Genomic DNA, 41,665 nt, shown 5'->3' with positions numbered 1-41,665 from the left:
CACAACCGACCACTTCATCGCTATGGCCTTCTTGATTGCTGGCAAGCTTTCTCACTTACCGCCCAATCCGCTTCAAAAAGCAAGGATTCGTCCATGATCTGAGTGGGGGTAGTGGTGCGCCACCCGAAACGGAAGAGAGCCATTAAATGGGCATCTAGCGCATGTTTCATATGCGCTAGATGCTTCTGTTTTTGATGTAAAAAATAATAGCAAATCTAGTCAGGGCTTCTGGGCCAGCGCCTTGTCAATCGCCGCCAGCAGCTGGGCGCTGTCGGGCCCGGTCATGGCGCTGTAGCTGTCTACCACCTGGCCTTTGCGGTCGATCAGGTATTTGTAGAAGTTCCAGCGCGGCTCCTGCCCCGTGGCCTTGACCAGCTGGGCGTAGAAGGCATTTTTGCCCGCACCCGACACGACCGATTTGCCCAGCATCGGGAACTTCACGCCATATGTGTTGAAGCAAAAGTCGGCAATTTCCTTGGAGGTTTTGGCCTCTTGCGCGAAGTCGTTGGACGGAAAACCCAGCACCACCAGGCCCTTGTCTTTGTGCTTGGCGTACAGCGCCTCCAGCCCTTCAAATTGCCCCGCAAAGCCGCAGTAGCTGGCGGTGTTGACCACCAGCACCACACGGCCTGTGTACTGGCACAGGTTCTGCGGCGCCTCGTCTTGCAGGCGTGGGAACTGGTGTTGCAGGATGGCTGGGCAGGCAGCGACGGGCATGGATGGCGCGGCTTGGGCGAAGGCTGGCAGGCTGCTGGTAGCCAAGGCCAGGGCCAATGCGGTCAGGGTAGGGTGCATGGACTGCTCCGGTTGTGGATGTATTGGAACTTTAGCGGGTCTGCATCTTGGCTGGCATGTGTGCGCGGGGCGATATTTTTTTACGCTTGGGGGAATAAACCGCCCACACTCTGCGTCTACCCGTATGTAGGCGCTTTTGCCTGCCCCCAGGAGTCCACACCATGTTTTCACGCTCTTTTGCCGCCGCCCTCGTACTCGGTTGTGCCACGCTGGCTGCCATTGCCGCCGATACCCCAGCCAAAATGGCCGGTGGCGTGCTGGTCGGCGCCAACAGCATGACGCTGTACACCTTTGACAAAGACATGGCCGACAGCGGCAAAAGCGTGTGTAACGGCCCCTGCGCCACCGCCTGGCCGCCGCTGATGGCGACTGCTACCGACCAGGCTATGGGCGGCTACAGCCTCGTTACCCGCGACGATGGCGGCAAACAGTGGGCCTACAAGGGCAAGCCGCTGTACTTCTTCCAGGGCGACAAAACCGCTGCCGACCGTACCGGCGATAACTTCAAGGATGTCTGGCACGTGGTGAAGTAATCAAAGCAGATGCCCCAGGACGACCTGCAACTCCTCAGCGCCGTGCCGCGCCTGCGCCGCTATGCGCGGGCCCTGGTGCGCAACCGCGAGGATGCCGACGACTTGGTGCAAGACACCTTGGAGCGCGCCTGGGCCAAGTCCAGCCTGTGGCGCGGCGTGGCCGACATGCGCGCCTGGCTGTTCGGCATCATGCACAACCTGCACGCCGACGGCCTGCGCCGCCCCCAACTGGCCACCGTGGCGATGGACGATGCCACCCCCGAGATTCCCGTGGCGCCCACCCACAGCGACCGCCTGGAGGTGCTGGACCTGCAAGCCGCCCTGGCCTTATTGCCGCCCGAGCAGAAAGAAATTCTGCTGCTGGTGGCGCTGGAAGACATGGCCTATGCCGACATTGCCAGCACGCTGGGCATCCCCATCGGCACCGTGATGTCGCGCCTGTCGCGTGGCCGCGAGCGCCTGCGCGCCCTGGTGGAAGGCCGCGCCGAGCCGGTGCACCTGAAAGTTGTTCCATGAGCCCCATCCACCCCACCATCACCGAAGCCGATCTGCACGCCTACATCGACGGCCAGCTCGCCCCCGAGCGCCAGGCCGACATGCAGGCCTACCTGGCCCAGCACCCCGAGGCCGCCCAGCGCGCCCAAGCCTATCGCGCCCAAACCCAGGGCCTGCGCGCCCTGTTTGCCCCGGTGCTGCTGGAAACCCTGCCGCCGCGCCTGGTGCAGGCGGCGCTGCCCCAAAGGCCCTGGTATGGCCAGCACCTGGCAGCCGGTGTGGCGATTGCCGTGGTCAGTGCCGCATCGGCCTGGTTTGTGCGCGGCAGCGTGGACCAGAACTTGGCCTTGGCGCAGATGACCCAGGCGGCCCCTGGGCTGACGGGTTTTGCCCAGCGCGCCGCCGTGGCGCACGTGGTCTACAGCCCCGAGGTGCGGCACCCGGTGGAGGTGGGCGCCGACCAAGAGCCGCACCTGGTGGCCTGGTTGTCCAAACGCCTGGGTGCGGCGGTCAAAGTGCCCCGTTTGCAGCCGCTGGGTTTTGAGCTGATGGGCGGGCGCCTGCTGCCCGGCGACAGCGGGCCGGTGGCGCAGTTCATGTATGCCGATGCCACGGGCCAGCGCCTCACCTTGTACGTCACCCACGAAGCCCCCCAGCGGGCCCCGCAGCCCGAAACCGCCTTCCGGTTTGGCCAGTACGACAAGGTCAACGTCTTCTACTGGGTGGATGCAGGTTTTGGCTACGCCTTGTCGGGCAGCATCGACAAAGCGGCGCTGACACGGGTGGCCCAAGAGGTGTACCGGCAGATTGCGCCAGCAGGTTGACGCTATTTATTTGATAGCATATTGCGCAGGTTCTATATGCGCTATCGGCTTATTTTGCTTAAATTTTCAGCGCGGCCGGTGCATCTGAAACAACTGCTCAGGCCCGATATGGAAGTAATCTGCGGGCCCGCCGCCGCGCAGAATGTGCCCGGCGTTGGCCGTGTCGTACACGCCATTTTTCAACAGCGCGGTGTCGATGTGCACCGCCACCACCTCGCCTAGCACCAGCCAGGTGGGCACGCTGTCACCGCTGGCGGCAAGCAGCTGCACGATCTGTGTGCAGCGGCACTCGAAGGCCACCGGGCTTTCCAGCACACGCGGCACGGACACGAGTTGCGACGCCACCGGGGTCAGCCCGGCCAGCCCGAATTCGCTGACCTCGGGCGGCACGGCGGCGCAGGTTTGGTTCATGGCCTCGGCCAGCGTGCGGGTGGCCAGGTTCCAGACAAATTCGCCGGTCTCCTCGATGTTGCGCAGCGTGTCTTTGGCGCCCACGCTGGCAAAGCCGATGATGGGCGGCGTGTAGTTGAAGGCGTTGAAAAAGCTGTACGGGGCCAGGTTCAGCGCCCCGGCGGCGCTGCGCGAGGCGATCCAGCCAATCGGGCGCGGCCCGATGATGGCGTTGAACGGATCGTGCGGCAGGCCGTGGCCGTTGCGGGGTTCGTAGGAATGGATGGGCATGGGCCGAAGATACCAGCCCGGTGCAAACCGCCGTGCCCTACAAAAATGACCTGTTTAGGCCGCTGGGCCTGCGCCGTTCACCAGCACTTCTTCAAACTCGGCGAGTTCTTGCGCAATCGCCGCGTATTTTTTGGACTTGGCTTTGTTCTCGGCCCATTCGAGCGTGGCCGCTTCCAGGTCTGCCTTGTAGTGGGCGAGTGCGTCTTGCTTGCGCTGCTGGGTAGCGGTTTTTTCCGGACTGGACCACAGGTCGATCAGCTCGGTCAAGCCGTCATCAAAGTCGTCGAAGCTGGCAAGAGGGATCCATTGGCCGCTGGTGTCAAACATGTTTTTTCTTTCGGTAATTGCATTTACTGCGGGGGGCGGTTGGGCATAAAAAAAGCACTTAACCTGAACGGGTAAGTGCTTGATTTGTTTTTGTTTTGGCTCCTCGACCTGGGCTCGAACCAGGGACCTACGGATTAACAGTCCGGCGCTCTACCAACTGAGCTATCGAGGAATACATATTTCAACGGGAACTACTGAAATAAAAAGGGCCTACGGTTGGCGTAAGCCCAAAAATTCAGTTTTTCAAATTTTGGCTCCTCGACCTGGGCTCGAACCAGGGACCTACGGATTAACAGTCCGGCGCTCTACCAACTGAGCTATCGAGGAATATTGCAGCCTCAAATTATAGCGTGGGTTTTTACGCTTTCTGCACGGGTGTCAAAAACTTCTGGATGCGGGCACCCAGGTCCGCAGCGGTTTGCTCGGGGTGGGGGGTAGCGGTAAGCGCCCGCACCACGGCGATGGAGCCGACACCGCTGGCCAGCACCTCGGGCAGGCGATCGGTGTCAATGCCGCCGATCGCCACCAGCGGGTAGTCGCGTAGCAGGCGGGCATAGGCGGCCAGCCGGGCCGTGCCTTGGGGGGCAGTGGCCATGCGCTTCAGGGTGGTGGGAAACACCGCACCCAGCGCGATGTAGCTGGGGCTGACGCGGTCGGCGCGCAGCATCTCGGCGTAGCCGTGGGTGCTGACCCCCAGGCGCAGGCCCGCGATGCGGATGGCATCCAAATCAACGGTTTGCAGCAGGTCCAGGTCTTCCTGGCCCAGGTGTACGCCGTAGGCGCTGGCCTGTATGGCTGCCTGCCAGTGGTCGTTGATGAACAGCAGGGCGGGCGTGTCCTGCACGGCGGCCACGGCGGCGGTAACTTCGCGCTGGATGGCCTCGGGGTCTTCCGATTTGAAGCGCAACTGCACCGTGGGTACACCGGCGCGGGCCATGCGGCCGACCCAGGCGGCATTGGGCAGCACGGCGTACAGGCCGAGTTGCTGCGGGCAGGGCGCAAAGGCATCCCGGCGCGGCCAGGGGCGCAGGCCGAAATCTTGCGGGCTGTCGGGCCAGTCGCTGGCGTTGCCGGTGCGCGTGATTTGGGCCTGCCAGGCCTGGGCGATGCAGGCGGCATCGGTGGGGATGAAGCCGAGTTGCAGGCAGGCGCTGAGGCGCAGTGCTTCGTCGGTGGCAGGCAGGGCCATGTCGGCAAAGCGGGTGGTGATGTCGTGGGGCATGTTTTATTCCTGCGCGTGGTGCCAAAACGGTGTGCCGAGCACCGGGGTGCTGGGCTGGGCGGCCTGCTGCTCCAGCATCGCGCCGCCTAAAAACGCATTGCGTCCTGCCTGCACGGCATCGGCAAAGGCCCCGGCCATCCGCACCGGGTCTTGCGCCAGGGCGACGGCCGTGTTCAGCAGCACTGCGTCATAGCCCCATTCCATCACCTGGCAGGCGTGCGAGGGGCGGCCCAGCCCGGCATCGACCAGCAGCGGCACGCTCAGGCGCTCGCGCAGCACTTGCATGGCGTAGGGGTTGATAGGCCCCTTGCCGGTGCCGATGGGTGCGGCCCAGGGCATGACGGCCTGGCAGCCCACATCGACCAGGCGCTGGCACAGCACCAGGTCCTCGGTGCAATAAGGCAGCACCTTGAAGCCGTCCTGGATCAGGCGGCTGGCGGCCTCAACCAAGTTCAGCGTGTCGGGTTGCAGGGTGTAGTCGTCGCCGATCAGCTCCAGCTTGATCCACGGGGTGTCGAACACTTCGCGGGCCATGTGGGCGGTGGTGATGGCTTCTTGCAGGCCGTGGCAACCAGCGGTGTTGGGTAGCACCGGCACGCCGGTCTGGCGCAGCAAATCCCAGAAACCATTGGTCGCCGCATCGGCCTGGCCCAGGTTCTGGCGGCGCAGCGACGCGGTCAGCATGGCGGGCTGGGCGCGGGCGATGGCGCTGCCCAGGATGCTAGGAGAAGGATAGCGCGAGGTGCCCAGCAGCAGGCGGCTGGCGAAGCTTTCGCCGTAAAGGATGAGGGGATCAGGTGTCATATTTCAGCCGCCGGTGACGGGGTGGATGATTTCGATGCGGTCGGCATCCTGGAGGGCGGTCTGTGGGTACAGCGCGCGCGGCACAAAGGCCTTGTTGACGGCAGCGGCAAACGGCGGCTTGGCTTGCAGCAGCGCCACCGCGTCGGCCAGGGTGGCACCGACGGGCAGGATGTGGGGGAGGTTGTTGATCAGTACGTTCATGCAGTTTCTATAGCAAGACCCCATTGCGTGGCAAGCGCTGAATGCCCTTTTTCTATGAGTTCCAGTACCGCGTCCAGCATGGCCGGGGCGATCAGAAAGCCGTGCCGGTACAGGCCGTTGATGTGCAGCACGCGGGCGCTGGCTTGGCGGATGGCGGGCAGGTTGTTGGGCAGGGTGGGGCGGCACTGGGTGTTGGATTCCAGGATGCGCGCCTCGCCAAAACCGCTGTGTACGCTGTAGGCGGCACTCAGCAGCTCCAGGCTGGAGCGCACGCTCATGGGGGACATATCGTCCGACTCGATCTCGGTGGCGCCCACCACGAACACCTTGTTTTCTTTGGGCGCGATGTACAGCGGATAGCGCGGATGCACCAGCCGCACCGGGCGGCGCAGATCTACCCCCGGCGCGTGCAGGCGCAGCACCTCGCCGCGCACCGCGCGCAGGCCCGGCCATTGGCTGCGTGCACCGAGTCCCCGGCAGTCGAAAACCCAGTCCGCCTGGCAATCCTGCGGTTCGCGCGGGCTGTGCCAGTGCAGACCGACCTGGTGTTTTTGCAATTGCAGCAGCAGCGCGGCCAGCAGTTGGCGGTTGTCCAACTGGCCCTCGCCCGGCAGGTACAGGCCCTGGGCAAAGCGGCTGCCGATGCCGGGCTCCAGCGCAGCGATGGCGGCGGCATCCAGCGCCTGCGGGGCGGGCAGACTGGGCAACTGCTGGCGGGTGGCGCTCAACTGGTGGCCAAAGCGCGTGGCCTCGGCTGCGTCTTGCCGGTGCCACAGAATCAATGTGCCGTTTTGCTGGAAGAACACCGGCGCGTCGAGCTGCGCGATCAGCTCCGGCCAGCGCCGCAGCCCGTGCTGGCCCATTTGCACCACGCTGGCCTCTGTAATGGCCGACTCGGCCAGCGGGGCCAGCATGGCGGCGGCCACCCGGGCGGCTGCGCCCTCGGCCTCGGGCCCAGCGGCTTCAAATACCTGTACCGTGTGGCCCGCGCGTGCCAATGCCAGGGCCAACAAGCGGCCCATCAGGCCTGCGCCGAGGATGGTGGTGGTCAGAGGTGTTGCCAAGGGATCGTCCGTAGGGTGTGCTGGACGAAACGAGGCGTAGTCGTTGGTTGGAAACTTCCCACGCCAGCATGATCTGGATCGGGTATGAGGGTTTTTCTCAGCCCAGCCACCGCACATGCAATAGCCAGACACCCCTGTTTCATCCGTAACCGTGAATTACATCACACTCGCTCGCCGATAATTTCGGCATGACTGACCAAGCACCTTCCCCGCGCTACCTGCGCCTGCTCTCCATCGCCGGGTCCGACAGCGGCGGCGGCGCAGGCATCCAGGCCGATTTGAAAACATTCAGCGCCCTGGGTTGCTACGGCATGACGGCCCTGGCTGCGCTGACCGCACAAAACACCCGGGGCGTGACCGCCATCCACCCCGTGCCTCCGGCCTTCCTGAAGGCCCAGCTGGAGGCCGTGCTGGACGATATCGGTGCCGACGCCGTGAAGATCGGCATGCTGCATTCGCCCGAGATGGTCGAGGTGGTGGCCTGGGCAATTGACCACTACCAGCTCACCAAAGTGGTGCTCGACCCGGTGATGGTGGCCACCAGTGGCGACCGGCTGATGGCCCAAGAGACGGTGCAGGTGCTGGTGGAACAACTCTTCCCCCGCGCCACCGTGGTCACGCCCAATCTGGACGAAGCCACCCTGCTGCTGGGCCGCAGCGTGGAGGACGCGGCTGCTTTGCCCCCTGCTGTGGCCGACTTGTTGGCGCTGGGCGCACCGGCCGTGCTGGTCAAGGGCGGGCATCTGCCGGGCAGCGCGGTGGTGGATGTGCTGGGCCTGCATGGTGGCCCGCTGCACTGGTGGGAAAGCCGCCGCATCACCACCCACAACGGCCACGGCACCGGCTGCACGCTGTCGTCGGCCATCGCCGTGTACCTGGCGCAGGGCCACGCCCTGCCCGAGGCGGTGGGGCTGGCGCGAACCTACATTTTGGGAGCCATCACCGGCGGTGCCCAGGTGCATACCGGGCGCGGCCAGGGGCCGTTGAACCACGGTTTTGCGCCTGTGGCTATGCAGGTGTTGGCTGGCTAAATTTATAAGAAATAGGCCGCTAGCGCATATTTAATATGCGTTAGTAGCTATTTATTTTATAGCGAGTAAGTGGTGCGCAGCGGGCGGCTTAGCCAGGCGGCCGTGAACACCAAAGCCAGCGTGGGCAGGGCCGCGCCGAACTGGGGGGCCAAGGTGGCCAGCAGGTGGTAGACGGCGATGCCGGCCAGCCACAGGCCAGCGGCCAGCGGCTCGACCCGGCGCTGCGAATGGGCCTTGGCGTGGCTGCCCAGGCGGCCCAAAATCACCCCGAACAGCGGCACAAACACCGAGCTCAGCAGCAGCAAAAACGGCTCCAGGCTGTGGATCGGCAGCACCAGCGCCAGCCCGGTGCAGACCACGGCCAGCAGCAGGCCCCAGCGGCGGATGCTCCACTGCGGGCGCAGGCTGTGGGCTGACACCGCACCCGAATACACGTCGCCATAGGCGTTGTCCACCTCGTCCAGCAAGATCAACCCCAGCGCCAGCAGGCCGCCCTGGGCCAGCAGCAAGGCGGTGACCAGATCCGTGCCCGGTGCGGCCACGGTGACCACCACCACGCCCAGTGCATAGCACCAGATATTGGCCAGCGCGTAGCCCAGCCAGGTGCCGGTCATGGCCGATGTGCGGTTGCGGCCGTGGCGGGCATAGTCGGCCACCAGCGGCAGCCACGACACCGGCATGGCGATCACCAGGTCCATCGCCGACAGCATGCCCATGCTGCCGTTGCCGGGGCGCTGCCAGAAGGCCTGTGCATCACCGGCCAGCAGTTGCTGGGCGAATTGCCAACTCAGCCACAGCAGCGACAGCACCACCAGCGGCAGGCCATAACGGCCAATGAACTTGCGCACCAGGGTCAGCATCGAGCCCGCCATCAGGGCCGTGAGCACCGCGCCCCAGAGCAGGGTGGTCAGCAGCACGCCGCTGGGGCTGGCCAGGTCCAGGCCAAAGTTCTGCTTGGCCATAGCGGCGGTGCCGTCACGCATGATGACCAGCTCAAAGGTGGTCCAGCCCACCAGTTGCACGATGTTCAGCAGCACCGGCAGCCGGGCAAAGCCACTGCCAAAGGTGGCGTGCATCAGTCCGGCGCTGGACAGGCCACTGTCGCAGGCGATGCGCGCCACCCAGCCCAGCAGGCCCGCACCCAGCACAGACCCCAGCACGATGGCCAGCAGCGCCTGTTGCGTGCCCACGGCGGGCACCAGATAAGCGCCGATCTGCATCACCAGCAGGCCCACGCCCAGGCTGAACCACAGGGCGGCGTGCGATGCCCCGCTAAATACCCGGCTGGCGTCCGGGATCGGGCTCAGGGCTTGGTTGTGTAGATGGGATGAATTTGCCATTGATTTGCTCCATGCAAAGTTGTGGCAGGGTGGCTTGAACCGAACGGACATACATGGCCCGAGAGAGGGCCGCCGTTGAAGAACTTGCTTCCCTGCGCGAGGATTACCTCAATCAGGTTCAAAGGGACTTTCTCAGTCGCAGCCTCTACAGCGGCAACACCCCTAGCGGAACCCCGCATGGTTGCGGAGTGGTCGGATTGTAGTTCAGGCTGGCTTACAAAAATATACAAAATAGGGCTTTAGCGCATATTCTGTATGCGCTTTAAGCTATTAAAGTGGTAGCGTTACAATGCCTGCCAGCCAAGCTTATGGTACTTGCATTCCCGTGACCCAAGGGTGCAGCCGCGTAGCTCTTAGCCACTTTTAATGTCTCAGATTCTATGGATCCCTTTTTGAAATTTCGCCCCCTGGCCGCTTGCGCGCTGCTGGGGCTGGCCTGCAGCGTGTCGGCCCAGACCGCCACCGAGCCGCCACCCGTGCCTTACCTCTGGCGCATCGAGGTGAGCCCCTACACCTTCCATTACAGCTACAACGTCGAGCACCGCCCGGTGCATCTGGCCGGGTTGGAGCGTGAAGCGCCCGACCATACTTTTTACGGTGTGGCGTTGTTCAGCAACTCGTTTGGACAAGACAGCGGTTACCTGTACCTGGGCAAGAGCTACTACAACGTGTTCGATAGCCTGCCCCAGGTGTATTTAAAGTGGTCGGCCGGCATTTTGTATGGCTACAAAGCACCGTTTGAAAACAAGGTGCCGCTGAACTACAAAGGCTTCTCGCCAGGGTTTGTGCCTGCGGTGGGCTGGCGCTTTGGCTCGGGCTGGAATGCCCAGATCGACATGCTGGGCGCTGCCGGGCTGACCTATTCGCTGGTCAAAGAGTTTTAAGCCCTTCGACGGGGCCCGCTGGCAAAAACGCCGTAGCGACGCACAATGTAAGCATCTACACCCAGGTGCGCCACTATGTCTGCTGTCGCTGTTCGCCGTGTTGTGCTGGTTTATCCGCGTTGCTGTGTGGCGCTGGCTGCGCTGTGTGGCACCGGGTGGGTGCAGGCCCAAGACGTGGCCCCGCAGTGGGAATGGGCCAGCCAGAGCACTCCGCTTTTACAGCCAGCGGATGGACGCATGGAGAGCCGCATCAGCCTGACGGGATGGTCTGGCCTGGCCCCCGAGGCCGGGATTGGCTGGGGTTTGGCCCTGCCTTTGCCTCTGGATGCACCCCGTGGGGGGTGGGTGCGCGATGCGGGTAATGCCGCTGCGGGCCTGAACCTGGGCCTGCATTGGCGCTCGGCCGACGAAGGCCGGGGTCGGGTGCGTATCGGAGTGTGGCAGGACCTGCGCACCGGGTTCGCGCCGCAGGGCCTTGCCAGCCAAACCAACAACCCCTTGCGCTACAGCACCCGGCTGGAAATGCAGTTCAGCGCCGCCAGTGCGCGCGGCCTCCAGTTTGAGCTGGGCGGTGCTTTGGGCCTACAGATCAACCCCAATGAACGGGTGGTGCTGCGCCTGAGCAAAGGCCGGACGATGGTCTATTACCGAGTCAAGTTTTAAGAACGTGAACGCGTTCTAAACCCCTAGCAGCTGGTGCAGCCGGGATGAGGTGGTGGTGTACTGGAACGGGATTTTCTTGCCCGGAAACACCAGCGGTGCCGCCGCATACGCCGCCAGCGTGGCCTCGTGGAAGCCGCAGACGATGAGCTTTTGCTTGCCCGGGTAGGTGTTGATGTCGCCCACCGCAAAGATGCCGGGCATGCTGGTTTCAAACCGGGCCGTGTCCACCTGCAACTGCTTGCGCTCCATTGCCAAACCCCAGTCTGCCACCGGGCCGAGCTTGGGCGACAGGCCCAGGAAGACGCTGAGGGCATCTACCGGCAGGTGCTGCACGGCGGCCTCCACATCGGTGACTTCTAGGTGCGTCATGCGGCCATCTGCCGCGTTAAATCCGGTGATTTGCCCGACATGGAAGCGCATGCGCCCGGCATCGACCAGCATTTGCATCTCCACCAAGTCGGCCATCGGTGCTTGCAGCACGTCACGGCGGTGCAGCAGGGTGACGCTTTTGGCATTTGATTCGGCCAATGCGATTGCGCAGTGCAGTGCGGCCTCGTCGCCGCCGTTAACCACCACATCCAGCCCTGCCACATTGGCGGGGGCTGCGTGGTAGCGCAGTTGGCCACCTTCAAAAATTTCGATGCCGTCCAGCTTCAAGCGCCGGGGCTGGAACGCGCCGACACCGGCGGCGATGATGACCACCGGGGCCAAAAGCTGTGTGCCTTGGTCGGTGGACACCAGAAAGCGGCCATCGGCCTGTTTTTCTATCTGGCTGACCTGCTGGCCCAGGTGAAATTGCGCGTTGAACGGCTGGATTTGCTGCAACAACGATGCCGACAGTTCCCGCCCCGTGGTGGCAGGTGTGCCTGGAATGTCGTAGATGGGTTTGTCGGGGTACAGCTCCATGCACTGGCCGCCCACGTGGGGCAGCGCGTCGATGGCATGGGTGGGAACTTCCAGCAGGCCGAGCTGGAATATTTGAAACAGCCCAACCGGGCCCGCGCCAATGACGACGGCCCCGGTGGCTATCAATTAACGCTCCAGCAGCTGGATTTTGGGCATCACGTCTTTCCAGTCGTCGGCATCGGCCAGGGCTGGTTTGCGTTTGGTGATGCTCTTCCAGCCTTCGGCGCGGGCCAGTTCGACGTTGAGCTTGATGAAGGCCAACTGGTCGGCGGGCATGTCTTCTTCGGCATAGATGGCGTTGGCCGGGCACTCGGGGATGCAGACCGCGCAGTCGATGCATTCATCGGGGTCGATGACCAGCATGTTCGGGCCTTCGCGGAAGCAGTCCACGGGGCACACGTCCACACAGTCGGTGTATTTGCATTTGATGCAGGCTTCGGAGACGACGTGGGTCATAGTATTTGTTTCATAAACGCGGGGTAACCCGCGATTTTAAGGTTTAGCGGACGAGGACGGCGGCCGAGGTTTTGTGCGATGCCGTATCGACCAGCACCAGCGCGCCCAGTGAGCGTGATTGTGTGTAGGGCCGGGTGGCAATCGCCTCTTGCAGCACCAGCTCGACGTGGCCGATGGCGTTGGGGGGCAGCTCGGTGGCATCTTCCTCGGCCAGGGTGTTGATGTCCAGCTTGTGCACGATGCGCTGGACCTTGGCCTTGACCCAGCGGTGGCCGTGCAGCGCCCAGTAGACGCGGCCTGCAACTAGCGGCTCGTCGTCCATCCAGGCCACGGTAGCGGATATTTCGCGGCTGGCTTCAAACTGGCCGGGTGCCAACAGCCAGTCGCCACGCGATACATCGACTTCGCGGTCCAGCGTGATGCCGGCGCTGTTGCCAGCCAACACGCTTTTCGGGTTGCGGGCGTGGTCCAGCACCTGGGCCACAGTAGCTGTTTGGCCGCTGGGCAGGATGCGGATTTCTTGGCCCACTTCGACCTTACCGGTGGCGACGCGGCCCCAGAACACGCGGCGGCCCTGGCTGGTGTCGCTACTGGCAGAGAACTTTTCGACCCACTGCACCGGGAAGGCAAAGGGCTGGTCACCCTCGGCGGGCGTGCTGGGCAGTTGCTCCAAAATTTGCAGCAAGGTCGGGCCGGTGTAGCCGCACCAGTCAGGGGTGTCGGCGTGGCCCGCTTCCACCACGTTCCAGCCTTTGAGGGCGGACACGGGCACGATGGCTTTAACCGGAATTTCGGCAGCGGCGGCAAAGGCGTTCAGCGCGGCGCTGATGTGGGCAAATGCCAGGGCCGAGTCGGACACCGCGTCCAGCTTGTTGATGGCAAACACGATGCTGGGCACGCGCAGCAGGTGGCATAGCAGCGAGTGGCGGCGGGTTTGCGGCAGCAGTTCCAGGGCCGGGTTCTTCCAGTCCAGCTTGGTGGCATCGACCAGCACCACGGCGGCATCGGCGCTGCTGGCGGCGGTGACCATGTTGCGGGTGTACTGCTCGTGGCCGGGCGCGTCACCGATGATGAACTTGCGGCTCTCGGTGTTGAAGTAGCGGTAGGCCACGTCGATGGTGATGCCTTGCTCGCGCTCGGCGCTCAGGCCGTCGGTCAACAGGGCCAAGTCGGTTTCGCCTTGGCGCTGCACGCCCGCGAGGTGGTCTTGCAGCACGGCCTTGGTGTCCACCAGCAGGCGGCCAATCAGGGTGCTCTTGCCGTCATCCACGCTACCGCAGGTGATGAATTTTAAGGCGGAAAGGGCTGTAGCGCAGGTGGTATCTGCGGAAGTAGCTATAGAAGTAGTAGCATTCATTAGAAGTATCCGTCTTTCTTGCGCTTCTCCATCGAAGCCTCTGATGTCTTGTCGTCCATGCGGGTCGCGCCGCGTTCGCTCACGTCGGCGGCCAGGGTTTCGATCACGATGTCGGCGGCGGTGGCGGCCAGGCTCTCCACCGGGCAGGTGCAGGTGATGTCGCCCACGGTGCGGAAGCGCACGTCGCGCATCTCGGCGGTTTCACCGGCCTTGAGCGGGGTGAGGTCGGTTACCGGCACCAGCAGGCCCTTGCGCTCCACCACTTCGCGTTTGTGCGTGTAGTACAGAGACGGCAGGGCGATTTGCTCGCGTTCGATGTACTGCCACACGTCCAGCTCGGTCCAGTTGCTGATGGGGAACACGCGGAAGTGCTCGCCGGGCTGCAGGCGGGTGTTGAACAGGGTCCACAGCTCGGGGCGCTGGGCCTTGGGCTGCCACTGGCCGAAGCTGTCGCGGTGCGAAAAGATGCGTTCCTTGGCGCGGGCCTTTTCTTCGTCGCGGCGGGCGCCGCCGATGAGTGCGTCAAAGCGGAATTCGTCGATGGCCTCTAACAGGGTGACCGACTGGTGCACGTTACGGCTTTCGCCGGGATGCGCCAGACGCACGGTGCCGCGCTTCATGGAGTCTTCGACGTTGCGCACGATGAGTTCGGCACCCAGTTCTTTGGCGCGGAAGTCGCGGAAGTCGGTGACTTCATGGAAGTTGTGGCCGGTGTCGATCATCAGCAGCGGGTAGGGAATGCCGCCGCTGCCGGTGGATACGTTCTTCGCACCAAAGGCTTTTTCGGCGCATTTCAGCAGCACCAGCGAGTCTTTGCCGCCCGAAAACAGCAGGGTGGGGCGTTCAAACACGGCGGCCACTTCGCGCAGGATGAAGATGGTTTCTTCCTCCAGCGCGTCGAGGTGGGTGTTGCTCAGATGGTGTGGGGTAGCTTGGGGTTTCATGTCGGGGGTCAGGTTTCAGTGGGCAAGGTGCAGGCCGCACTCGCGGTTGTCATCGCCCTTGGTGGGGTCCACGTAGTCGAAGTTGTTGGGCAGGTTGTGGGTTTCACAGTAGGCGTAGAGCTCTTTGGACGACCAGTGCAGCAGGGGGGCGACCTTGATCAGGCCGTCGGGGTTGATGCTCACCGGGTCCATCTGGGCGCGCACGGCGGTGTCGGTGGCGCGCAGGGCGGTGAACCAGACCTTGGGTGCCGTCTCGCGCAGGGCGCGGGCAAAGGGCTCCAGCTTCACTTCTTCGGTGAAGGCGGCGTGGCGTGGGTCGTCCAGCGCGGGCGTGGGGCCGTCCACGGCTTCGCGGTGCGCACGCGAGCGGCGTGGCAGGTAGATGTGCAGATTCAGCTTGAGCCGCTGGGTGACTTCATCAACAAAGCGGTAGGTGGCCTCGGTGTTGAGGCCGTTGTCCATCCAGACCACGGGCACGCCAGGGTTCACACTGGTGACCATGTGCAGGATGACCGCCTCGAAGGGGCGGAAGTTGGTGGTGACGATGGCGGACTGGTTTAAGGCCAGGGCCCATTCCACCAGTGCGGGGGCGTTGCGACCGAGGTCGGCGTTGATCTGTGCGAGATTGAGGGTACTCATGGTGTCTTGCTACTTGTTATCAATATGAGTCTTGGCGGGCCAGCTCTGCGCCGTAGGCTGCGGAGTGCTCGGTTTCGGCAAAGTGCGGTTCTACATGGACGGCATCGCCTTGGTAGAAGCCTTCAAAGCGGTCGAACTGGCGCTGGGCGGCGCTGGCATCCACGCCTTCGCGCAGCACGGCAACGTCAAAACCGCTGCGCTGCATCTGCACCAGCTGGTCGATCAGCACGTCGCCGGTGGCCCGGATTTCGCCGGTAAAACCCAGGCGGCGGCGCAGCAGAAAGGCCTGGCTGTAGGCGCGGCCATCGGTGAACTTGGGGAAGTGCAGGTCGATGCGGGCAACACCTGCCAGGTCCAGTGCGCGCGGGTCGGCATCGTTGGCCAAAGAAATTTGGTCTTTTTGGCCTTCTGCGCAGGCGGTATGTGCGGTAGCAGCTATTATTTTCATAGTATTACTTTCAGGCTTCGGCTGCTGCACGGGGGGCACGGGCGGTGCTGGTGCGGGCGGCGTTGGCGGCCAGCTTGAACGGGTCTTGGCCCACGCGGCGCAGGGTGTCGATGAAGGTTTCACCGGTGTTGCGACTGCTGCGGTAGGTGTCGAGCACGGCTTCAATCACTTCGGGCACCTCGGCCGCGCTGAACGACGGGCCCACCACCTTGCCGGCCACGGCGGGGCCAGACAGGTTGGAGCCGTCCGATCCCGCCAGCGTGATCTGGTACCACTCTTGGCCGTCTTTGTCCACGCCCAGAATGCCGATGTGGGCACTGTGGTGGTGGCCGCAGGAGTTGATGCAGCCGCTCATGTGGACGTCGATCTCGCCCAGGTCGAACAGTTCGTCCATGTCTTGGTAGCGCTGGCTGATGGCCTCCGATATGGGCAGCGAGCGGGCGTTGGCCAGCGCGCAGAAATCGCCACCGGGGCAGACGATCATGTCGGTCAGCAGGCGGATGTTGGCGCGGGCCAGGCCGAGGGCGCGCGCTTCGGCATAGACGGCGGGCAATTCATCGGCACGCACCCAGGGCAGCACCAGGTTCTGGTCGTGGGTGACGCGGGTTTCACCGGCGCTGAAGGTGTCGGCCAGGGCGGCGGCGGCATCCAGCTGGGCACCGGTAGCGTCGCCCGGCGAGTAGCCCAGGCGTTTGAACGATAGGGTGACGGCGCGCAGCAGCGGGTTTTGGTGCGCGGCCACGTTTTGTTGCAGCCAGCGGGTGTATTCCTTGTCATCCACCGGCGCGGCCACCGGGTTAACCACGGCGGGCAGTGCGCCCACGCGGCTGGCCGGGGGCACAAAGCAGGCGGTAACGCGGTCCAGCTCGGTCTGGGCAATGGTGTGCGGCGCGCCGTCTACCGCCAGGATTTGCTGGTACTCGGCTTCCACCTCGTCGATATAGCGCTGGCCTTCGGCCTTGACCAAAATCTTGATGCGCGCCTTGTAGATGTTGTCGCGGCGGCCCCAGCGGTTGTAGACGCGGACCACGGCTTCCAGGTAGTTGAGGATCTGGCTCCAGGGCAGGAAGTCACGGATTACCGTGCCCACCACCGGGGTGCGGCCCATGCCGCCGCCCACCATTACCCGCAGGCCGACTTCACCGGCTTCGTTTTTCAACACATGCAGGCCCACGTCATGCCAGGCGGTGGCGGCGCGGTCGTCGGTGGCGCCAACGATGGCGATCTTGAACTTGCGCGGCAAAAACGCGAACTCGGGGTGCAGCGTGCTCCACTGGCGGATGATTTCGGCCAGCGGGCGGGGGTCGGCGATTTCATCTTCGGCGATACCGGCGCGCTCGTCGCTGGTGGTGTTGCGGATGCAGTTGCCGCTGGTCTGGATGCCGTGCAGGTGCACGCTGGCCAGCAGGTCCATCACGTCGGCACTCTTGTCCAGCGGAATCCAGTTGAACTGCACGTTCTGGCGGGTGGTGAAGTGGGCGCAGGCGCTGGGCAGGCTGGTCAGGTCGCTTAAGCCCGGGTTGGCCTTGGTGAGGTCGTGCGCGTCTTTTTTGTCATAGTCGCGGGCGATGGTGGCCAGCACGCGCAGCTGGGCGCTGTTGAGTTCGCCGTAGGGCACGGCCACGCGCAGCATGGGGGCAAAACGCTGCACGTACCAGCCGTTTTGCAGGCGCAGCGGGCGGAACTCGTCTTCGGCCAGGGTGCCGCCTTGCCAGCGTTCTAGCTGGTCGCGGAATTGGGCGGCGCGCAGTTGAACGAACTGCTTGTCAAATTCGGTGTATTGGTACATTTTTGTGTCTATCGTGGAGAGCGAATTTTAAAGGGCGAGCAATTTGGTGCCGGCGTAGGCCAACAGCAGCGACAGCAGGCCCCGGATCACGCGGTCGGGGGTTTTCAGCATCAGGTGTGAGCCCAGCCAAATGCCGGGCAGCGAACCCACCAGCAGCTTGGCCAGCAGCGGCCAATCCACCGAGCCCAGCCCGGCGTGGCCCAGGCCTGCCACCAGGGTCAGCGGCACGGCGTAGGCAATGTCGGCGGCCACGATACGTTGCAGCGGCAGCAGCGGGTAGAGCAGCATCAGCACCGTGACACCGATCGCGCCCGCACCCACCGAGGTTAGCGTGACCAGCGTGCCGATGAAGGCCCCAAACAGCAGCGGCAGGCTCCAGTGGCGTGGGCGCTCGGCGGCGGCCATGCTCTCGGCGCTGATGCTGCGGGGCGCCGATTTGCCCCGGATGCTTTTGTACAGCGTGGCGGCAGCGGTGAGCAGCAAGGCTACGCCCAAGGTGGTGGTCATGGCTTTTTGTACCTGCGCGTCGGCCGGGCCCAGGGTGTGCAGTACCCACAGGGTGAGCAGCGAGGCCGGAATGCTACCTGCGCACAGTGTGGTGACGATGCGCCAGTTGACCATACGCGAACGGGCCATCTTGACGGTGCCGCCCAGCTTGGTAAAGCAGGCAAATAGCAGGTCGGTGCCGATGGCCAGATGCGGCTTCATGCCAAAGAAGAAGATCAGGATGGGGGTCATCAGCGAACCGCCGCCCACCCCGGTTAATCCCACTACGAAGCCGACGAAGAACCCGGCAAAAACAAAGGCTAAATCTTGCATAGGGCGCGACTATAAAAGCAGGCCCTCACAACCCCAACTATTTGTTTGTTCTACCTATATGCTGTTTTGCGTATGAAGCGGGGATTTAAACCGCCGTTCGGTAGCCTTCGTCCAATTGTTCTTTGACGGTATCCCAGATGGGGCGCACAAGCTTGCGCAGGGAGTCGCCCAGGCCGGGCACGCGCAGCATGGAGGGTACGCGTTGCCCACGGTGCTCCACTGGGCCGCCAATGGGGATGATGTCTACGCCGAGTTTGCCAAAGTGTTCGGCCAAGCGGGGTTCGGTGAGGGTGAACAGCGTTTCAATGCCCAGCCGTTCCGCCATGAGGACGGTGGCAAAGTACAGGCTGACCGGGATGTAGGGAAAGCGGGGTTGTTTGTTGTCGCCGAAATCTTGGTCGGAGAGTGTGGATTCTTGTTGTTGCTCGCCTTTGCGGCGGCGGAACTCGCCCATGACGGCCAGCCGCGACACCTCGCCGATACGGCTGCGGTCAATTTTGGAGAGGTCAATGATGCTGCGGTCCAGGGTGTGTTTGCAGGTGTTTTCAAACGGCAGCAGGGCATCGAGATCTTGCGGGTTGGTGCGGACCACCCGTGCACAGCCCACCAGGTGCGCTGGGATATGGGTCGATCGGACCATGCAATGCACGGCCTGGGCGTCGTATTTGTCGGTCTCGCGCTGGTCGGGGCGCACGGGCTCAAATCCTAGTTCGCGGGCATAGACATCGTGGCGGATGAAAAAAACCTCTTCGATGCTGGCGGCATCCAATGCGGGAAACATCTTGAAGTATTGTTTGTAGCTATCGCCGAGGTTGATGCGTGGGTTCGCTGCCATGGGTGTGCCTTTAAATTGCCTCAAATGCTGTGCTGCATGCGCTTTACATGTGTCGAACATGTTAACGAATGGTAAAACTTTTTTAGGGCAATCAAGTCTCCAGTAAAGCCACGGTGTAGGGTGTTTTTTGCCACGCCAGTACCTCTTCGCGCAGCAGGTGGGCGGACTGGGGATATTGCTGGGCCCATCCTGGGCGGAGCTTGAGGGTGAACCGGGTGGGCACACCCATGTCCATGCCGAGTTCCAGCCCGGTGGTGTCCGGCGCGCGGCGGGCGTGGCACAGCAGGGTGGCGAGCCGCAAGGCCAGCAGTTGCTGCGTGAAGGTGGTGTCGCCAAAGTCCAATTCCAGTTTGCGCAACTTGCCTCGGTGGCCCTGTACCAGCTGGCTCAGTCGGTGCAATTCCAGCAGTGCGAAACCCGGTGTGTCGGCATGTTCCAGGATGTAAGCACCGTGCTTGTGGTGGTCTTGGTGCGCAATTTGACAGCCAATCTCGTGCAGTTGCCCAGCCCAGTTGAGCTTGCGCTGCTGGCGTGCGACTTCGGCTGCGGCCACACCCTGACCGGTTTGCAGCTGGGCGTACAGCGTGCAGGCGAGTTGGGATACGCGTTGGGCCTGGTCGTTGTCTACGCCAAAGCGGTTGGCCATGTGCTGCACCGAGACGGCCCGCAGGTCGGTATCTTCTTGGCCGCGTGCCACCAGGTCGTACAGCACACCGTGGCGCAATGCGCCGTCGGCCGCGTGCATTTCGTCGATGCCCAGCAGGTCAAATATGGCGCGCAGCACGCTGATGCCGCCGCCAATGACCAGCTTGCGGTCATCTTTCATGCCGTCAATGCGCAGTTTTTCAACGCTCTGGGCTTTGAGCAAACGGTCGCTGATCCAGTCCAGGCCTTCGCGGTTGATGAGGTTCAGCGGCCAGCCTGCGGCGTGCAGGATGTCGGCGATGGCCCCCACTGTGCCGGACGAGCCGTAGGCCACATCCCAGGTGTTGCGGCTGTAGGCATTCAGGGCTTCGTCCAGGACGGCTTGGGCGGCAATTTCGGCAATTCGGAATGCATCGCGGGTGAATTGTCCTTGGGGAAAATATTTCATCGACCAGGCGACACTGCCCACCCGAAATGACTCCATCACGCGGGCTTCATAGCCCTGACCCAGGATCATTTCGGTGGAGCGCCCACCAATATCGACCACCAGCCGCCGCTCGTCCGACTGCGGCAGCAGGCGTGCCACGCCCTGGTAGATCAACCGGGCTTCTTCGCGGCCGGGAATCACGTCGATCGGGAAGCCCAGTATGGCGTGTGCTTTGGTCAGAAATTCGTCGCGGTTGCGGGCTTCGCGCAGGGTTTGGGTGGCGACGGCGCGTACTTGGTGGCGCTCGAACCCGGCCAGTCGTTCGCCAAAGCGGGCTAGGCAATCCCAGCCGCGCTGCATGGCCTCCAGGCTAAGGTTGCGGTTTTCGTCCAGTCCGTTGCCCTGGCGGACGGTTTCTTTGAGGTATTCGGTACGCTGGATGTGCCCGTGGTCGAGCCGGCCAATTTCCAGGCGAAAGCTATTGGAGCCCAGGTCCAGGGCGGCGAGAAGAGTTCCGTTTTGCATGGTGTAGCCGCTTTTTTTGTGGGCGCAGCATAGCACCCATGATGCGGCGCTGAACCGGTTATTTTTGTCACATTTTTGTCACATAATCTTCTTAAAGTAGCGCCATCGCAATGGTTGGGCTAAACGCCAAACCATACGTCCTGTTTCCACTTACCCAAAGGGTTTTCTGATGCAAGTCCGTTTCAAAATCGCCATGACCAGCCTTGCTGGTGTGGCCGCCTTGTCTTTTGCTGGTGTGGCCAGTGCCCAAGAAATTACCGGTGCAGGCGCAACCTTTCCGGCACCCGTGTATTCGAAATGGGCGGCTGAATACAACAAGGCCACCGGTGTCAAGATCAACTACCAATCGGTGGGTTCTGGCGCTGGTATCAAGCAAATCGACTCCAAAACGGTGGATTTCGGTGCCTCTGACATGCCGCAAACCGACGAAGTGCTGAAGAGCAAGGGCCAGATGCAGTTTCCATCGGTCATTGGTGGCACGGTGCCCGTGGTCAACATCAAGGGCATCGCGCCCGGCCAATTGAAGCTGACCGGCCAGGTGCTGGGCGACATTTTCTTGGGCAAGATCACCAAGTGGAACGATGCTGCCCTGCTGGCATTGAACCCAGGCGTGCCGCTGCCTGACGCAGCTATTTCCCCCGTGCGCCGTGCCGATGGTTCGGGCACCACGTTTAACTTCACCAACTATCTGAGCCGCGTCCATCCCGAGTGGAAAGAAAAAGTGGGCGAGGGCACAGCCGTGAACTGGCCTGTGGGTGCCGGTGGTAAGGGCAATGAAGGTGTGGCCGCGTTTGTGAGTCGTCTGCCCAATTCGATTGGCTATGTCGAATACGCCTACGTCAAGCAAAACAAAATGACCTACGCGCTGTTGAAGAACCGTGATGGTGTGTTTGTGAGCCCCAGCGATACCGCATTTGCCGCAGCCGCAGCCGGTGCGGATTGGAACAAGTCGTTTTACCAGCTGATCACGGACCAGCCAGGCAAAGAAGCTTGGCCCATCTCTACCGCTACCTTCATCTTGATGCAACTCAAGCAGGACAAGCCAGCCAACGCGACCGAAGTGTTCAAGTTCTTCAACTGGGCATACAAGAACGGTGCCAAGATTGCCGACGACCTGGACTATGTGCCCCTGCCTGCACCCGTGGTGGCTTCGATCGAGAAGGCCTGGGGTCAAGTGACGGATCTCGCTGGCAAGCCTGTCGCCATCAAGTAATTTGGTACACACCCAGGCTACAACGCAAGCGCTTTTCGCCAACCCCCCTCGTATGGGCTTGTAAAGCCAATACGACATGCGGGGGGCAACACCAGCAGCCCGGTAGAGCGGGTTCTGCTGTGTTTCTGGCGGGTGTGCGTTCTTGTCTAGGCGTGGGTTTTTCACAATCAACCAAGGAGCAAACGTGTCATCTACACTCCCGGCGACCGAGCACCTGTTAAACCCATCTGGTAAGTCTTCCGGACACGCGATGATCACTCCCCCACGCCCCAAGGCAGCCCGTTCCGGGCCCGTTTTTGACCGTATCTTTGCCTGGCTGGCCAAGGGTTCAGCCATCTTTACGCTGGTGATGTTGATTGCCATTTTGGCATCGCTCACCGTTAGCGCATGGCCTGCCATTGACAAATATGGACTGGGCTTTTTGACCAGCACCACCTGGGATCCGGTGAAGGAAGACTTCGGCGGATTGGTGATGATCTACGGTACGGTGATGACCTCGTTCATTGCCTTGCTGATTGCGGTTCCGGTGAGTTTTGGTATTGCGCTGTTCCTGACCGAGCTGTCGCCCGCCTGGCTGAAGCGCCCCCTGGGAACTGCTATTGAATTGCTAGCTGCCGTGCCCTCTATTGTCTACGGTATGTGGGGGTTGTTGGTATTCAGTCCGGTGCTGTCCACCTATGTGCAGCAGCCCTTGCAAGCGGCGTTTGGCGATGTGCCTTACCTGGGGGCCTTGTTTTCTGGTGCCCCTGTGGGCATCGGCATTTTGTCGGCTGGCATTATTCTGGCCATCATGATCATCCCGTTTATCGCGGCGGTGATGCGCGATGTGTTTGAAGTGACCCCCACCTTGTTGAAAGAGTCGGCCTATGGTCTGGGTGCCACCACCTGGGAAGTGGTCTCCAAGGTGGTGCTGCCCTACACCAAGTCGGGTGTAGTGGGCGGCATCATGCTCGGCTTGGGTCGGGCTATTGGTGAAACGATGGCGGTGACTTTTGTGATTGGTAACTTCAACCAACTGGATTCACTCAGCCTGTTTCAGGCTGCCAACAGCATCACCTCCGCCCTTGCCAATGAGTTTGCCGAAGCCGGCGAAGGCCTGCACCAGGGCGCATTGATGTACCTTGGCCTAGTGCTGTTTTTCATTACATTCGTCATCCTTTCCTTGTCCAAACTGCTGTTGTCGCAACTGCGGAAAAACGAAGGAGCCAAATCATGACCACGGGCGAAATGTTGCTCAAAGCTGCGGCGCTGGAACATACCCGCAGCGTCAAATATGCCAAACGCAAGCGCGTCAACAAGCTAGCGCTGGTGCTGGCTCTGGGGGCTATGGCTTTTGGCCTGTTCTGGCTGTTCTGGATTTTGTTTGAAACCATGCGGCTGGGTATCGAAGGTCTTACCATCGCTACCCTGACCCAGATGACCCCGCCACCGAATGACGAAGGTGGTTTGGCCAACGCCATATACGGTTCTTTCCTGATGGTGACGCTGGCGACCTGCATAGGCGCGCCCATCGGCATCATGGCTGGCATCTATTTGGCCGAATACGACACCAGGAGCTGGTTGGCATCGACCACCCGGTTTGTGAACGACATCTTGCTGTCGGCACCTTCTATCGTGATTGGTCTGTTTGTTTATGCGATGGTGGTGTCGCGGTTCAAATCGTTTTCGGGGTGGGCCGGTATCGTGGCCTTGGCGTTGATTGTGATTCCGGTAGTCATCCGCACCACCGAGAACATGCTGCAACTGGTGCCACCGGGCCTGCGGGAAGCCGCTTACGCCTTGGGTGCGCCCAAGTGGAAGGTAATTTTGAGTATCACCCTGAAAGCCGCCCGGGCCGGTGTGATTACCGGAGTGATGCTGGCCGTGGCCCGCATTGCCGGCGAAACCGCACCGCTTCTGTTCACCGCTTTGAGCAACCAGTTCTGGACCTCCAGCCTGAGCCAACCGATGGCCAGCCTGCCCGTGACGATTTTTAAATTTGCGATGAGCCCGTATGAAAACTGGCAAAAGCTAGCTTGGGCTGGGGTCTTTTTGATCACCATGGCCGTGCTGATCTTGAATATTTTGGCCCGCCTGTGGGCTGGCTCCAACAAGAACTAACCTGAGTCTTCACCATGCAAACCACTGTTGCAAGCCCCTCCAAAATTTCGGTCAAAGACCTGAATTTCTACTACGGTAAGTTCCATGCGCTCAAGGGCATCAACATGGAAATCCCCGAAAAGAAGGTCACCGCCTTCATCGGCCCCTCGGGCTGCGGTAAGTCCACACTGTTGCGCATCTTTAACCGCATGTTTGAGCTCTACCCCGAGCAGCGCGCCGAAGGCCAGATCATCCTGGACGGCGAGAACCTGCTGACCAGCAAAAAAGACGTTGCGTTGCTGCGCGCCAAGGTCGGTATGGTGTTCCAGAAGCCTACGCCGTTTCCTATGTCCATCTACGACAACATCACCTTTGGTGTGAAGTTGTTTGAAGACCTGAACACCACCGACATGGAAGAGCGCGTCGAATGGGCGCTGCGCAAGGCCGCCTTGTGGACCGAAGTTAAAGACAAGCTCAACCAAAGCGGCTCCAGCCTGTCTGGCGGCCAGCAGCAGCGCCTGTGCATTGCACGCGGCATTGCCATCAAGCCCGAAGTACTGTTGCTCGACGAGCCCTGCTCGGCGCTGGACCCGATCTCCACCTCCAAGGTGGAAGAGCTGATCACCGAGCTGAAGAACGACTACACCGTGGTCATAGTCACGCACAACATGCAGCAGGCTGCGCGTTGCAGCGACTACACCGCCTATATGTACCTGGGCGACCTGATGGAGTTTGGTGCCACCGAAGACATCTTCTTCAAGCCCAAGCGCAAGGAAACCGAAGACTACATCACCGGACGCTTCGGCTAAAGCCTTAGGAACACCCCCAGGCTGCACACTTTGTGTTTTCGCCAACCCCCTTGCAGGGGGCAACAGCAGCAGCCTGGCGGAGCCAGTTCTGCGCTGTTTTTGAATAAGACATCGGCTTGTCTATTTCGACCCTTTTCTATTGGAGACTCTCATGCCCGATAAACATCTTTCCAGCCAGTTCGACAGCGAACTCAATGGCGTTTCCAGCCGCGTAATGGAGCTTGGTGGTTTGGTGGAGTCGCAGATCCGCCAGGCGGTTTACGCCCTGTCGCAGTTCAGCATCGAGGTGGCAGACCAGGTGGCTGAAACCGAAATCCGTGTCAATGGCATGGAAATCGAGATCGACCGCGAGTTGTCCAGCATCATTGCCCGTCGCCAACCTACGGCACGTGACCTGCGCTTGTTGATCGCCATATCGAAAACCACGGCCAATCTGGAGCGCGTGGGCGATGAAGCCAACAAGATCGCCCGCATGGCCAAGTCGATTGCCAACAGCGGCGCACCCCGTTCGCTGCCTACATTGGACCTGCGGGTGTCGGCCGACATGGCGTCTGGCCTGCTGCGCAAGGCGCTGGATGCATTTGCCCGCCTGGACACGTCTGCTGCGCTAGACATCTTGAAAGAAGACGACCTGATTGACCGCGAGTTCGACGGCTTTGTGCGCAAACTCATCACCTACATGATGGAAGACCCTCGCACCATCTCCAGCAGCCTGGATCTGTTGTTCATCGCCAAAGCCATCGAGCGCATTGGCGACCACGCCAAGAACATTGCCGAGTTCATCATCTACATCGTCAAAGGTGAAGATGTGCGACACGCCACCGTCGCCCAAGTCGAGTCGGCACTGCTATGAAAACCATGCCCCGGGTCTTGATCGTCGAAGACGAGCCCGCGATTGCCGAGCTGATTGCGGTCAACTTGCGCCACAGCGGGTTCCAGCCGACATGGGCTATGGACAGCGTGACGGCCCAGTGCGAGCTGGACGCCATGCTGCCTGACGTGATCTTGCTGGACTGGATGCTTCCGGGCGAAAGCGGTTTGTCGCTGGCCAAAAAATGGCGAGCCAACCCGCGCACCAAGGGCGTTCCCATCATTTTGCTGACCGCCCGCAGCGACGAAAACGACCGGGTGGCCGGTCTTGACGCGGGCGCCGACGACTATATTTCCAAGCCGTTTTCGACCAAGGAAATGCTGGCCCGCATCCGCGCCGTGCTGCGCCGTCGTGCGCCAGAGCCAGAGGGCGTTACCCTGCGCATTGGTGCGCTGGCACTGGATGCCGCTACCTACCGGGTGACCTACCAGGACCAGGCAGTAAAAATTGGTCCCACCGAATTCAAGCTGTTGCAGTATTTGATGAAGAACGCCGAGCGCGTGCATTCGCGTTCGCAGTTGCTGGACCGGGTCTGGGGTGACCACGTATTTATCGAAGAGCGCACGGTGGACGTGCACGTTAAGCGCCTGCGTGAGTCCCTGGGGGCCGGTGGTGTCATGGTCGAGACGGTACGCGGCGCAGGCTACCGCATCACGGCGCAGCCCGTTGTGCCCGCCCCCATCCCCACGGCGGCCTCTGCCGTTTGATTCCCAGGGTGGTTGATACACCACCCGCATTCCCTCTTTTCCCCCTATGTGGTTTCGACTTTTAAGCTTTTTGGGCCTTCAGCTTGGCGCGGGCCTGCTGGGCTGGCAATGGGCCGCCTATCCGGGCGCGCTGTCCGGTGTGGTGTTGGCGGGACTCTTCTGGATGTTGCTGGATGCCGTGCGTGGTTTGCGAGTGATGCGCTGGTTGCGCACCGGCGAGGTGGTGCAGGCCCCGCACATGCAGGGCTGGTGGGGTGAGATCATCGACCGCACCCGCCGCTGGCTGCGCCAGACGCAGCAAAAAATGCAGGATGCCGAAACCCGCCTACAGGAGTTTTTGGCCGCCATCCAGGCATCGCCCAACGGCGTGGTGCTGCTCGATGCACAAGGGCGTATCGAGTGGTGCAACCACATTGCCGCCGAGCATTTTGGTTTTGATGCCCAGCGGGATTTGCAGCAACTGATCGGCAACCTGGTGCGCGACCCGGCGTTTGCGGCCTACTACGCCGATGCCGATCCCTCTCGTGGCACCTTCATGCTGGGGCGGGGCGGCTCCGCGACCCGTCCTGTGCGTCTGTCGGTCCACTTGCATCCCTATGGCGATGGCCGCAGGCTTTTGCTCTCCCGCGATGTGACCGCACTGGAGCAGGCCGAGGCCATGCGGCGCGACTTCGTGGCCAATGTGTCTCATGAAATCCGCACGCCGCTGACCGTGATGTCAGGCTTTGTCGAAACCATGCAGAGCCTGCCACTGGACGAAGGCCAGCGCGAGCGCTACCTGGGCTTCATGGCCCAGCAGGCGCAGCGCATGCAAACCCTGGTGAGCGATTTACTCACCCTGTCCAGCATCGAAGGCAGCCCAACGCCTAGCAAGACGGAGTGGATCGTGTTGCGTGACCTGCTGGCCCAGTGCGCCCGCGAGGCCGAGGCCTTGTCTGGCATGGTCACGGCCGGGCAAACCAAGGTCCATGCACTGCGCTTTGGCCCCATGCCCGAAGGCTCCATTACCGGGGCATCGAGTGAACTACTCAGCGCTTTGTCCAACCTGGTCAGCAATGCTGTGCGCTATACGCCCGCTGGCGGCCGTATCGACGTGCGCTGGCAGCCCATGCCCGATGGGCGCGCTGAGTTTTCAGTAAAAGACACCGGGCCGGGCATCGCGTCTGAGCATCTGTCGCGCCTGACCGAGCGCTTCTACCGCGTAGACCCCAGCCGTTCCCGCGAAACCGGTGGCACGGGCCTGGGTCTGGCTATCGTCAAGCACGTGGTGCAGCGCCACGGTGCCGAGCTGCGCATCGAGAGCACGTTGGGCCAGGGATCGCGGTTTGCAATTGTTTTCCCGGCCAGTCGCTTGCGGGGTATGGTGCAACCGAATACCCATGTTTCGCTATCAAATTAATAGTTACTTGCGCATATTAAATATGCGCTAGAGCCCTAAAAAGCTTGTAACTTTCGGAGCCAGGTATTGCCCCGAGTCAATGTCAGCTAGCGTGAAAGTTAGGGCGCTGTCCGTTGGTACAGCTGGACCGCTTCACCGTTGTCGGCCCGGCGGCGCACACCCAGGCGCAGGGTCCACGTATCCCGGTCTATCTTGTGCGTCAAGGGCCGTCTGGTCGTGGCATCCACCAGTAGCCATGTGCACTGGTTTGCAGAATGGAGAGGCTTCAAGACCAGATGGCCGTGGTATTGGAACGCTGCAATTTGCCCACGGGTCAGGTTGTCGAACGCGACACAGTCGGGCAGGGCGCGTGCCGGGCTGTGCGCGCGGATGGCTCGGTCGATGTTGTGCACCAGTGGCAGATAGCTGCGGCCAAAATCCGCAGCCGACAGGCCCAAGGTCATCAGCAGCAACCAGCACAGCGCAGTGCCACCCGCAGGCAAGACCAGACTCTTCCAGATGGCCGAACGGTGGCGGCCGACCCGCCATTTCACCAGCCAAATCCAGACCAGCGAGGCACCCAGTGCCACCACAAACGGCAGCCACTCAAAACGGGGCATGAAACCGGGGAGCAAACGGGCCAAATTGGCGGCGGGTTGGCGTGGTACACCGGTTTGTGCGGCCACCCAGACGACCCAGATCATCAGGGCAAAGATGGTGAAAAACAGCATTGTGAACCAGTCCACCAGTGCACTGACCGGGCGGCTCAGGGTGGGCAGGGCGAATGCCGCCAACGTGGCCATTGCGGGTAGGGCCAGCATCAGGGCGCGGTCTGCTGCATTGGTGCTCAGCGTAGCACCCAGGGCCACGGCCGCAAACCATAGCGGTAGGGCCAGGTGGCGGCCAAAATTTCCACTGGTGAGTTGTCGCCGCCAGCGCCACAGCGTCCAGAGTGCCAGCGGCCAAACCGGCCAGGTAAACCACAGCAACAGCCGGGCTAGATTGCGCAGGCTAGGCCAGTCGGTTCTGGGTAGCTCAACACGCCAACGCCACTGTGCCAGTGTCCAGGCCAACCCCGCCACAGCGGCAGTGATCAGCAGCAACGCCGCGCACCAGCGCAGGCTGCGGGATGCATCACATGGCGCACCGGGGTCGGGATCTTCGCGGTCCAGGTAGCAGACCAGCGCACCGCCCAAACCCAGCAGCACCGCCATCGTGGGCGCACCTGACAAAGCCAATCCAGCCAGACCCAGTACCGCACCGATGGCCGGTATCCAGGTGCGGTAAGGCATGGCCGCAAGTGCGAAAAAGCTGAGTGCGGTGAACGCTAGTTGCGCCAGTGCCGGGGTGGTTTCGTGCGACAACTGCGCCATTCCCAGGCAGGCAATCATCGCCAGCAGGCCACCATCGGCCATGGCCCGGGCGTAGTCAGCAGGTTGGGCCTCGCCACCAAAAGCAAATGCGACTGGCTGGGCGCGCGGGCTGCGGGCCAGGTAGTACACCGCGTACCAGGTACAGGCCAGGGCCATTGCCAGTAGCAGCATGAACGGAATGCGTGCCACAAAATCGGCGGGCCAGCTGTTGGGGGCCAGTTGTATGGCCCAGGCTCCCAGCCAGTAGGGCAGCAAAGCTTCAATCTCTGGCGGCATACCCTGGAGTTTGGGCTGCAACCACGAAGTGCTGCCCCGCACCAGTTCGGCCATATAGCCAAATGCCGCTATGTCGTTGTTGCGCCAGGGCGCACGTCCGATGAAGCCGGGCAGCACATACGCCAGGCACAACAGCCAGAGCGCAATGCGCGGCAAACGGCGAACAGCGCTTTGCGCAACGATGGCGGGTGTAGTTTGGTTCACAGGCTGAGGATATTACGGCCAATAAAAAAGGCAGCGCGGATAAACCGGGCTGCCCCTTCAAAGATGCGAGAAAACTTATTCTGCTGCGGCGACTGGAGCGGCTGCAACAACAGCGGTCTTGCCGAAACGGTTGCGGAAGCGCTCGACGCGGCCGCCCATGTTGTCCACAGACTTTTGCGTGCCGGTGTAGAAAGGATGGGATTCGCTGGAGGTGTCCAGCTTGTACAGCGGCAGTTCGCGGCCGTCTTCCATCTTGATCATTTCCTTGGCGTTAACGCACGAACGGGTCACGAACTTAAAGTTGTTCGACAAGTCCATGAAGCACACGTCACGGTAGTTGGGGTGAATGCCAGCTTTCATTATTTATTCCTTGTTCAATTGCGTTAGCCGCCCGGTGCCTTGGGAAATTTTTTTGCCCAATTTAAAAGCCCGGTACTTTTCGCGATTAGCCTTCGATTATATCCCGAAAATTCAGGCCCTTGGCTTTAGCCGCCCCGGCGCATCATGTCGAAGAACTCGTTGTTGTTCTTGGTGGACTTCATGTTTTTCAACATCAGTTCCATCGACTCGATTTCGTCCATGTTGTACATGAACTGGCGCAGGATGCGGCTCTTTTGCAGAATCTCGGGCGACAGCAGCAGCTCTTCGCGGCGGGTGCCGCTGCGGTTGAGTTGCATCGACGGGAATACGCGCTTCTCATACAGGCGCCGGTCCAGGTGGATTTCGCAGTTGCCGGTACCCTTGAATTCTTCAAAGATCACTTCGTCCATGCGGCTGCCGGTGTCGATCAGTGCGGTGGCGATGATGGTCAGCGAGCCGCCTTCTTCGACGTTGCGGGCGGCACCCAGGAAGCGCTTGGGGCGTTGCAGCGCGTTGGAATCCACGCCGCCGGTCAGTACCTTGCCAGAGCTGGGTACCACGTTGTTGTAGGCGCGGGCCAGGCGGGTAATCGAGTCCAGCAGGATCACCACGTCTTTTTTCAGTTCCACCAAACGCTTGGCGCGTTCGATCACCATCTCGGCCACGTGCACGTGGCGGGCGGCTGGTTCGTCAAACGTGGAGGCAATCACCTCACCCTTGACCGAGCGCTGCATTTCGGTCACTTCTTCTGGGCGCTCGTCTACCAGCAGCACCATCATGTGGCTGTCCGGGTAGTTGGCGGCAATCGCATGCGCGATGTGCTGCATCATCACGGTCTTGCCGCTCTTGGGCGGGGCCACCAGCAGGGCGCGCTGGCCCTTGCCGATGGGGGCCACGATGTCGATGATGCGGCCGGTGATGTTTTCTTCGCCCTTGATGTCGCGTTCCAGCTTCATCTGCTCTTTGGGGAACAGCGGGGTCAAGTTTTCGAACATGACCTTGTGCTTGTTTTCTTCCGGGCCGCCGCCGTTGACCTTGTCGAGCTTGTTTAGCGCAAAGTAGCGCTCGCCGTCTTTGGGCGTACGCACTTCGCCTTCGATCATGTCGCCGGTGTGCAGGTTGAAGCGACGCACCTGGCTGGGGCTGATGTAGATGTCGTCGGTGCTGGCGGTGTAGCTGGTGTCGGGGCTGCGCAAGAAGCCGAAGCCGTCGGGCAAAATTTCCAGCACGCCATCGGCAATGATCTGCTCGCCGGTGCGGGCGCGCTTTTTGATGATGGCAAACATCAGCTCTTGCTTGCGCATACGGCCGGTGTTCTCAATTTCAAGTTCTTCGGCTTGTTTGAGGACTTCAGACACGTGCAGTGCCTTGAGTTCGTTTAAGTGCATGGAATGACTCCTGTGCGGAGTTCAGAGAAGGGAAAAGGGGGGAGGTTTTGAGGAGGCTAGAAGGGCCTCACAAACCGAACAACTCGAACCGCTGTGCACAAGGGCAGGCGGGTGAATCGGTGAATTATGACAGGAAAAAATGAAGCCACCGCGAGGGTGGCTGGGTGCTAATCGATCAGGCCAGTTGCTGGTCGATAAAGGCCGTCAGTTGCGACTTGCTCATGGCGCCCACTTTGGTGGCGGCCAGCTCGCCGCCCTTGAAAATCATCAAGGTGGGGATGCCGCGAATGCCGAACTTGGCGGGGATGTCGCGGTTTTCATCCACATTCATTTTGGCGATTTGCAGCTTGCCTTCATAGCCGGTGGCCACTTCGTCGAGAATCGGTGCAATCATCTTGCAAGGACCGCACCATTCGGCCCAGTAATCGACCAGCACCGGGGTGGTGGCCTGCAAAACGTCCGCATCGAAAGTTGCGTCCGTGACATGTTTGATGAGTTCGTTGGCCATGGGAATTTCCTTAAAACAGAGTGCCGAGACGACTAAAGTTGCGGCATTGTGACAGAAACCAAGAGCCTGCGTCGCTCGCTGCGGCGCTATCACAGGCATAGCGAAACCCCATTACCCCCTCTGCGCTGCCGCACTAAATATGTCTATGTCTTCCGACCCCTTGTGGTTTGCCCCTGGCACCGGCCTGCTGGCCCAAATACAGCAGTCGATGGTGCAGCGCCAGGCCCATCCCGCGCGCACCGTGGTCTTGCTGCCTTATGCGCAACTCATGCCGGTGGCCAACCGTTTTTGGCTACAGGCCCAGCCTGACGGGTTCACGCCGCGCTTCGAGTCCACGCTGAACTGGTCGCATGGCCTGGGCGGTGCGGCGCTGGGCCCGCACGATCTGCGGTTTGATACCGCTATGGACATGCTGCAAGCCCCAGCCATGCTGGAGGGCGCGGGTTTGGGCGCGCAACGCGAAGCCTTGTCGGCCCGGCTGGTGGATGCCGCCCACCAGTTGGCCCCGCTGGTGGCTGCCGTGCCGCCGCCACAGCGTGCCGACTGGGCCGCGCGGGCCCGCGATGCCGTGGGTTTGGGCATGGAGGCCCCGGTGCTGGCGCTGGAATGCGTGGTGGCCCGCATCGCGCTGGAATGGGCCGCCGCCTCCAGCTATGCCACCGACGTGCTGTGGAGCGACAGCGTGCCCGCCGCGCTGGACTGCATCATCGTGCTCGATGGCTTTCAGACCGATCCACTGGTCGAAGCCCTGTGCGCCGCCTGGGGCGACAAGGTAACCCGCCTAACCCGCGCCGCGCCACCACCGCCGCCCATGCCCGCCATGCACGAGGCCAGCGACTCCGAAGACGAAGCCCAGCGCGCTGCCGCCTGCGTATTGCGCCACATCGAGGCGGGCCGCAGCCCGGTCGCCTTGGTCGCCACCGACCGCCTGCTGACCCGCCGCATCCGCGCCATGCTGGCCGCCCAGCACGTGCGCATCCGCGATGAAACCGGCTGGAAGCTGTCCACCACCCGGGCCGCCGCGCAGCTGGTGGTGACGCTGCGGGCGGCCCGCTGGGATGCCAGCAGCGACGCGGTGCTGGATTGGCTGAAAAACGCCCCCACGTTCCGCCCCCGCACCGTGCAAACGCTGGAGAAAGCGCTGCGCAAAGCGTCCGTGCAAAGCTGGTCCGCTTGGAGCCCCGAGGCCACGCCCAAGCACCCCGCCGTGTCCGATGCCGTGCGCCTGGCCAACGACTTGCGTGCCAGCCTGCAAGCCGCCCGCCCGCTGGCCGCCTGGCTGGCTGGCGTGCGCGCCTTGCTGCAAACCAGCGGCCAGTGGGCCGTGCTGGAGGCCGATGCCGCCGGGGCCAAACTACTCTCGGCCCTGCGCCTCAACATAGGTGCCGAGGCCGAATTTGCCGACTTTCCCCAAGCCGCCCGTCGCCTGCGCCTAGCCGAGTTCAGTACCTGGGTGGGCGACGCGCTGGAGGCCGCCAGCTACGTGCCCGACCACCCGCAGGACGAACAGGTGGTGGTGTTGCCGCTGAGCCAGTTGCTGGCCCGCCCGTTTGCTGCGCTGGTGTTGCCCGGCTGCGACGAGGTGCGCTTGGCCGTGTCGCCCGAGCCGCCCGGTGCCTGGACCGCCGCGCAGCGCGAAGCCCTGGGCCTGCCGTCCCGCGCCGTGCTGGAGGCCGCCGCCCGTGCCGCCTGGGCCAATGCCCTGCAAACCCCGCATACCGATGTGCTGTGGCGGCAAAGCGATGCCTCGGGCGAAACTTTGCTGGCCAGCCCGCTGGTGCAGGCGCTGAGGGTGGCTGAAGCTGCGCCCCTGGCGGCCGACCCGCGCATTCCGCGCAGCCTCACGCCGCTGCCCAGCGAACGGCCTTTGCCGGTGGGTGCGGCGTTGCCGATCACCCGCCTGTCGGCTAGCGCCTACGAGGATTTGCGCCGCTGCCCGTACCGCTTCTTCGGCCTGCGCCAACTCGGCCTGCAAGAGCCGCAAGAGCTGACTGGCGAAGTGGACAAGCGTGACTTTGGCACCTGGTTGCACGCGGTGCTAAAAATCTTCCATGAGGCGTTAAATAAGGCTCCAGCGCAATCAGTACCTGCGCGAGTAGCTATGATTAATGTAGCGTCTGAGCAGGTCACGCAAGACATGCACCTGGAGCCGGGCGAATTCTTGCCCTTTGCCTCTGCCTGGCCCCGCGTGCGCGATGGCTACCTGGACTGGCTGGCCCAGCACGAAGCCGCCGGTGGCGTATTTGAACAAGCCGAAAGCGCGCTGGAGCTGCCGTTGGGCCCGCTGACCCTGATCGGCACCATCGACCGGGTAGACCAAATGCACGCCGACGGCAGCCGCACCGCGCTGGTGATTGATTACAAAACCGAAAACGCCCAAGCCACGGTCAAGCGCATCCAGCAGCCGCTGGAAGACACCCAGCTCGCCTTTTACGCCGCCCTGTTGCCCCACGACACATTGCGTGCCGCCTATCTCAACGTGGGCGAAAAAGACGGCAGCCAGCTGTTCGAACAAACCGAAGTGGTGGAGGCCCGCGACGCGCTAATCCACGGAATCATCGACGACATGCAACGCATTGCCGGTGGCGCGACGTTGGCCGCGCTGGGCGAGGGTGCGGCCTGCACTTTTTGCGCCGCACGCGGCCTGTGCCGCAAGGACTGGTGGTGACTTAGCTCACCCCCAGGCTACAGCGCAAGCGCTTTTCGCCAACCCCCTTGCAGGGGGCAACAGCAGCAGCCCGGCGGAGCCGGTTCTGCGCTGTTCGCGAAGGGGCTTCGCTGCGCTTGCCTGGAAAAGTGCTGTGTTTTTTATAGCGGGCATCTAAGGTGCTATATGCGCTAGAGGCCTAAAAGGCATCTAATCCTGCAAGCTACCGTAGCGCTCTAGCCATCGGCAAAACGCCACCGCGCACGGGTTCTGCGTGGCTTGCGGCGACATGATCCAGTAGTTCGTGCGGTCACACAGGGTCAGGGTGGGGAAGGGCGTGTGCAGCAGGCCACTGGCCAGTTCTTCGCGCAGTTGCAGCGGGTTGCCCAGGGCGATGCCCAAGCCTTGCATGGCGGCCTGCACGGCCAGGTGGGCATGGTCAAAGGTGACGAGGTGGCGCGGTGGCTGTGCGGGGTGCCCGGCCAGGGCCAGCCAGTCCTGCCAGACCAGCGGGGTGGACCGGCTGTGCAGTAGCGTGCGCGACAGCACATCGCCCGGTGTGGCCAGGGGCGGTGGCCCGGCCAGCACCTGCGGGCTGCACACGGGGGTCAGGGTGTTGGGCAGGAAGGCCCCCAGCACCACGTCCCGCCAGGGGGCGTGCTGGCGCAGGCTGGCCAGCTCGCTGTCGGTAAAGCAGCGGATGGACACATCAAAAGCCGCAGGGTCGAAATCGGTGGAATGGACGGTGGTGGACAGCTGCACGTCCACGCCCGGCAGCTCGGCACAAAACCGGGCGAGTTGCGGAATCAGCCACTGTGCCGAGAGCGAGGCCATCGAGTTCACCAACAAGGCGTTGCTTCGCGGCTGGCGCTGCACCTGGGCCGTGGCGTTGGCCATCTGGTCGAAGGCGCTGCGCAGGCTGGGCAGGTAGGCCGCGCCCTCGGCCGTGAGCCCCAGGCCCCGGCCGCTGCGCTGCACCAGTGGAACGCCCAGCCAGGATTCCAGTGCCTTGATCTGGTGGCTGACCGCGCTTTGCGTCACATGCAGCTCCTGCGCGGCCAGGGTCACGCTCTCGCAGCGGGCGGCGGCTTCAAAAGCCCGCAGCATGCCCAAGGGCGGCAGCCGACGGGGGGTGTTTTTGGCATGAGCTGAGTTCATGGTTTTGGCAAAATTTCTCGATGGTTACAGAGCCATATTGCCACTAGCATAGCGCCGTAATGCGCATCGCCCAATCAGTAATTTGGCTCATGCAGAGCGGGCTCCTGAAGGCCGCTTGCCGTGGCCGGAACCCTGCGCCCTGGCGCGTTGCATAAATGCTTTACCCTTGGTCTCCGCCTGATAAGGAATTTCCCCTTGCTCTCCAAATCTTCCTCCAAAACCGCCGTATTCGACCTGGGTGCCGTGCTGCTGCACTGGCAGCCCACCGAGATCATCCAGCACGAGCTGCCCCAGCACGCGCCCACCTTCGATGCTGCGCAGGCGCTGAGCGAACGCATCTTCCAGGGCCTGCACCCGGGCGCTACCTGGGCCGCATTCGACCGGGGCACGGTGGAGCCGGAGCCGCTGGCCGCCTTGCTGGGCGCACAAAGCGGGGTGGATGCGGCGGAGATGCTGCGTTTCATCCACGCTGTCCCCAACCATCTGCACACCAAGCAAGACACCGCCGCGCTGCTGCCGCGTTTGCAGGCGCAGGGGCACCGGTTGGTGTATTTGTCGAACATGCCCACTGCGTATGCCGACCGGCTGCTGGACGAGCGGGATTTCTTTGGCCACTTTGAAGACGGCATTTTTTCGGCCCGGGTGGGGCTGGTGAAGCCTGAGCACGCCATCTACGCGCTGGCCGAAACCCAGTTTGGCCTGACCCCGGCGGACACGGTGTTCATCGACGACAACGCCTACAACGTGGCCACAGCGCGGGCGCGGGGCTGGCAGGCGATCCAGTTTCTGGACGCGGCGCAGTGCGAGCGCGATTTGCTGGAAATGGGGTGGCTGGCATGAAGACCGATACCTTGGATACCGCCCCCACCCCAACCCTCCCCCGGGAGGGGCGGGAGTTAGCCGCCGGACACCGCTTCGGCCTGCACCTGCCGGCCGAATGGCGGGTGTTTGCGGCCTTCTTCATGTACTCGTTTGGCCTGGGCGGCATTTTTCCCCGGCTGGGCGAAATCCAGCGCGGCATGGGCGTGGGCGAGGGCGCTTTGGGGCTGGCGTTGATCGGCACGGCAGCGGGCACCTTGGTGTCGCTCACCTGGGCCAGTCGGCTGCTGGCGCGCATCGGTTACCGCCGGGCGCTGCTGGTGCTTACGCCGCTGATTGCGCTGTTTTTTGCCATCGCCAGCTGGGCCAGCGGGCCGCTGCTGTTGTTCATGTGCCTGGTGCCTGCGGGTCTGTGCGTCGGCTTGGTGGAGGTGGTGGTGAATGTGGAGGCGGACCGGGTCGAGCACCAGCTGGGCCGCCGCATCATGAACCGTGCCCACGCGTTTTGGAGCTTTGGCTTTTTTGCCGCCGGGCTGGTGGGCGCGGGTATGGCGCAGTTGGGGCTAAGCCCGCAATTGCATCTGGCGCTGATGGTTCCCGTGTCGCTGGTGGCCACGCTGCTGCTGCTGGGGCGTTTTAGCCCGGCCCCGCTGCGCGAAAGCACTTCCGAGGAAGCCCCGCACTTTGCCCGCCCCACCTGGGCCATCATGGCGCTGGTCTGCGTCACGCTGTCGGCCATGCTGCTCGAAGGCGCGGGCGCGGACTGGTCGGCTATCTATATGCGCGACGTGTTTGCTGCCTCGCCCCTGCTGTGCGGGCTGGCGGTGGCGGCGGGCATGTTTGCCCAGGCGCTGATGCGGTTTTTTGCCGACGGGCTGGTGGAGCGCTTCAACCCGGTGGCCTTTGCCCGCAGTTTGCTGGTGGTGCTGGGTTGTGGCGCGCTGCTGGTGGTGCTGGCCCCATCGCCCGCGCTGGCGCTGCTGGGTCTGGGGCTGATGGGCGTGGGCACCAGCGGCATCTTTCCGCTGGCCATGTCCGCAGCGGCGCAGCGCACCGACCGGCCGGCCGCCGTCAATGTGGCGGCGCTGGCGCAGATTTCGTTTGTGGTGTTTTTGCTCGGCCCGCCGCTGCTGGGCCAGGTGGCCGAGCACTTCGGCATCCGCAGTTTGTATGGAGTGTGCCTGCCGTTTGTGCTGCTGAGTCTGGTGGCAGCGGGTGCTTTGGGTAAAAAGAAATGACCCAAGCCGCCTACGAACACAACGGCCACCCAGTTGAGCGCGCCGCCTTTTACGCTATCGCCTGCGACCCCCGGCGTAGCATCGCGGTCGAAGCCTGCGCGGGCGCGGGCAAAACCTGGATGCTGGTGTCGCGCATCCTGCGGGCCTTGCTGGAGGGCAGCCTGGCCAAGGACGGCAAAGGCACCTCCGCCCACGAAATCCTGGCCATCACCTTCACCAAAAAAGCCGCCGGTGAAATGCGCCAGCGGCTCAACGAATGGCTGGTCGCATTCGCCCAGGCCACGCCGGAGCAACTGGCCGATGAACTGCTGGCCCGTGGCGTGCCCTCCGCACAGATTGCCCTGCAAGCCCCGGCCCTCAAAAACCTCTACCCCCAGCTGCTGGCCAGCGCCCGGCCGGTGCAAATCCGCACCTTCCACAGCTGGTTTGCCGCCCTGTTGCGCACTGCGCCGCTGGCGGTTTTGCAAGACCTGGGTCTGCCCGCCAACTACAGCCTGTTGGAAGACGATACCGAGGCCGTCACCGCCGTGTGGCCGCGTTTTTACGCCACCGTGGTGGACAGCCCCAGCGCCCGTGCCGACTTTGAAGCGCTGGTGGCCGTGCATGGCCGCTTCCAGGCGCACAAGGCACTGGCAGCCGCGCTGAACAAGCGCGTTGAGTTTGTGCTGGCCGATGCGCAGGGCGTGGTGGATGCGTCCGTGCCGCCGTTCGATGCGCAGTTTCCCGCCTTCTCTGGGCTGGCCGCGCCCGAGGATTTGCTGTGGGCCCAGCGTCCGCTGCTGCAAGAGGCCGCAGGCAACCTGGGCCGCGCCAGCGCCGTCACCTTTTCGGCGGCAGGCAGTGCGCTGGAGCAGGCTTTAACCGCCCACGATGCCCCCGCCGTTCTGGCCGCCTTGCTGACGCAAAAAGGCACGCCCCGCAAGTTCGGTGAAAAGATCGTCGGCATCGCCACCGTGCGCACCGCGCAAGACCTAGCGTTGCTAGTGGCCCAGGCCCAGCTCCAAAACGCCGCCTGGGCGCACCAGCAGCGCATGGCCCGGCTCACCCGCGTGCTGATCGCCGAGCTGGCCGCCCTGAAATACGAGCGCGGTTGGGTCGATATGAACGACGTGGAGCGCGCCGCGTCCGTCATGCTGTCCGACCCCGTGCTCAGCGGCTGGGTGCAGGAACGGCTGGATGCCAAGGTCAAGCACCTGCTGATCGACGAATTCCAGGACACCAGCCCGCTGCAGTGGCAGGCCCTGCACGCCTGGCTCAGCGGCTACGCCGGGGCAGCCGGTGCGCCCAGCGTCTTCATCGTGGGCGACCCCAAGCAAAGCATTTACCGCTTCCGCCGTGCCGAGCCCCAGGTGTTCCGCGCCGCCCAGGCCTTTGTGGTGGACGGGCTGGGCGGCGATCTGCTCAGTTGCGACCACACCCGCCGCAACGCCCCGCCGGTGATGGCCGCCGTCAACGCCGTCATGTCCGCCGCGCAGGCTGCGGGCGCATACGACGGCTTCCGCGACCACACCACCGAATCCACCGCCCTTGGAGCCCTGCGCTGCCTGCCCGCCATCCCCCGCGATGCCAATGCCGCCGCCGTGCAGACCGCAGATGGCGGCTGGCGCGACAGTCTGGGCACGCCGCGCGAAGAGCCCGAAGACACCCTGCGCACCCTGGAATGCCGCCAGGCCGCCCAGTGGCTGGCCGGGCAACTGGGCGACGGCCTGCGCCCCAAAGACGTGATGGTGCTGGCCCGCCGCCGCGAGCGCCTGGGCCACATGCGCGATGCCCTGCGTGCCCTGCACATCCCCACCCAGCAGCCCGAAAAAGCCGACCTGGCCGACGCGCCCGAGGTGCAAGACATTGCAGCACTGCTAGACGCGCTGGTGTCCACCCACCACGATTTGTCGCTGGCCCAGGCGCTGAAATCCCCGCTGTTTGGCGTGGCCGATGCAGATTTGGTGCACCTGGCCCAGCTACAGCGCGCCGCCCGCGCCACTGTCCCCGAATTAGCTCCCTCTCCCCTCGGGGGAGAGGGCCGGGGTGAGGGCCTGCCCCCGCTTCCCGCATCCGACAGCACCTGGTGGAGCCTGCTACACAATACAGAGCACCTCCCGCAGGCGCTATCTACGCTAGCGCCTGTTTTGATGCAATGGAAGCAGTGGCTGGATGCACTGCCCCCGCACGACGCGCTGGATGCCATCTACGCCCACGGCGACGTGCTGGCCCGCTTCGCCGCCGCCGCGCCCGCCGCCCTGCGCACCTCGGTGCTGGCCAATCTGCGCGCGGTGCTCGGCACGGCCTTGCAGCTCAACGAAGGCCGTTTCGCCACGCCCTACGCCCTGGTGCGGGCCCTCAAGGCAGGCGGTGTCAAAGCCCCGGTCACCAGCGCCCCAGATGCCGTGCGCCTGCTTACCGTGCACGGAGCCAAGGGCCTGGAGGCCGCGCTGGTGCTGCTGCTGGACACCGATTCCCCGCCCAGCAAAGCCGAAACGATGGGCGTGCTGGTGGACTGGCCCGGCGAGGCCGAAGCCCCGGTGCGCCTGGTCTTTTTGGCCAGCGAATCGAATCCGCCCGCCTGCGTGGTGGACGTGCTGGCCATCGAGCAAGCCGCCCGCCAGCGCGAAGAGCTCAACGGCCTGTATGTGGCCATGACCCGCGCCCGCAGCCAACTGGTGCTGTCGTGCGTGGTGCCGCACAAGGCGGTGGAGGGTTCGTGGTGGCAGCGTTTACAGCCGCTGGGCGAGATGGTGGGGCCGCTGGCTGCCGCCGATCCGCTGGAGGCCGCTGCGGCGGATGTCGATTTCACCCTGCTGGTCGTGCCGGATATCGGTCTGCAAGTCGCCCCCAAGCGCCCCGAGCCGGAAGTGGATGCCTCTCTGGAGTCGCGCATTGGCCAGGCCATGCACCGCCTGCTGGAGTGGGGTACGGCCGATGCCATCCAGCAGCAGGCCGCAGCCCGTGAGTTTGGTTTGGATGCCGCGCAGTCCCAGAAAGCCGCCACGATGGCCGCCGCCATCCGTGCCGGGGAGGGGGCTTGGGCGTGGAATGCCGAGGTTATTGATTGGGCTGGTAACGAGGTGGCCCTGAACTACCAGGGCAAGACCTTGCGGCTAGACCGTCTGGTGCGCCGTAAGGACACGGGTGCGTGGTGGGTGCTGGACCACAAGTCCAAAGCCCAGCCGCAGCGCGATGCGGGGTTGGTGCAGCAGTTGGAGACGTACCGGGCGGCTTTGCGGGTGTTGTATCCGGGGGCCGTGGTGGAGGCGGCGTTTTTGACGGGAGCGGGGGGGCTAGTGGTGGTTTGAATGCTCAATGTAGCCGCTCAGCCGATGCCGAAGGCAGTCGGATGAAGCGGCTTGTTGTGCGTAGATTCACAGCCCATTCTTGATGGCCTGCTTAACGATTGGTGCAACCGAAGTCGAAGTTATTCCGCGACTTTGGCAATACGGAGACTGCAACCACCCTGACAAGGACTTTTGCCCTTTACTCGCATTGCACCCGCAGCAACACAGAGCAATGTTTTCTTTAGTGATGATGGTCGCATCATTGATGATGTGCTCCCAACTTGCAGCCGACTTTCTGGAAATGGTAAAGGGTGTAAAAATTTTGTTGCAGTACACGCAGGAGGTGTCACGGGCGCGAACCTCTGTTTCTAACCAAAACGGAATCTTCCAATTATTTGCCATTTAGTGTGGGTTCCCTTGTGAATGTCGCAACATATATAAACACTTCCGTGCGTCCTGAGGATTGCATTAATCGCTCCAATATGGACAGCCAAATGCTGTTAATACCCCATCGTTATGCTCTGGGCTCTTCAGTTTTTTAACGGTGTGAGGTCGTAATATTTTCAGATAAAGCTGTTGACGGGCGTTGCACTATATATGGCTCTCTTCCGTTTCGGGTGGCGCACCACGGGCTAGAAAATTGTGTTGACATCCAATCCCAAAGGAGAAACACAAATGCAAGAAGCGTTATTTTGCCAAGCACTGGGACTGTCA

At 62.7% G+C, this 41,665-nt stretch carries 40 protein-coding genes, 2 tRNA genes and 2 riboswitches; of the genes, 17 read left to right on the top strand and 25 right to left on the bottom strand.

Features of this window, described 5'->3' with window-relative positions; translation table 11 throughout:
* Window positions 1-219 precede the first annotated feature (219 nt).
* Entirely contained in the window at window positions 220-795 is a 576-nt protein-coding gene (locus AC0969_RS18740; protein WP_479625665.1) for a glutathione peroxidase, read from the bottom strand.
* Between the two features lie 161 nt (window positions 796-956).
* On the opposite strand from AC0969_RS18740, the gene AC0969_RS18735 reads away from it, so the two are divergent.
* From AC0969_RS18735 to AC0969_RS18725, 3 genes are read left to right on the top strand one after another with little or no spacing between them, the layout of a single operon-like run.
* Window positions 957-1,328 carry a COG4315 family predicted lipoprotein gene (locus AC0969_RS18735; protein WP_479625664.1) on the top strand — a complete coding sequence of 124 codons (372 nt, stop codon included), beginning with the start codon at window positions 957-959 and terminating at the stop codon, window positions 1,326-1,328.
* 9 nt (window positions 1,329-1,337) lie between these two features.
* Complete coding sequence (locus tag AC0969_RS18730) at window positions 1,338-1,844, top strand: RNA polymerase sigma factor (protein WP_479625663.1); 507 nt, start codon at window positions 1,338-1,340, stop codon at window positions 1,842-1,844.
* The gene (locus AC0969_RS18725) at window positions 1,841-2,647 is read left to right on the top strand and encodes an anti-sigma factor family protein (protein WP_479625662.1); all 807 of its coding nucleotides are present in this window, start codon (window positions 1,841-1,843) and stop codon (window positions 2,645-2,647) included. The genes AC0969_RS18730 and AC0969_RS18725 overlap by 4 nt, the downstream gene beginning before the upstream one ends.
* A gap of 66 nt (window positions 2,648-2,713) precedes the next feature.
* Here AC0969_RS18725 and AC0969_RS18720 read toward each other — a convergent pair whose 3' ends face one another.
* The 8 genes from AC0969_RS18720 to AC0969_RS18685 form a co-directional block, all read right to left on the bottom strand.
* A complete protein-coding gene (locus AC0969_RS18720; RefSeq protein WP_479625661.1) occupies window positions 2,714-3,328 on the bottom strand; it encodes a flavin reductase family protein in 615 nt (204 codons plus the stop codon).
* A gap of 54 nt (window positions 3,329-3,382) precedes the next feature.
* A complete protein-coding gene (locus AC0969_RS18715; RefSeq protein ID WP_479625660.1) occupies window positions 3,383-3,655 on the bottom strand; it encodes a hypothetical protein in 273 nt (90 codons plus the stop codon).
* A 96-nt stretch (window positions 3,656-3,751) separates the two neighbouring features.
* A tRNA-Asn gene (locus tag AC0969_RS18710) sits at window positions 3,752-3,827 on the bottom strand.
* A gap of 79 nt (window positions 3,828-3,906) precedes the next feature.
* Window positions 3,907-3,982 (bottom strand) — tRNA-Asn (locus AC0969_RS18705).
* A 31-nt stretch (window positions 3,983-4,013) separates the two neighbouring features.
* Window positions 4,014-4,844: a thiamine phosphate synthase gene (gene thiE / locus AC0969_RS18700; RefSeq protein WP_479625666.1), complete on the bottom strand. Its 831-nt coding sequence runs from the start codon at window positions 4,842-4,844 to the stop codon at window positions 4,014-4,016.
* Between the two features lie 36 nt (window positions 4,845-4,880).
* Window positions 4,881-5,681, bottom strand: coding sequence for a thiazole synthase (locus tag AC0969_RS18695; RefSeq protein ID WP_479625659.1), 801 nt, complete (start codon window positions 5,679-5,681; stop codon window positions 4,881-4,883).
* A 3-nt stretch (window positions 5,682-5,684) separates the two neighbouring features.
* On the bottom strand, window positions 5,685-5,882 hold the full coding sequence (thiS, locus tag AC0969_RS18690) for a sulfur carrier protein ThiS (protein ID WP_479625658.1): 198 nt from the start codon (window positions 5,880-5,882) through the stop codon (window positions 5,685-5,687).
* Window positions 5,879-6,946, bottom strand: coding sequence for an FAD-dependent oxidoreductase (locus AC0969_RS18685; RefSeq protein WP_479625657.1), 1,068 nt, complete (start codon window positions 6,944-6,946; stop codon window positions 5,879-5,881). Before AC0969_RS18685 ends, thiS begins: the two co-directional genes overlap by 4 nt.
* A gap of 38 nt (window positions 6,947-6,984) precedes the next feature.
* A riboswitch (TPP riboswitch) is annotated at window positions 6,985-7,092 on the bottom strand.
* Window positions 7,093-7,134: 42 nt separating this feature from the next.
* Here AC0969_RS18685 and thiD point away from each other — a divergent pair.
* Window positions 7,135-7,977, top strand: coding sequence for a bifunctional hydroxymethylpyrimidine kinase/phosphomethylpyrimidine kinase (thiD, locus tag AC0969_RS18680; protein ID WP_479625656.1), 843 nt, complete (start codon window positions 7,135-7,137; stop codon window positions 7,975-7,977).
* A 56-nt stretch (window positions 7,978-8,033) separates the two neighbouring features.
* Here thiD and AC0969_RS18675 read toward each other — a convergent pair whose 3' ends face one another.
* Window positions 8,034-9,317 (bottom strand): purine-cytosine permease family protein, encoded by a 1,284-nt coding sequence (locus AC0969_RS18675; protein WP_479625655.1) that lies wholly within the window; start codon window positions 9,315-9,317, stop codon window positions 8,034-8,036.
* A gap of 72 nt (window positions 9,318-9,389) precedes the next feature.
* A riboswitch (TPP riboswitch) is annotated at window positions 9,390-9,491 on the bottom strand.
* A 218-nt stretch (window positions 9,492-9,709) separates the two neighbouring features.
* On the opposite strand from AC0969_RS18675, the gene AC0969_RS18670 reads away from it, so the two are divergent.
* Both AC0969_RS18670 and AC0969_RS18665 read left to right on the top strand, forming a co-directional pair.
* The gene (locus AC0969_RS18670; protein WP_479625654.1) at window positions 9,710-10,201 is read left to right on the top strand and encodes an ABC transporter ATP-binding protein; all 492 of its coding nucleotides are present in this window, start codon (window positions 9,710-9,712) and stop codon (window positions 10,199-10,201) included.
* Window positions 10,202-10,276: 75 nt separating this feature from the next.
* On the top strand, window positions 10,277-10,864 hold the full coding sequence (locus tag AC0969_RS18665) for a hypothetical protein (RefSeq protein ID WP_479625653.1): 588 nt from the start codon (window positions 10,277-10,279) through the stop codon (window positions 10,862-10,864).
* Between the two features lie 15 nt (window positions 10,865-10,879).
* Here the strand turns inward: AC0969_RS18665 and AC0969_RS18660 are convergent, their stop codons facing one another.
* From AC0969_RS18660 to AC0969_RS18615, 10 genes are all read right to left on the bottom strand, one after another.
* Entirely contained in the window at window positions 10,880-11,896 is a 1,017-nt protein-coding gene (locus AC0969_RS18660) for an NAD(P)/FAD-dependent oxidoreductase (protein ID WP_479625652.1), read from the bottom strand.
* Window positions 11,897-12,226: a ferredoxin FdxA gene (gene fdxA / locus AC0969_RS18655; RefSeq protein ID WP_479625651.1), complete on the bottom strand. Its 330-nt coding sequence runs from the start codon at window positions 12,224-12,226 to the stop codon at window positions 11,897-11,899.
* Between the two features lie 43 nt (window positions 12,227-12,269).
* On the bottom strand, window positions 12,270-13,583 hold the full coding sequence (locus AC0969_RS18650; protein ID WP_479625650.1) for a sulfate adenylyltransferase subunit 1: 1,314 nt from the start codon (window positions 13,581-13,583) through the stop codon (window positions 12,270-12,272).
* Complete coding sequence (gene cysD / locus AC0969_RS18645; protein ID WP_479625649.1) at window positions 13,583-14,527, bottom strand: sulfate adenylyltransferase subunit CysD; 945 nt, start codon at window positions 14,525-14,527, stop codon at window positions 13,583-13,585. Before cysD ends, AC0969_RS18650 begins: the two co-directional genes overlap by 1 nt.
* Before the next feature lie 15 nt (window positions 14,528-14,542).
* Complete coding sequence (locus tag AC0969_RS18640; RefSeq protein ID WP_479625648.1) at window positions 14,543-15,166, bottom strand: phosphoadenosine phosphosulfate reductase domain-containing protein; 624 nt, start codon at window positions 15,164-15,166, stop codon at window positions 14,543-14,545.
* A 19-nt stretch (window positions 15,167-15,185) separates the two neighbouring features.
* Entirely contained in the window at window positions 15,186-15,614 is a 429-nt protein-coding gene (locus tag AC0969_RS18635) for a DUF934 domain-containing protein (protein ID WP_479625647.1), read from the bottom strand.
* A gap of 10 nt (window positions 15,615-15,624) precedes the next feature.
* Complete coding sequence (locus tag AC0969_RS18630) at window positions 15,625-17,403, bottom strand: nitrite/sulfite reductase (protein ID WP_479625646.1); 1,779 nt, start codon at window positions 17,401-17,403, stop codon at window positions 15,625-15,627.
* Between the two features lie 27 nt (window positions 17,404-17,430).
* Complete coding sequence (locus AC0969_RS18625) at window positions 17,431-18,222, bottom strand: sulfite exporter TauE/SafE family protein (RefSeq protein WP_479625645.1); 792 nt, start codon at window positions 18,220-18,222, stop codon at window positions 17,431-17,433.
* A gap of 85 nt (window positions 18,223-18,307) precedes the next feature.
* On the bottom strand, window positions 18,308-19,057 hold the full coding sequence (locus AC0969_RS18620; RefSeq protein ID WP_479625644.1) for a PEP-CTERM/exosortase system-associated acyltransferase: 750 nt from the start codon (window positions 19,055-19,057) through the stop codon (window positions 18,308-18,310).
* A gap of 91 nt (window positions 19,058-19,148) precedes the next feature.
* Entirely contained in the window at window positions 19,149-20,654 is a 1,506-nt protein-coding gene (locus AC0969_RS18615; protein ID WP_479625643.1) for a Ppx/GppA phosphatase family protein, read from the bottom strand.
* A gap of 169 nt (window positions 20,655-20,823) precedes the next feature.
* Here AC0969_RS18615 and pstS point away from each other — a divergent pair, with 169 nt between their 5' ends.
* The 7 genes from pstS to phoR all read left to right on the top strand — a co-directional run bounded on the left by pstS (window position 20,824) and on the right by phoR (window position 27,732).
* Window positions 20,824-21,867: a phosphate ABC transporter substrate-binding protein PstS gene (gene pstS, locus AC0969_RS18610; protein ID WP_479625642.1), complete on the top strand. Its 1,044-nt coding sequence runs from the start codon at window positions 20,824-20,826 to the stop codon at window positions 21,865-21,867.
* Window positions 21,868-22,117: 250 nt separating this feature from the next.
* Window positions 22,118-23,083: a phosphate ABC transporter permease subunit PstC gene (gene pstC, locus AC0969_RS18605; protein WP_479625641.1), complete on the top strand. Its 966-nt coding sequence runs from the start codon at window positions 22,118-22,120 to the stop codon at window positions 23,081-23,083.
* Window positions 23,080-23,967, top strand: coding sequence for a phosphate ABC transporter permease PstA (gene pstA, locus AC0969_RS18600; RefSeq protein ID WP_479625640.1), 888 nt, complete (start codon window positions 23,080-23,082; stop codon window positions 23,965-23,967). Before pstC ends, pstA begins: the two co-directional genes overlap by 4 nt.
* A gap of 14 nt (window positions 23,968-23,981) precedes the next feature.
* Window positions 23,982-24,755: a phosphate ABC transporter ATP-binding protein PstB gene (gene pstB, locus AC0969_RS18595; RefSeq protein ID WP_479584306.1), complete on the top strand. Its 774-nt coding sequence runs from the start codon at window positions 23,982-23,984 to the stop codon at window positions 24,753-24,755.
* Window positions 24,756-24,906: 151 nt separating this feature from the next.
* Window positions 24,907-25,608 carry a phosphate signaling complex protein PhoU gene (gene phoU, locus AC0969_RS18590; RefSeq protein WP_479625639.1) on the top strand — a complete coding sequence of 234 codons (702 nt, stop codon included), beginning with the start codon at window positions 24,907-24,909 and terminating at the stop codon, window positions 25,606-25,608.
* Complete coding sequence (gene phoB, locus AC0969_RS18585) at window positions 25,605-26,333, top strand: phosphate regulon transcriptional regulator PhoB (protein WP_479625638.1); 729 nt, start codon at window positions 25,605-25,607, stop codon at window positions 26,331-26,333. The genes phoU and phoB overlap by 4 nt, the downstream gene beginning before the upstream one ends.
* 46 nt (window positions 26,334-26,379) lie before the next feature.
* Window positions 26,380-27,732, top strand: a complete 1,353-nt coding sequence (gene phoR / locus AC0969_RS18580) for a phosphate regulon sensor histidine kinase PhoR (protein ID WP_479625637.1) — start codon at window positions 26,380-26,382, stop codon at window positions 27,730-27,732.
* A 98-nt stretch (window positions 27,733-27,830) separates the two neighbouring features.
* On the opposite strand, the gene AC0969_RS18575 is transcribed toward phoR, so the two are convergent.
* The 4 genes from AC0969_RS18575 to trxA form a co-directional block, all read right to left on the bottom strand.
* Entirely contained in the window at window positions 27,831-29,564 is a 1,734-nt protein-coding gene (locus AC0969_RS18575) for a hypothetical protein (RefSeq protein ID WP_479625636.1), read from the bottom strand.
* A 75-nt stretch (window positions 29,565-29,639) separates the two neighbouring features.
* The gene (locus AC0969_RS18570; protein ID WP_479625635.1) at window positions 29,640-29,924 is read right to left on the bottom strand and encodes a type B 50S ribosomal protein L31; all 285 of its coding nucleotides are present in this window, start codon (window positions 29,922-29,924) and stop codon (window positions 29,640-29,642) included.
* Window positions 29,925-30,049: 125 nt separating this feature from the next.
* On the bottom strand, window positions 30,050-31,312 hold the full coding sequence (gene rho, locus AC0969_RS18565; protein ID WP_479625634.1) for a transcription termination factor Rho: 1,263 nt from the start codon (window positions 31,310-31,312) through the stop codon (window positions 30,050-30,052).
* Window positions 31,313-31,487: 175 nt separating this feature from the next.
* Complete coding sequence (trxA, locus tag AC0969_RS18560) at window positions 31,488-31,820, bottom strand: thioredoxin TrxA (RefSeq protein WP_479625633.1); 333 nt, start codon at window positions 31,818-31,820, stop codon at window positions 31,488-31,490.
* A gap of 145 nt (window positions 31,821-31,965) precedes the next feature.
* On the opposite strand from trxA, the gene AC0969_RS18555 reads away from it, so the two are divergent.
* On the top strand, window positions 31,966-34,488 hold the full coding sequence (locus AC0969_RS18555) for a PD-(D/E)XK nuclease family protein (protein WP_479625632.1): 2,523 nt from the start codon (window positions 31,966-31,968) through the stop codon (window positions 34,486-34,488).
* 189 nt (window positions 34,489-34,677) lie between these two features.
* Here the strand turns inward: AC0969_RS18555 and AC0969_RS18550 are convergent, their stop codons facing one another.
* Window positions 34,678-35,625 (bottom strand): LysR family transcriptional regulator, encoded by a 948-nt coding sequence (locus AC0969_RS18550; protein ID WP_479625631.1) that lies wholly within the window; start codon window positions 35,623-35,625, stop codon window positions 34,678-34,680.
* A 195-nt stretch (window positions 35,626-35,820) separates the two neighbouring features.
* On the opposite strand from AC0969_RS18550, the gene AC0969_RS18545 reads away from it, so the two are divergent.
* The 3 genes from AC0969_RS18545 to AC0969_RS18535 are packed head-to-tail and all read left to right on the top strand — an operon-like array spanning window position 35,821 to window position 40,972.
* The gene (locus AC0969_RS18545) at window positions 35,821-36,465 is read left to right on the top strand and encodes an HAD family hydrolase (RefSeq protein ID WP_479625630.1); all 645 of its coding nucleotides are present in this window, start codon (window positions 35,821-35,823) and stop codon (window positions 36,463-36,465) included.
* On the top strand, window positions 36,462-37,682 hold the full coding sequence (locus AC0969_RS18540) for an MFS transporter (protein WP_479625629.1): 1,221 nt from the start codon (window positions 36,462-36,464) through the stop codon (window positions 37,680-37,682). Before AC0969_RS18545 ends, AC0969_RS18540 begins: the two co-directional genes overlap by 4 nt.
* Complete coding sequence (locus AC0969_RS18535) at window positions 37,679-40,972, top strand: UvrD-helicase domain-containing protein (RefSeq protein WP_479625628.1); 3,294 nt, start codon at window positions 37,679-37,681, stop codon at window positions 40,970-40,972. Before AC0969_RS18540 ends, AC0969_RS18535 begins: the two co-directional genes overlap by 4 nt.
* Window positions 40,973-41,665: the final 693 nt, after the last annotated feature.

It is taken from the genome of Rhodoferax sp. LB1P47 (genome assembly GCF_056521445.1).
Note: the sequence above shows the minus strand (reverse complement) of the source record. Positions and strands in the feature narration are given on the sequence as shown.

Coding starts and splice junctions, on each gene's coding strand:
- thiE (WP_479625666.1), bottom strand. CDS start 4,844: ATGGCCCTGCCTGCCACCGACGAAGCACTGCGCCTCAGCGCCTGCCTG.
- AC0969_RS18555 (WP_479625632.1), top strand. CDS start 31,966: ATGTCTTCCGACCCCTTGTGGTTTGCCCCTGGCACCGGCCTGCTGGCC.
- AC0969_RS18720 (WP_479625661.1), bottom strand. CDS start 3,328: ATGCCCATCCATTCCTACGAACCCCGCAACGGCCACGGCCTGCCGCAC.
- AC0969_RS18550 (WP_479625631.1), bottom strand. CDS start 35,625: ATGAACTCAGCTCATGCCAAAAACACCCCCCGTCGGCTGCCGCCCTTG.
- AC0969_RS18630 (WP_479625646.1), bottom strand. CDS start 17,403: ATGTACCAATACACCGAATTTGACAAGCAGTTCGTTCAACTGCGCGCC.
- phoU (WP_479625639.1), top strand. CDS start 24,907: ATGCCCGATAAACATCTTTCCAGCCAGTTCGACAGCGAACTCAATGGC.
- AC0969_RS18735 (WP_479625664.1), top strand. CDS start 957: ATGTTTTCACGCTCTTTTGCCGCCGCCCTCGTACTCGGTTGTGCCACG.
- phoR (WP_479625637.1), top strand. CDS start 26,380: ATGTGGTTTCGACTTTTAAGCTTTTTGGGCCTTCAGCTTGGCGCGGGC.
- thiS (WP_479625658.1), bottom strand. CDS start 5,882: ATGAACGTACTGATCAACAACCTCCCCCACATCCTGCCCGTCGGTGCC.
- rho (WP_479625634.1), bottom strand. CDS start 31,312: ATGCACTTAAACGAACTCAAGGCACTGCACGTGTCTGAAGTCCTCAAA.
- AC0969_RS18570 (WP_479625635.1), bottom strand. CDS start 29,924: ATGAAAGCTGGCATTCACCCCAACTACCGTGACGTGTGCTTCATGGAC.
- AC0969_RS18640 (WP_479625648.1), bottom strand. CDS start 15,166: ATGAGTACCCTCAATCTCGCACAGATCAACGCCGACCTCGGTCGCAAC.
- AC0969_RS18650 (WP_479625650.1), bottom strand. CDS start 13,583: ATGAATGCTACTACTTCTATAGCTACTTCCGCAGATACCACCTGCGCT.
- AC0969_RS18535 (WP_479625628.1), top strand. CDS start 37,679: ATGACCCAAGCCGCCTACGAACACAACGGCCACCCAGTTGAGCGCGCC.
- AC0969_RS18635 (WP_479625647.1), bottom strand. CDS start 15,614: ATGAAAATAATAGCTGCTACCGCACATACCGCCTGCGCAGAAGGCCAA.
- AC0969_RS18695 (WP_479625659.1), bottom strand. CDS start 5,681: ATGACACCTGATCCCCTCATCCTTTACGGCGAAAGCTTCGCCAGCCGC.
- fdxA (WP_479625651.1), bottom strand. CDS start 12,226: ATGACCCACGTCGTCTCCGAAGCCTGCATCAAATGCAAATACACCGAC.
- pstB (WP_479584306.1), top strand. CDS start 23,982: ATGCAAACCACTGTTGCAAGCCCCTCCAAAATTTCGGTCAAAGACCTG.
- pstA (WP_479625640.1), top strand. CDS start 23,080: ATGACCACGGGCGAAATGTTGCTCAAAGCTGCGGCGCTGGAACATACC.
- AC0969_RS18730 (WP_479625663.1), top strand. CDS start 1,338: ATGCCCCAGGACGACCTGCAACTCCTCAGCGCCGTGCCGCGCCTGCGC.
- AC0969_RS18665 (WP_479625653.1), top strand. CDS start 10,277: ATGTCTGCTGTCGCTGTTCGCCGTGTTGTGCTGGTTTATCCGCGTTGC.
- AC0969_RS18625 (WP_479625645.1), bottom strand. CDS start 18,222: ATGCAAGATTTAGCCTTTGTTTTTGCCGGGTTCTTCGTCGGCTTCGTA.
- trxA (WP_479625633.1), bottom strand. CDS start 31,820: ATGGCCAACGAACTCATCAAACATGTCACGGACGCAACTTTCGATGCG.
- pstS (WP_479625642.1), top strand. CDS start 20,824: ATGCAAGTCCGTTTCAAAATCGCCATGACCAGCCTTGCTGGTGTGGCC.
- pstC (WP_479625641.1), top strand. CDS start 22,118: ATGATCACTCCCCCACGCCCCAAGGCAGCCCGTTCCGGGCCCGTTTTT.
- AC0969_RS18540 (WP_479625629.1), top strand. CDS start 36,462: ATGAAGACCGATACCTTGGATACCGCCCCCACCCCAACCCTCCCCCGG.
- AC0969_RS18725 (WP_479625662.1), top strand. CDS start 1,841: ATGAGCCCCATCCACCCCACCATCACCGAAGCCGATCTGCACGCCTAC.
- phoB (WP_479625638.1), top strand. CDS start 25,605: ATGAAAACCATGCCCCGGGTCTTGATCGTCGAAGACGAGCCCGCGATT.
- AC0969_RS18675 (WP_479625655.1), bottom strand. CDS start 9,317: ATGGCAAATTCATCCCATCTACACAACCAAGCCCTGAGCCCGATCCCG.
- AC0969_RS18620 (WP_479625644.1), bottom strand. CDS start 19,057: ATGGCAGCGAACCCACGCATCAACCTCGGCGATAGCTACAAACAATAC.
- cysD (WP_479625649.1), bottom strand. CDS start 14,527: ATGAAACCCCAAGCTACCCCACACCATCTGAGCAACACCCACCTCGAC.
- AC0969_RS18615 (WP_479625643.1), bottom strand. CDS start 20,654: ATGCAAAACGGAACTCTTCTCGCCGCCCTGGACCTGGGCTCCAATAGC.
- AC0969_RS18715 (WP_479625660.1), bottom strand. CDS start 3,655: ATGTTTGACACCAGCGGCCAATGGATCCCTCTTGCCAGCTTCGACGAC.
- AC0969_RS18740 (WP_479625665.1), bottom strand. CDS start 795: ATGCACCCTACCCTGACCGCATTGGCCCTGGCCTTGGCTACCAGCAGC.
- thiD (WP_479625656.1), top strand. CDS start 7,135: ATGACTGACCAAGCACCTTCCCCGCGCTACCTGCGCCTGCTCTCCATC.